65 protein-coding genes and 1 pseudogene (1 of these 66 only partly in view) are annotated in these 55210 nt (G+C 50.8%); 46 read left to right on the top strand and 20 right to left on the bottom strand.

Translation table 11 applies throughout. From position 1 onward, the window contains the following. On the top strand, nt 1–2235 hold the 3' end of the coding sequence (locus tag OGV93_RS21600; protein WP_287110125.1) for a GH36-type glycosyl hydrolase domain-containing protein. Its footprint begins 6348 nt before the window's first position; 2235 of the gene's 8583 nt are visible here — the last part of the coding sequence; the start codon falls outside the window, past its left edge; it ends in the stop codon at nt 2233–2235. 19 nt (nt 2236–2254) lie between these two features. Here the strand turns inward: OGV93_RS21600 and OGV93_RS21595 are convergent, their stop codons facing one another. Further along, nucleotides 2255–2488, bottom strand: coding sequence for a YnaE/YdfK family cold shock protein (locus OGV93_RS21595; RefSeq protein WP_029139493.1), 234 nt, complete (start codon nt 2486–2488; stop codon nt 2255–2257). A 153-nt stretch (nt 2489–2641) separates the two neighbouring features. On the opposite strand from OGV93_RS21595, the gene OGV93_RS21590 reads away from it, so the two are divergent. Further along, complete coding sequence (locus tag OGV93_RS21590; RefSeq protein ID WP_287110123.1) at nt 2642–2818, top strand: YnfU family zinc-binding protein; 177 nt, start codon at nt 2642–2644, stop codon at nt 2816–2818. Between the two features lie 502 nt (nt 2819–3320). Here the strand turns inward: OGV93_RS21590 and potB are convergent. Together potB and potA are read right to left on the bottom strand one after the other, a co-directional pair. Further along, complete coding sequence (potB, locus tag OGV93_RS21585) at nt 3321–4184, bottom strand: spermidine/putrescine ABC transporter permease PotB (RefSeq protein ID WP_016150058.1); 864 nt, start codon at nt 4182–4184, stop codon at nt 3321–3323. Beyond that, nucleotides 4168–5304, bottom strand: coding sequence for a spermidine/putrescine ABC transporter ATP-binding protein PotA (gene potA / locus OGV93_RS21580; protein WP_016152695.1), 1137 nt, complete (start codon nt 5302–5304; stop codon nt 4168–4170). The genes potB and potA overlap by 17 nt, the downstream gene beginning before the upstream one ends. Nucleotides 5305–5554: 250 nt before the next feature. On the opposite strand from potA, the gene pepT reads away from it, so the two are divergent. Then, entirely contained in the window at nt 5555–6781 is a 1227-nt protein-coding gene (pepT, locus tag OGV93_RS21575; RefSeq protein WP_019076507.1) for a peptidase T, read from the top strand. Nucleotides 6782–6885: 104 nt separating this feature from the next. Here pepT and roxA read toward each other — a convergent pair whose 3' ends face one another. The 10 genes from roxA to OGV93_RS21525 all read right to left on the bottom strand — a co-directional run bounded on the left by roxA (nt 6886) and on the right by OGV93_RS21525 (nt 16160). Then, nucleotides 6886–8007, bottom strand: a complete 1122-nt coding sequence (roxA, locus tag OGV93_RS21570; RefSeq protein WP_016152697.1) for a [50S ribosomal protein L16]-arginine 3-hydroxylase — start codon at nt 8005–8007, stop codon at nt 6886–6888. Between the two features lie 92 nt (nt 8008–8099). Continuing rightward, on the bottom strand, nt 8100–9563 hold the full coding sequence (phoQ, locus tag OGV93_RS21565) for a two-component system sensor histidine kinase PhoQ (RefSeq protein WP_287091636.1): 1464 nt from the start codon (nt 9561–9563) through the stop codon (nt 8100–8102). Then, nucleotides 9563–10234, bottom strand: coding sequence for a two-component system response regulator PhoP (gene phoP / locus OGV93_RS21560; protein WP_003846709.1), 672 nt, complete (start codon nt 10232–10234; stop codon nt 9563–9565). The genes phoQ and phoP overlap by 1 nt, the downstream gene beginning before the upstream one ends. A gap of 73 nt (nt 10235–10307) precedes the next feature. Beyond that, complete coding sequence (locus OGV93_RS21555; RefSeq protein WP_044700610.1) at nt 10308–11594, bottom strand: site-specific integrase; 1287 nt, start codon at nt 11592–11594, stop codon at nt 10308–10310. Then, on the bottom strand, nt 11594–11809 hold the full coding sequence (xisR, locus tag OGV93_RS21550) for an excisionase family protein (RefSeq protein ID WP_032943036.1): 216 nt from the start codon (nt 11807–11809) through the stop codon (nt 11594–11596). Before xisR ends, OGV93_RS21555 begins: the two co-directional genes overlap by 1 nt. Before the next feature lie 66 nt (nt 11810–11875). Continuing rightward, a complete protein-coding gene (locus OGV93_RS21545) occupies nt 11876–14347 on the bottom strand; it encodes a 3'-5' exonuclease (RefSeq protein WP_053090400.1) in 2472 nt (823 codons plus the stop codon). A 141-nt stretch (nt 14348–14488) separates the two neighbouring features. After that, nucleotides 14489–14815, bottom strand: coding sequence for an RrF2 family transcriptional regulator (locus OGV93_RS21540; protein WP_032944383.1), 327 nt, complete (start codon nt 14813–14815; stop codon nt 14489–14491). A gap of 11 nt (nt 14816–14826) precedes the next feature. Further along, complete coding sequence (locus OGV93_RS21535; RefSeq protein WP_135912188.1) at nt 14827–15165, bottom strand: hypothetical protein; 339 nt, start codon at nt 15163–15165, stop codon at nt 14827–14829. Between the two features lie 161 nt (nt 15166–15326). Continuing rightward, entirely contained in the window at nt 15327–15542 is a 216-nt protein-coding gene (locus OGV93_RS21530) for a hypothetical protein (protein ID WP_048235613.1), read from the bottom strand. Between the two features lie 228 nt (nt 15543–15770). Next, on the bottom strand, nt 15771–16160 hold the full coding sequence (locus OGV93_RS21525) for a helix-turn-helix domain-containing protein (RefSeq protein WP_032949520.1): 390 nt from the start codon (nt 16158–16160) through the stop codon (nt 15771–15773). Nucleotides 16161–16261: 101 nt separating this feature from the next. On the opposite strand from OGV93_RS21525, the gene OGV93_RS21520 reads away from it, so the two are divergent. The 9 genes from OGV93_RS21520 (at nt 16262) to arsC (ending at nt 23085) form a co-directional block, all read left to right on the top strand. Then, complete coding sequence (locus tag OGV93_RS21520) at nt 16262–16477, top strand: transcriptional regulator (protein WP_032949519.1); 216 nt, start codon at nt 16262–16264, stop codon at nt 16475–16477. 2 nt (nt 16478–16479) lie between these two features. Beyond that, nucleotides 16480–17034, top strand: a complete 555-nt coding sequence (locus tag OGV93_RS21515) for a toxin YdaT family protein (protein ID WP_048235612.1) — start codon at nt 16480–16482, stop codon at nt 17032–17034. Nucleotides 17035–17286: 252 nt separating this feature from the next. Continuing rightward, complete coding sequence (locus OGV93_RS21510; RefSeq protein WP_048236453.1) at nt 17287–18198, top strand: DnaT-like ssDNA-binding domain-containing protein; 912 nt, start codon at nt 17287–17289, stop codon at nt 18196–18198. Continuing rightward, the gene (locus tag OGV93_RS21505; RefSeq protein WP_135912879.1) at nt 18110–18655 is read left to right on the top strand and encodes a replication protein P; all 546 of its coding nucleotides are present in this window, start codon (nt 18110–18112) and stop codon (nt 18653–18655) included. Before OGV93_RS21510 ends, OGV93_RS21505 begins: the two co-directional genes overlap by 89 nt. A 123-nt stretch (nt 18656–18778) precedes the next feature. After that, entirely contained in the window at nt 18779–19132 is a 354-nt protein-coding gene (gene arsR / locus OGV93_RS21500) for an As(III)-sensing metalloregulatory transcriptional repressor ArsR (RefSeq protein ID WP_044711237.1), read from the top strand. A 46-nt stretch (nt 19133–19178) separates the two neighbouring features. Continuing rightward, a complete protein-coding gene (gene arsD / locus OGV93_RS21495) occupies nt 19179–19541 on the top strand; it encodes an arsenite efflux transporter metallochaperone ArsD (protein WP_044711234.1) in 363 nt (120 codons plus the stop codon). Nucleotides 19542–19558: 17 nt separating this feature from the next. Next, entirely contained in the window at nt 19559–21310 is a 1752-nt protein-coding gene (gene arsA / locus OGV93_RS21490) for an arsenite efflux transporter ATPase subunit ArsA (RefSeq protein ID WP_048235610.1), read from the top strand. 47 nt (nt 21311–21357) lie between these two features. Next, nucleotides 21358–22647, top strand: coding sequence for an arsenite efflux transporter membrane subunit ArsB (arsB, locus tag OGV93_RS21485; RefSeq protein ID WP_044711231.1), 1290 nt, complete (start codon nt 21358–21360; stop codon nt 22645–22647). A gap of 12 nt (nt 22648–22659) precedes the next feature. After that, the gene (gene arsC, locus OGV93_RS21480) at nt 22660–23085 is read left to right on the top strand and encodes a glutaredoxin-dependent arsenate reductase (protein ID WP_038641366.1); all 426 of its coding nucleotides are present in this window, start codon (nt 22660–22662) and stop codon (nt 23083–23085) included. A gap of 67 nt (nt 23086–23152) precedes the next feature. Here the strand turns inward: arsC and OGV93_RS21475 are convergent, their stop codons facing one another. Continuing rightward, nucleotides 23153–23449: an ArsR/SmtB family transcription factor gene (locus tag OGV93_RS21475; RefSeq protein ID WP_038641364.1), complete on the bottom strand. Its 297-nt coding sequence runs from the start codon at nt 23447–23449 to the stop codon at nt 23153–23155. A gap of 100 nt (nt 23450–23549) precedes the next feature. Here OGV93_RS21475 and OGV93_RS21470 point away from each other — a divergent pair, with 100 nt between their 5' ends. The 7 genes from OGV93_RS21470 to OGV93_RS21440 all read left to right on the top strand — a co-directional run bounded on the left by OGV93_RS21470 (nt 23550) and on the right by OGV93_RS21440 (nt 27790). Beyond that, nucleotides 23550–24641, top strand: coding sequence for a permease (locus OGV93_RS21470; protein WP_044700597.1), 1092 nt, complete (start codon nt 23550–23552; stop codon nt 24639–24641). A gap of 283 nt (nt 24642–24924) precedes the next feature. Beyond that, the gene (locus OGV93_RS21465) at nt 24925–25158 is read left to right on the top strand and encodes a DinI family protein (RefSeq protein ID WP_044700595.1); all 234 of its coding nucleotides are present in this window, start codon (nt 24925–24927) and stop codon (nt 25156–25158) included. A gap of 45 nt (nt 25159–25203) precedes the next feature. Beyond that, nucleotides 25204–25449: a hypothetical protein gene (locus OGV93_RS21460; RefSeq protein ID WP_049268782.1), complete on the top strand. Its 246-nt coding sequence runs from the start codon at nt 25204–25206 to the stop codon at nt 25447–25449. 128 nt (nt 25450–25577) lie between these two features. Further along, on the top strand, nt 25578–25778 hold the full coding sequence (locus tag OGV93_RS21455) for a hypothetical protein (protein ID WP_003832333.1): 201 nt from the start codon (nt 25578–25580) through the stop codon (nt 25776–25778). A gap of 2 nt (nt 25779–25780) precedes the next feature. Beyond that, nucleotides 25781–26140: a RusA family crossover junction endodeoxyribonuclease gene (locus OGV93_RS21450; RefSeq protein WP_137366894.1), complete on the top strand. Its 360-nt coding sequence runs from the start codon at nt 25781–25783 to the stop codon at nt 26138–26140. Continuing rightward, entirely contained in the window at nt 26137–27177 is a 1041-nt protein-coding gene (locus tag OGV93_RS21445) for a DUF968 domain-containing protein (protein WP_137366893.1), read from the top strand. Before OGV93_RS21450 ends, OGV93_RS21445 begins: the two co-directional genes overlap by 4 nt. 13 nt (nt 27178–27190) lie before the next feature. Then, entirely contained in the window at nt 27191–27790 is a 600-nt protein-coding gene (locus OGV93_RS21440; RefSeq protein ID WP_137366892.1) for a hypothetical protein, read from the top strand. Nucleotides 27791–28107: 317 nt separating this feature from the next. Here the strand turns inward: OGV93_RS21440 and OGV93_RS21435 are convergent, their stop codons facing one another. Then, the gene (locus tag OGV93_RS21435; RefSeq protein WP_170975985.1) at nt 28108–28482 is read right to left on the bottom strand and encodes a FlxA-like family protein; all 375 of its coding nucleotides are present in this window, start codon (nt 28480–28482) and stop codon (nt 28108–28110) included. 143 nt (nt 28483–28625) lie between these two features. On the opposite strand from OGV93_RS21435, the gene OGV93_RS21430 reads away from it, so the two are divergent. Together OGV93_RS21430 and OGV93_RS21425 are read left to right on the top strand one after the other, a co-directional pair. Then, nucleotides 28626–28814 carry a hypothetical protein gene (locus tag OGV93_RS21430; RefSeq protein ID WP_049268779.1) on the top strand — a complete coding sequence of 63 codons (189 nt, stop codon included), beginning with the start codon at nt 28626–28628 and terminating at the stop codon, nt 28812–28814. Nucleotides 28815–28906: 92 nt separating this feature from the next. Then, nucleotides 28907–29014 (top strand): annotated as a pseudogene (locus OGV93_RS21425) (putative holin); the annotation flags it as partial. A 136-nt stretch (nt 29015–29150) separates the two neighbouring features. Here OGV93_RS21425 and OGV93_RS21420 read toward each other — a convergent pair. Next, a complete protein-coding gene (locus OGV93_RS21420; protein ID WP_048233519.1) occupies nt 29151–29444 on the bottom strand; it encodes a hypothetical protein in 294 nt (97 codons plus the stop codon). 258 nt (nt 29445–29702) lie between these two features. On the opposite strand from OGV93_RS21420, the gene OGV93_RS21415 reads away from it, so the two are divergent. Genes OGV93_RS21415 through OGV93_RS21405 form a run of 3 tightly spaced genes read left to right on the top strand, consistent with a single transcriptional unit; the run spans nt 29703 to nt 31028 of the window. Further along, the gene (locus tag OGV93_RS21415) at nt 29703–29981 is read left to right on the top strand and encodes a phage holin (protein WP_003832349.1); all 279 of its coding nucleotides are present in this window, start codon (nt 29703–29705) and stop codon (nt 29979–29981) included. Then, nucleotides 29953–30501 carry a lysozyme gene (locus tag OGV93_RS21410; protein WP_075847143.1) on the top strand — a complete coding sequence of 183 codons (549 nt, stop codon included), beginning with the start codon at nt 29953–29955 and terminating at the stop codon, nt 30499–30501. Before OGV93_RS21415 ends, OGV93_RS21410 begins: the two co-directional genes overlap by 29 nt. A 23-nt stretch (nt 30502–30524) precedes the next feature. Continuing rightward, complete coding sequence (locus tag OGV93_RS21405) at nt 30525–31028, top strand: hypothetical protein (RefSeq protein ID WP_087050957.1); 504 nt, start codon at nt 30525–30527, stop codon at nt 31026–31028. A gap of 9 nt (nt 31029–31037) precedes the next feature. Here OGV93_RS21405 and OGV93_RS21400 read toward each other — a convergent pair whose 3' ends face one another. Continuing rightward, nucleotides 31038–31397 carry a hypothetical protein gene (locus tag OGV93_RS21400; protein ID WP_137352520.1) on the bottom strand — a complete coding sequence of 120 codons (360 nt, stop codon included), beginning with the start codon at nt 31395–31397 and terminating at the stop codon, nt 31038–31040. Between the two features lie 115 nt (nt 31398–31512). Then, the gene (locus OGV93_RS21395; RefSeq protein ID WP_088583146.1) at nt 31513–32052 is read right to left on the bottom strand and encodes a cytochrome b; all 540 of its coding nucleotides are present in this window, start codon (nt 32050–32052) and stop codon (nt 31513–31515) included. 274 nt (nt 32053–32326) lie between these two features. On the opposite strand from OGV93_RS21395, the gene OGV93_RS21390 reads away from it, so the two are divergent. Further along, on the top strand, nt 32327–32689 hold the full coding sequence (locus OGV93_RS21390) for an HNH endonuclease (RefSeq protein ID WP_071886915.1): 363 nt from the start codon (nt 32327–32329) through the stop codon (nt 32687–32689). Between the two features lie 135 nt (nt 32690–32824). Here OGV93_RS21390 and OGV93_RS21385 read toward each other — a convergent pair whose 3' ends face one another. Beyond that, on the bottom strand, nt 32825–33340 hold the full coding sequence (locus tag OGV93_RS21385) for a hypothetical protein (protein WP_003841965.1): 516 nt from the start codon (nt 33338–33340) through the stop codon (nt 32825–32827). 214 nt (nt 33341–33554) lie between these two features. Here OGV93_RS21385 and OGV93_RS21380 point away from each other — a divergent pair, with 214 nt between their 5' ends. From OGV93_RS21380 to OGV93_RS21280, 21 genes are all read left to right on the top strand, one after another. Beyond that, complete coding sequence (locus OGV93_RS21380) at nt 33555–34052, top strand: phage terminase small subunit P27 family (RefSeq protein ID WP_003832359.1); 498 nt, start codon at nt 33555–33557, stop codon at nt 34050–34052. Beyond that, the gene (locus tag OGV93_RS21375; protein WP_075847151.1) at nt 34049–35776 is read left to right on the top strand and encodes a terminase large subunit; all 1728 of its coding nucleotides are present in this window, start codon (nt 34049–34051) and stop codon (nt 35774–35776) included. Before OGV93_RS21380 ends, OGV93_RS21375 begins: the two co-directional genes overlap by 4 nt. Beyond that, on the top strand, nt 35770–35949 hold the full coding sequence (locus OGV93_RS21370) for a hypothetical protein (protein ID WP_003832363.1): 180 nt from the start codon (nt 35770–35772) through the stop codon (nt 35947–35949). Before OGV93_RS21375 ends, OGV93_RS21370 begins: the two co-directional genes overlap by 7 nt. Then, nucleotides 35949–37208, top strand: coding sequence for a phage portal protein (locus tag OGV93_RS21365; protein WP_016152732.1), 1260 nt, complete (start codon nt 35949–35951; stop codon nt 37206–37208). The genes OGV93_RS21370 and OGV93_RS21365 overlap by 1 nt, the downstream gene beginning before the upstream one ends. 36 nt (nt 37209–37244) lie before the next feature. After that, nucleotides 37245–38165: a S49 family peptidase gene (locus OGV93_RS21360; protein ID WP_075847153.1), complete on the top strand. Its 921-nt coding sequence runs from the start codon at nt 37245–37247 to the stop codon at nt 38163–38165. Nucleotides 38166–38237: 72 nt separating this feature from the next. Next, nucleotides 38238–39524 carry a phage major capsid protein gene (locus OGV93_RS21355; protein ID WP_016152734.1) on the top strand — a complete coding sequence of 429 codons (1287 nt, stop codon included), beginning with the start codon at nt 38238–38240 and terminating at the stop codon, nt 39522–39524. A 97-nt stretch (nt 39525–39621) separates the two neighbouring features. Continuing rightward, entirely contained in the window at nt 39622–39999 is a 378-nt protein-coding gene (locus OGV93_RS21350) for a hypothetical protein (protein WP_016152735.1), read from the top strand. Continuing rightward, the gene (locus tag OGV93_RS21345) at nt 39980–40297 is read left to right on the top strand and encodes a head-tail connector protein (protein WP_016152736.1); all 318 of its coding nucleotides are present in this window, start codon (nt 39980–39982) and stop codon (nt 40295–40297) included. The genes OGV93_RS21350 and OGV93_RS21345 overlap by 20 nt, the downstream gene beginning before the upstream one ends. Continuing rightward, the gene (locus OGV93_RS21340) at nt 40294–40644 is read left to right on the top strand and encodes a phage head closure protein (protein ID WP_016152737.1); all 351 of its coding nucleotides are present in this window, start codon (nt 40294–40296) and stop codon (nt 40642–40644) included. The genes OGV93_RS21345 and OGV93_RS21340 overlap by 4 nt, the downstream gene beginning before the upstream one ends. After that, nucleotides 40613–41002: a hypothetical protein gene (locus OGV93_RS21335; protein WP_016152738.1), complete on the top strand. Its 390-nt coding sequence runs from the start codon at nt 40613–40615 to the stop codon at nt 41000–41002. Before OGV93_RS21340 ends, OGV93_RS21335 begins: the two co-directional genes overlap by 32 nt. Beyond that, nucleotides 40999–41403, top strand: coding sequence for an HK97-gp10 family putative phage morphogenesis protein (locus tag OGV93_RS21330; RefSeq protein WP_016152739.1), 405 nt, complete (start codon nt 40999–41001; stop codon nt 41401–41403). Before OGV93_RS21335 ends, OGV93_RS21330 begins: the two co-directional genes overlap by 4 nt. Before the next feature lie 33 nt (nt 41404–41436). Further along, entirely contained in the window at nt 41437–41919 is a 483-nt protein-coding gene (locus OGV93_RS21325) for a hypothetical protein (RefSeq protein ID WP_003832379.1), read from the top strand. Between the two features lie 62 nt (nt 41920–41981). Beyond that, nucleotides 41982–42344 (top strand): phage tail protein, encoded by a 363-nt coding sequence (locus tag OGV93_RS21320; RefSeq protein WP_075847155.1) that lies wholly within the window; start codon nt 41982–41984, stop codon nt 42342–42344. 250 nt (nt 42345–42594) lie between these two features. After that, complete coding sequence (locus tag OGV93_RS21315; RefSeq protein ID WP_287110120.1) at nt 42595–45897, top strand: phage tail tape measure protein; 3303 nt, start codon at nt 42595–42597, stop codon at nt 45895–45897. Continuing rightward, nucleotides 45898–46230: a phage tail protein gene (locus OGV93_RS21310; protein ID WP_053090390.1), complete on the top strand. Its 333-nt coding sequence runs from the start codon at nt 45898–45900 to the stop codon at nt 46228–46230. Nucleotides 46231–46238: 8 nt separating this feature from the next. Next, nucleotides 46239–46934 carry a phage minor tail protein L gene (locus OGV93_RS21305; RefSeq protein WP_016152743.1) on the top strand — a complete coding sequence of 232 codons (696 nt, stop codon included), beginning with the start codon at nt 46239–46241 and terminating at the stop codon, nt 46932–46934. 11 nt (nt 46935–46945) lie between these two features. Then, nucleotides 46946–47680: a C40 family peptidase gene (locus OGV93_RS21300; RefSeq protein WP_075847159.1), complete on the top strand. Its 735-nt coding sequence runs from the start codon at nt 46946–46948 to the stop codon at nt 47678–47680. Continuing rightward, on the top strand, nt 47578–48255 hold the full coding sequence (locus tag OGV93_RS21295; protein WP_049268765.1) for a tail assembly protein: 678 nt from the start codon (nt 47578–47580) through the stop codon (nt 48253–48255). The genes OGV93_RS21300 and OGV93_RS21295 overlap by 103 nt, the downstream gene beginning before the upstream one ends. Before the next feature lie 71 nt (nt 48256–48326). Further along, on the top strand, nt 48327–51707 hold the full coding sequence (gene gpJ, locus OGV93_RS21290; RefSeq protein WP_080625046.1) for a phage attachment tail tip protein J: 3381 nt from the start codon (nt 48327–48329) through the stop codon (nt 51705–51707). A 68-nt stretch (nt 51708–51775) separates the two neighbouring features. Next, nucleotides 51776–54523, top strand: a complete 2748-nt coding sequence (locus OGV93_RS21285; RefSeq protein ID WP_080625047.1) for a prophage tail fiber N-terminal domain-containing protein — start codon at nt 51776–51778, stop codon at nt 54521–54523. Continuing rightward, nucleotides 54523–55104 carry a tail fiber assembly protein gene (locus OGV93_RS21280; RefSeq protein WP_075847165.1) on the top strand — a complete coding sequence of 194 codons (582 nt, stop codon included), beginning with the start codon at nt 54523–54525 and terminating at the stop codon, nt 55102–55104. The genes OGV93_RS21285 and OGV93_RS21280 overlap by 1 nt, the downstream gene beginning before the upstream one ends. Here OGV93_RS21280 and OGV93_RS21275 read toward each other — a convergent pair. Next, nucleotides 55076–55159, bottom strand: a complete 84-nt coding sequence (locus OGV93_RS21275; protein ID WP_306299935.1) for a tail fiber assembly protein — start codon at nt 55157–55159, stop codon at nt 55076–55078. The two genes, OGV93_RS21280 and OGV93_RS21275, sit on opposite strands and share 29 nt — an antisense overlap. Between the last annotated feature and the right edge of the window lie 51 nt (nt 55160–55210).

Raw genomic sequence — 55210 nt, 5'->3', positions numbered from 1 at the left:
TACGAGAATGCACATGAATACCGGTTGACACCGTGGGAGAACGATCCGGTGAGCGATCGCAGCGGCGAGGCGTTTTATCTGCGCGATGAAGAGAGTGGTGAGTGTTGGTCACCGACGGCTTTACCTGTTCGCGGACATGGTGATTACCTGACCCGCCATGGTTTTGGTTACAGCGTGTTTGCCCATCGAGAGAGTGGTATAGACAGCGAGCTGACGGTTCTGGTTGCCGAAGAGGCGCCGGTTAAATTGGCGCTCCTGACGCTCAGTAACTCTTCGGGTCGGACACGCAAACTTTCCGTCACCGGCTATGTGGAGTGGACGCTCGGAGGAACACGAACTCGCTCAGCCCCTCACATTGTGACTCATGCGGCCAGACCGCCTGGCGGCTGCGGAGTGCTGGCGAACAATTTTTATGGTGATAACGGTAGCGGTCGTACTGCCTTTTTTGCCGTCAGCGGTAATGACTGTTCGTTGACCGGGGACCGCCGGGAGTTTATCGGTCGTAATGGTTCTCTGCACGCCCCGTCGGTCATGAAGCTACGCAGGCTTTCAGGTAAAACGGGCGCCGGTCTGGATCCCTGCGGGGCAGTACAATCGGCGGTTACCTTAATTGATGGGGATCAGAGGACGTTTATTTTTATCCTCGGCGCAGAGGAGAATCATATTCGAGCTCAGGAGACGCTTGCCCGTTATCTGAATGAGGAGACGGTCCGCGAGGAGCTGAACCGGGTTCACAACCACTGGCACAATGTGCTCGATAAAATCGTGGTTAACACCCCCGACACATCGGTAAATTTACTGGTGAATGGCTGGTTATTGTACCAGACGGTAGCCTGTCGCCTGATGGCTCGCAGCGGTTACTACCAGTCCGGCGGCGCATTTGGTTTTCGCGATCAACTGCAGGATACGCTGGCGCTGAGTCATGCTGATCCGAACCGGATGAGAGAACAGATAATCCTGTGTGCATCACGGCAATTTATTGAGGGTGATGTACAGCACTGGTGGCACCCGCCACACGGCAACGGGGTGCGCACGCGCTGTTCCGATGACTATCTGTGGCTTCCGCTTGCCGTTTGCCACTATGTTGAAACGACGGGGGATATGGATGTACTGGAAACACGTATTCCTTATCTGGAGGGACGTCCGCTTCAGCCTGGTGAAGAGTCTGCCTATGATACGCCGGTGATCAGCGGTACCGAAGAGACTCTCTGGTTACACTGCGTCAAAGCCATTAAGTATGGACAACAGTTCGGGGAGCATGGTCTGCCGCTGATGGGGGCGGGTGACTGGAATGACGGCATGAACCGGGTGGGGATCGACGGCAAGGGTGAAAGCGTCTGGCTGGGCTTCTTTCTGTTCGACATTTTGCAGCGGTTTGCGGCGCTGGCTGATCGCAGGCTGGATGAAAGTGTCGCCTCAATGTGCCGTTCACAGGCTGTGCGCTTGCAAAGTAATCTCGAAGCCCACGCCTGGGATGGGGAATGGTACCGGCGTGGATATTTTGACGATGGTACTCCCCTGGGGTCGAAAGCCTCACAGGACTGCCGGATTGATGCGATTGCCCAGAGCTGGTCAGTATTGTCCGGGGCCGCTAGCCCGGGACGGTGCGCAAAGGCCATGCAGGCGCTGGACAAACACCTTGTGGATAGCGAGGGGGGACTGATAAAACTATTAACGCCGCCTTTCGATGGGCACGGTCCAAATCCGGGTTACATACAGGGCTACCTGCCTGGTGTGCGGGAAAACGGAGGGCAGTATACACATGGCGCTATCTGGGCTGTGATGGCATTTGCCCGAATGGGGAATGCCGAACGTGCCTGGCAACTCTGGTCCATGCTCAGCCCGATAAATCATACTCTGAATGCGAACTCAGTCGGGATTTATAAAGCCGAGCCTTATGTCATGAGCGCTGATGTCTACAGCGTAGCTCCCCATATCGGACGTGCCGGATGGAGCTGGTATACCGGTTCATCAGGCTGGGCCTGGCGTTTACTTACCGAGGAATTACTGGGGATAAAACGTTCCGGTGCTGACCTTACGGTTCATGCCCGGTTGCCGGATGGGTGGCCGTCTTTTTCTATGACTTATCAATATGGCGAAAGCCATTATCAGATTAGTGTCTCACGCGGCGATGGAGAATATCGCGTTACACTGGATGGTGTTCTCCTCCCTGATGACAGAATACCGCTGCGGGATGATGGACAAAACCATACGGTTGAGATTATTCAGAACTGACACTGAGTCCGGACGCGCATTAACGTCTGCCGTTAATGCGCTGATTATCCCTGAGAACCTCAATTGCTGTCTGCATGGCGATTTTGTCATCTCGTTTTTTTTGCTTGTCCTGCATGACCTGAAGGTATTCCAGCAAAGTTCGGGTATTAATAGGTCGGCCCTGTTTGCCCACTGCCAGCACGGCTTCGCCAAGAATAATTTTCACTGGTGGCAACTGGGCCGGGTACCAGTCAAGGGTGTCTTCTGATTTCATGATAAATTTCTCACGGAAGGGTATTATATCATAAATCAGACGTTTAATTTTCAATATCTGATATCCTGATTTAATCATAAATTAACATAACTTAAGCCAGTTATTTTTATATTAAGGCGTATAATAATTACTGTGTTCCTCAGAGAATTATTTATGTCTTATACAAAAGGACTCAGGCACTTTAAAGAAAGACCGGTGCATGTTGCCTGCCCGGTATGCGCATACAGAGCCGATCAGAAAACAGGTAAACTAAGAAAAGATGCGGTTCTGGAGTGCCCTGCCTGCGGGCTGTTGTTCAGACCATCAGAATGCTGGTGTATCGGCGGCTGATCGGCTTCTGCTACCTAACGTGAGTGATGTTGGGAAATGACAATATTGCTCCTGTACTGTAGTTTGAGAGGATATGATGATGAAATCTAAAAAATCTATTTTTATTGAAGGACATATCCTTTCGAACAGCTGTCATGGGCAGGTTGGCCAATCTTTCTGTATCCACAGGGCCAGGTTTAATAATGGTAAATATGCGATTATCCGGGAAGCATCCGGAATATGTTTCAAGCCTGGCGAAATTATTCAACGAAACGATTGCGAGTGGTTTTATAACCTTACCAAAATTCGCCTTCTCTCATTTGAGTACCTTGAAGATGATGAATCCAGAAGACAATTTCTTGAATATCGATAATAAATTCATGCGTATCATGACGGCATAATATTGCGGGTTTACAATTCCTTTCTGATTTTACAAATCTTATCCCCGTTCGTGACCTGGCATGCAGTTTACTTGAGGGTAAACTGCATGCCATGATCATTTTAACTTATTGAGTAATAGCGGTTAACTATCAATGTCGCTAACCTTCTTGTTCAGCAAGCGGGAGGCGCGCCAGTAGATCAGCAGCATCAGACCCATGACGATGGTCAGCGTAATGCTGGTGGCAGCACCGAACGGCCAATCGCGGATGTTCAGGAACTGAACTTTAATCACGTTGCCAATCAGCAGGTTTTTCGCCCCGCCCATTAAATCGGAAACGTAAAACAGCCCCATTGCGGGCAGCATAACCAGCAGGCATCCGGCGATAATTCCCGGCATCGTTAACGGAATAATGATGCGGGTGAAGGTCTGAAGTTTACTGGCGCCCAAATCGCGCGCGGCTTCCAGTAGCGGTTTATCGAGCTTTTCAATGCTGGAATAGAGCGGCATCACCATAAACGGCAGCAGGATGTACACCAGGCCGATAATCACCGCGCTGGGGGTAAACATGATGCGAATGGGGGTATCGATCACGCCGAGCCACAACAGAAATTCGTTGAGGTAGCCCTTGGTACTGAGGAATATTTTGAGTCCGTAGATGCGAATAAGCGAGTTGGTCCAGAACGGAACAATCAGCAGGAACAGCAGCAATGGACGCACTTTTTCCGGCAGTTTCACCAAAAACCAGGCAAACGGATAGCCGAGCACCAGACAGGCGAGCGTGGCAATCAGCGCCATATTGAGGGAGTGAACCAGTACCTCAAAATAGAGCGGATCGAGCAGGCGTGTATAGTTTTCCAGCGTAAAGACCATTTTGACGAAATTGGCATCGTCGCGGGTCAAAAAGCTGGTGCCGATGATCATCAGGTTGGGCAGAAAGACAAATAACACAAGCCAACCGACAATGGTGACGATCACCACACTCTGGAATTTACTTGTGTTCTTCATCAGCCAGTACGACCTCCCAGCTTTCTACCCAGTTAATCGCCATTTTCTGGTCGAGAGAGTGGTCAAAGTCAGGATCGTCTTCGTTGAAGAATTCACTGACCATCACCATCTTGCCATTTTCCAGTTCCACAACCGACTCCAGCGTCATGCCCTTGTAGTTGCGTTCACGCACGTAGCCGATCAGTCCTTCGATATGATTGTCGTCGTTGATTTCATCAACGCGCAGATCTTCAGGGCGTAACAGGACGTGCAGCTTCTGCCCGGGAATCACCGCGAAGTTGACATAAATATTGCACTCGCGACCTTCAACGTTAGCACGAACGCGCTGTTCGTCCAGACGTTCTATCACCGTCGCGTTAAACATATTGATCTCACCGATAAACCCGGCGACAAACAGATTTTTCGGCTCTTCGTAGATTTCGCGCGGCGTACCGTCCTGCTCAATCTTGCCATCGCGCATCACCACGATACGGTCTGACATGGTCAGCGCCTCTTCCTGATCGTGAGTGACAAAGACAAAGGTGATACCAAGCTTACGTTGCAGCGCTTTCAGTTCGTTCTGCATCTGCTTGCGTAGTTTGTAGTCCAGCGCAGAGAGAGATTCGTCTAACAGGAGTAAACGGGGTTTATTGACCACCGCTCGGGCAATCGCTACGCGCTGCTGCTGTCCACCGGAGAGTTGATGCGGTTTTCGCTGGGCGAACTCTTCCAACTGCACCATGCGCAGAGCTTCGGTAACGCGGGGAGGAATGTCGGCTGCGGGCGTTTTTTGCATGCGTAAGCCAAAGGCCACATTCTCAAAAACGGTCATGTGGGGAAATAACGCATAGCTTTGGAAGACGGTGTTCACGTAGCGGTTTTCCGCAGGAACGTGAGTGATGTCCTGGTTGTCCAACATGATATGACCGGAATCAACCGTTTCCAGACCGGCAATCAGGCGAAGAACGGTTGTTTTACCGCAGCCAGAGGGGCCAAGCAGCGTGAGAAACTCGCCATTATTGATGGTCAAATCCAGGCTGGAAATCACCTCTTTGCCATCGAAACTTTTGCGAATTCCCGCTAATTGCACCAGTGGAGAAAGCGAACGCGGTTGTTTATTCAATTTTTTACTCTGTCCCATGTAAACGCAACGGATGGCTGACCGCTGCGGGGTTCGTGGTTAACCACCTTGATGACTCTTAATGAGGGCCGTTATTCTACGGCAAACCATGGTAATCGCCAATCCTTGTTGCGAATTACTGACTTAGCCCTATAGTCAGAGGGGATGTCAGGGCGAAATATTCTCACTTGCGGGGATAAAAGTGACCTGACGCAATATTTGTCTTTTGTTGCTTATTGATAATGTTGTCACAAAAAGTGAGGGTGACTGCATGGATAAACTACTTGAGCGTTTTTTACACTACGTGTCGCTGGACACCCAATCAAAATCGGGCGTGCGGCAGGTACCCAGCACCGAAGGACAGTGGAAGTTATTACAACTGCTCAAACAACAGCTCGAAGAGATGGGGCTGGTTAACATTTCACTGAGCGAAAAGGGGACGCTGATGGCCACGTTGCCCGCTAACGTTGCTGGCAATATTCCCGCGATCGGCTTTATTTCCCATGTGGATACCTCACCGGATTTCAGCGGTAAAAACGTTAATCCGCAAATCGTTGAAAACTATCGCGGCGGCGATATTGCGTTAGGCATTGGTGATGAAGTTCTGTCGCCGGTGATGTTCCCGGTGCTGCATCAACTTCTGGGTCAGACGCTGATCACCACAGACGGTAAAACGCTGCTGGGCGCGGATGATAAAGCAGGCGTGGCGGAAATCATGACCGCGCTGGCGGTGCTCATCCAAAAAGATATTCCGCACGGTGATATCCGCGTGGCCTTTACGCCGGACGAAGAGGTTGGTAAAGGGGCGAAGCATTTTGACGTTGCGGCATTTGATGCGCAGTGGGCCTATACCGTTGACGGCGGTGGCGTGGGAGAGCTGGAATTTGAAAACTTCAACGCCGCGTCGGTTAATATCAAAATTGTCGGCAACAATGTCCATCCCGGTACCGCAAAAGGGGTGATGGTGAATGCGCTGTCGCTGGCTGCTCGTATTCATGCTGAGGTTCCGGCAGACGAAAGCCCGGAAACGACGGAAGGCTACGAAGGCTTTTATCATCTGGCGAGCATGAAAGGGACGGTCGATCGGGCGGATATGCACTACATCATCCGTGATTTTGACCGCAAGCAGTTTGAAGCGCGCAAACGCAAGATCATGGAGATCGCCAAAAAGGTCGGCAAAGGGTTACACCCGGATTGCTATATCGAACTGGTGATTGAAGACAGCTACTACAATATGCGCGAAAAAGTGATTGAGCATCCGCACGTGCTGGATATCGCTCAGAAGGCGATGCGCGATTGCGATATTGAGCCGGTGCTGAAACCTATTCGTGGCGGCACCGACGGCGCGCAGCTGTCGTTTATGGGGTTACCGTGTCCGAATCTGTTTACCGGAGGCTACAACTATCATGGTAAACATGAGTTTGTAACTCTGGAAGGAATGGAAAAAGCGGTGCGGGTGATTGTACGTATTGCGGAATTAACCGCAAAGCAGCTGTAAATTTATCGATAGATGCCGGATAGCGCGTTGCTTATCCGGCCTACAGTATTTCACTCCAAAAGGCCTGATAGGACGCGCTAGCGTCGCATCAGGCACCGTTCGTATTATCCTTCGAAGAACCAGTATCCGCTGTTAACCAGTGCGGCAAGCATGGCAAGGAAAGACGGATCTTCCAGCGCATCCTCAAAGTTCTCGGCCGTCAGAACAATATGGCTGGCAAGCGCTTCCAGGGCAGGGCGATGCGGGGAATCAATTTTCTCACCGTTGGCGTAGACGTCATCGCCGATGCGCAATACGCGCAATCCGCCCAGACGCACTAACACATCCCCTTGCTTCAGGGCATCGTAAATTTCGTCTGGCTGATACGGCGGCTCCGGTGGAGCAATATCCAGCTCATGACGAGACTGAGATATAAACTCGCCAAACCACTGCTGGAAATGTTCCGGCTGATTAATCAGTCCGAGCATCATTTCACGCAGCTTGTCCATTTCCTGCGGCAGAACGTCAGCCGGATGATCGCGCGGCGGCAGGTCAGGATCGCTGTAATACGTGCTGCCCAGCTCACGTTGCAAAACGTAATCGGCGAAGCCGCTGATCAGTTCGCGAGTATTCGGCGCGCGGAAACCGACCGAATAGTTCATGGCGTTTTCCAGCGCATAGCCTTCGTGCGGGAATCCTGGTGGAATGTACAGGATATCGCCGGGTTCCAGCTCTTCATCGATGATGGCTTCAAACGGGGCGACCTGCAGCAGGTCCGGGTGAGGGCAGTGCTGCTTCAACTGCAGTTTTTCGCCCACGCGCCAGCGACGTCGCCCGGTTCCCTGAATGATAAACACATCGTACTGATCAAGATGTGGGCCAACGCCGCCGCCGGGTACGGAGAAGGAGATCATCAGATCGTCAATCCGCCAGTCCGGCAGTTCGCGAAACGGGCGCATCAGCGCGGCGGTTGGCTCATGCCAGTGATTGACCGCCTGTACCAGCAGCGACCAGTTGTTCTCGCCGAGATGATCATAGCTTTCGAACGGACCGTGGCTAACCTGCCATTTACCGTCCTGGTGGCTGACGAGTCGGCTGTCGACTTCGCTTTCCATTGCCAGTCCAGCCAGTTCGTCAGGAGAGAGTGGATCAATAAAGTTGTTAAACCCGCGTTTTAAGACCACCGGGCGTTTCTGCCAGTGGCGTTCAAGAAAATCGGGCCAGTTAAGTGTGAGTTGGTATTCCATAATGAGCATCCCGCAGGCTGGTATCTGCAACCGATTATAACGGATACTTAACCGCAAGCGGGAAATCAGTACATATTTATTACATGCGGCGATTACTCGTCTATCTGCCCCGGCTGCTGGCGGCCAAAAATAACTTCCATGCGCGCGCCACCCAGCAGGCTATCGCCTGCAATAATCTGCCCGTCATACTGTTCGGTGATTTCTCGCGCCACCGCCAGTCCAACGCCTTGCCCTGGTCGTAGCGTATCGACACGCTGTCCACGGTCAAACACCACTTCCCGTTTGCTTTGCGGAATACCAGGACCATCATCTTCAACCAGAATGTGTAGCTGATCCTCGGACAGATGCGCTGAAATCTCGACAAACTCCAGACAATATTTACATGCGTTATCCAGCACATTGCCCATCACTTCGACAAAATCGTTCTGTTCGCCCACAAAACTGATTTCTGGTGAGATATCGAGATTTATGTTGACGCCTTTACGCTGATACACCTTATTTAGCGCCGAGGTGAGTTTATCCAGCAACGGCGCGACCGGATGCAGTTCGCGGCTAAGCAGCACGCTGCTGCCACGCATGCTGGCGCGATGCAGGTAATAGCCAATCTGCTGGGAAATACGGCTGATTTGTTCCAGCATGATGGGTTCCGCGTCGCTCACGTTCATTTTTTCATTACGCATCGAGCGGAGCGTACTCTGTAATACCGCCAGCGGTGTTTTCAGGCTGTGGGTGAGGTCTGTTAACGTCGTACGGTATTTGTCGTAGCGCTCGCGTTCGCTGTTTAAAAGTCGATTAAGATTGCGGACCAGGCTGGTCAGTTCGCGCGTGGTGGCGGGGTTTAACATCTCTCGATGATGTTCCTCAAGCTCACGGACTTCACGCGCCAGCGATTCGATAGGCCGCAGACTCCACCAGGCGGCTACCCATAACAGCGGAATGACCAGCAACAGATTGGCGACCAGCACATAAATAAACCAACTCCAGACCATATACGAGCGCTTTAGCTCAATAGGAATGGTATCGACAACCACAATGGTCAACTGTGGCATTCTGGCAGTGGCGGGGTAGACGTTCACGGCGACCGAGTGGGTCATTTCGGCATCGTCATCATCTTCTCTGACTTCTTTTAGCTGCTGCTGAGCGGAGTGATCTTCGCCCAGTAAAGTGCTGGTGGCATCTACATTGGCTTCAATCTCATGAAAACCGTTCGCTTTTAGCCATTCTGGTTGGATACTGTGCGTCAGCCAGGGAACATTGCGCTGCGCCCACAACAACTCACCGTCTTCGTTATAGATCAGCGACATTGTTGGGCTTTGCATATCGAGATTCTCAGGCAGCTCGACGTTTATCTTACCGTTCTCCCATTTTGCCAGGGTATAGAACAGGTTACTTTCGCCCCGCAGCAGGCGGAACGTTGTTTTATCAAAGCTGACGCTGTAACCCACCAGGGCAACCATGCCGTAGGCCAGCGAAAGCACCAATACCACGCCCGCGGTTGCCAGTAAAAAGCGCAACCGCAGTGATAACGGGAAAAAATGACGCAATAATTTATTCATTAGCGCAGTTCAAAAAGATATCCCTGGCCACGCACGGTGGTGATGACATCATCCGGGTATTGCGCCTGTATTTTTTTACGCAGACGCCCCATCAGAACATCAATGGTGTGGCTTTCACGCAGCTCGGCATCCGGGTAAAGCTGTAACATGAGCGAATCTTTACTGACCACTTTGCCGTTGTTACGGATAAGTGTTTCCATAATGGTGTATTCGAACGCCGTGAGCTTGATAACTTCATCATTGACGGATAACTCGCGCCGAGAGAGGTCCACCTGGAAAGGAGGAAGAGAGATAATCTGCGATGCCAGACCGCTGTTGCGACGCATAAGTGCCTGCATGCGCGCAGCCACCTCTTCGATATGAAACGGTTTTGTGACGTAATCGTCGGCTCCGGCGCTGAGTACTTCCACCTTGTCCTGCCAGCCTTCACGCGCGGTTAACACCAGAATCGGCAACGAAACCTCATTGCTACGCCAACGGCGGATCAATGACAAACCGTCTTCATCGGGGAGTCCTAAATCAACGATCGCGATATCCGGCAGATGTTCATTCAGATAATAGTCCGCTTCCTTCGCATCTTCTGCATCATCCACCTGATGCCCTAAATCCTGTAACTGAACCTTGAGGTGGTGGCGTAATAAAGCATTATCCTCGACAACCAGTACGCGCATCATCGTTTCTCCCTAAAATAACGGTATAAATAGTTTAACGCTGATTATGTGGATTGAAAGCAGCGCTATGAAATTAAATAACTTTTCTCATGCTCCCCTGCCCGTGGGGGCGTCCTGGGGGCAATGCCGTTGGCATCTGATTGTTCAGCATGTTGACCTGATCCTGGTTCATGTCGCCAATCCACTTGGAGTAAACCTCGTACACCATTCGCGCATCTTCATGTCCCATCTGACTCGCTATGAATGACGGATTCGCTCCGGCCATCAACGTCCAGCATGCGTAGGTATGCCGTGACTGATAAGGATTCCTTTCGCGGATATTGGCAAGTTTAGTGCCTCGCTTCCAGCCATAGGCAATCGAGTTCTTGGAGAAGTAACTGCCTTTTTTTGACGAATATGCTGTCGGTGAAAAAACGAAGCGAAGAGATTGCTGCTCAGTTTTTCCGATCTCCCGATGGTGAAATCGAATTTCTTGCTTCGGATTAGCGCCGGTGACTTCGTATTGTTCCTTCAGTGCATCCAGAGCAGGTTTAAGCAACGTTATCGTCCTTATTCCGGCATCTGTCTTAGGGGGTACAAATACTCGCTTATTCGTCAAACTTCTGGATACGTGGATTTCACCTTTTACCAAATCAATGTCTTCCCATGCCAGGGCGCATATCTCGCCCGGCCTCATCCCCGTATGTACGGCAACAATAATGATTAATGCCTGGCTACGGGGAAGGGCGGCTATCAGAGCCTGGTACTCATGAAGTAAAAGTGGGTCGGGATCATTTTTAGATAACTTGAGTCGCGACACTCCTTCATAAGGAGCATGCAATATAAACTGGCTTCGGTTTGCGAGCTTAAGCATTTCTGATAAAACTGCCATCTGTTTATTGACTGTTGAGGGCGCGCGGCCCTGCCTGGTCAGATTCGGCATTGCCGGGTTAATAATTGTCCCGGTCAATAACTCCTTTCGGTAATGCAAAATATCGGCATGCTCAATATCTACCAGACGGGTATTTTCTCCGACTACACGCAGTAACGTATTTACGACCGAAGTAAGCGATAGCAGTGTTGCACCAGATACCTCTAAGGCTTTGGTGTCTGTAAAAAAATCACTTAGTTCTTTAAACGTGGTAATTTTTTTGGTTGTGATGAACTTCTTAAGCGCTTTGGATTCCGGGAAACGTTCCGCATAGTCGAACTTACCGAGCTGTATTTCACTTGTTATGAGCGCACGAAGATTTCCAGCTTTTTTGATGTTGCTGCTGTTCACCGTCCAGCCGCGAAGGACTTCGCGGCAACGTTTGCCGCGATAGGTAAATGTGATCCGTATTTTTCCATTATGCAGCTCAACGCCGGTTGGAAAGTCCATCATGCATCCTGTACTAATTGGTTAATCTTTGGATAGTTGTACCAAAGCAGACCTTTAGAATTGTCAGTTTCCCCGAGAGCTGTCAGATGTTTGAAATGCACGCCTTCGATCCACAAATTCAACCGATAACTTTTAATTTGTCTTTCCGACAAGCCGGTCTTTTCTGTTAGTCGCGCTTCAACCATCCACTCTTCGCTGAAAATGAGTTGCGACATACATAACTCCGATGCCGCCAGCCACAACAGTACATGCTGCAGCTGGCTGTAAGTGAAAACCTAAAATCAGTTTTTTGTCAGGCGCTGCCAGATTGCAGATACGTATTTGACCTGATGCCGGGCGTCAGAAAGCGCATTGTGCATGTCGCCTTCAAACGGGATGTCGAAGCGCGGGTTGATACCGACAGATTTACCCAGTTCAACCATGGTCCTTACGTCCCTGTCATTCCAGAACGGAACAGCGAAGGGAGTCTCTGCTAATGCATATGCGCGGCGGAGAATGACGTTATCAAACGAGCATCCATTACCCCACAGCTGAACAGTGTGACTACCGTTAGCAGCATTTTCAGCAATGAAGTCAGCCAGTAGTTCAAGGGTTTCACGCAGCCCCATGGCCTCATCAACCAGAATTGCAGAGCGGGCTTCAGATGATTGTTTCAACCACCACTGAATTGTTGACGCATCCGGTTTCATGCCAAACGACATCGATGATTCAAGACTGACAACCTGGTAAAATTCGGCACCAGTGTTACCAGTTGAAGGATCAAAATATACGGCGCCGATAGAGACTATTGGTGCATCAGGACCGCTGCCCATAGTTTCCAAATCAACCATCAGGTGAGTATAAAAAGCGTTCAGGTGATCCGTATCTATATGGTGAACGGGTTCATTATTCAGGGAAGCTGGAGGCTCACCAGTTGCATCAGTGCTTTCAACTGGCAAAGCTGCTGCTTCGCCCTGAGGCACATCAGGATTGGCTTTGATTTCGCTGTTGTCAGTTTTTTCCATCTGCACATCGCTGGTGGTTTCCTCGGTATTGGCTTGATGTAATTTTTCTTCGACCGCGCGCTGGCGTACCTGGTCTACGACAGAAAGCGCTGGCGCCGGCTGGTTACCCATCAGGCCATCAATGGAGAAAACACCGTTGCCCATGTTGGCGATTTCTGGTTGCTCGGTTATTGCCTTCTGTTCAGCTGTGGACTTCTCTTTAATCTCGTTTTCCCAGCTTTTTTCTGGTACGTGACCGGCTGCCGCCAGAGTTTCTTCAGTTGGGTGCTGGTGGTCGGTTTCAGTCAGGTTTTTGTTGATGTAACGGCTCAGCAGTTCCGGGAAATGGTGAGTGTTTTCTTCTGCACTACGTATAAGCGCGAAAATAGCGGCGCGGGAATAATCCAGGATACCAGCGCGTTTGCGCAGGGCGGCGGACCACTCTTTGAAAGGGCTTTCGTTTTTAGAAATGATCTCTTTTGCACGACGGAAAACGCCACCAGGAATATCGTAGATGTTGAAATCCATTGGAAGTGTGGCCAGCGCAATATCAATGTCCAGAGTATCCAGCGTGTGGACAAGTTCCGGGTTGCGATCGGTCTTATTGCCTCCACCAGCGTTGGTTCCGGAGTCAGTGCGCTGAATCTGCGACACACGATTGCCCTTACACCACTCTTTAACCAGCAGCCCACGGTCAATGTGCTCAGTATTGAACCAGGCCTTAAAGAACTGAATGACGGTGACCAGTTCAACTCGTTTTCCATCAACCGGAAAAACGGTTTTCAGCGCGCTGACAATCTTCCAGATATCGATCTCTGGCGCCTTCCTGAATGGTTCTACATTCTCGGCGGCAAGCAGCAGGTTCTGCACATAGCTGTTATCCACATCCAGCTCGAGTTCTTGAATGGTTTTCTTCTGCTCAGTATCAATATGGTAAGCATATTCTTCAGAAATAAACTGAGCTAAGAGGCGCTGGCGTAGCGGCAGAGTCGCAACGGTAATAAGCTCTGGCGTTACAGGTGGAGTGGCATGTTCATCACCCGCAACTCCTGCTTTCTTTTGATTAACCCACTCCTGAACGGTAAGAGCTCGCTTTTCTGGTTCTTCAATCCATTCGGTAATAAATTGCTCAAATGAAGCAACGGTATAGACCTGCTCACGGTCGAAGACTTCTTTTACAGCGCTTGTCAGCTTCCACTCGACATGAGCAGAAAGCTCTTTCACCGCTGGCACATTCGAAACGGCCTGTAACAGGTTTTGTACATAGAGATCATTTTCGTTCAGTACCATTTGCCCGATCTGGATGTGCTGCGCTTCACTGATTTCCTTCTCTTCAGTGTCATTGACCAGGTGCGCAATCAGTCGCTGAGACAGGCGCAGGCGAGATATGGGGCGGAGCAATGCTGGCGCATCGCTGTTGGGTACATTGTCGCTGGAAGTTTCAGGTTTTTGCTGACAGGAAGTCTCCTGATTCTCATTATCAGGCTTCTGTTTCAGTTGCCACGTTTGCTGGTCTTCTGCCAGTTCGTAACGATCGCACCATGTGTCATCAAGTTTGCTTTCCTCAGGAAGATCGTCAACAACAAACCAGTTGGTGCGGACAGGTAATTGATAGTCGGCGCCACGACCGACGGCAATATCATTGTCTTCGAGAATATTGAGGATTTCGCGTTCTGCACGGGAATCTGATTTCGCAGAGAACCAGCAAAACAGGTTTTTTGCCTCAGTTGCTTTCGCTTTGGCTTTAATAAGATACGCATACGTTAACATTGCGTTCGGGCTCCATAGGATTGTAAGATACCCGGCAGCTGATGATCGCCGCCTAAGGTAGTGGTTATTGGTCAAAACTCGTTCCGGAAAGCTTTGGTCGGCTGACCGGGTACTTAACCCGCCTTGCGCGGGTTTTGTGCTTTATGGGGTAGGGGATTTTCCCTGCGCCAGCTGTGCGACGGGGACCCACTCCAGAGCATTCAGCACGGGCTCAAATGAATCAGGCGTGTGAGTAACGGCGCGAACGACGTCAGCCACGCTGGGGTTTGCTTTGCTAAGGTGGTACCCGCCACCAGCGCCACGCTGGCTGGTGACGATTTCACTGCTGCGCAGCTTCGAGAAAATCTGCTCGAGGTAAGACACAGACAGCTTTGATTCTTTACTGATAGATGCGATGGAAACCGGACTGCCGTTGTAAATCCTGTTGAGGATGGCAACGACCTGAACAGAAGCCACCACGCGTTTCATTCCAAACTCCATCATGCATCCTTTGCCGGTTCGCGACCGTATCCCGGGTTATCGTTTAAGGCGTCATTCAGAACCTGCATTGCCTCATTATGTGGGAGAGTCAGAGCAAGTTTGATCGCCGTTCCAAGAGCTTCAGCCGCACATTCAAACTTACGAGCGAGCCTGGCTGTTTCATCAACTTGTTCACCCATCGCTTCCATTTCAAAGTTGTGCTCAGTCCAGATTTCATCCATCACATCACTTTCAACTTCTTCACGTAATGCTTCTTTTACTTCCAGAACAGGCAAAACCCCGATTAATGCCTCGGCTGGTGCGCTGCTGAAGCGCAATGCCAGATCGTTAGCTGACATAAAAACCTCCGGAAAAAAGCCCGCCACGGGACGGGCAAAGAACACTTTTCCAATTTAACCAGAACAGGTCTTCGTCTCCTGTTTGGTTACGATGGTGGTATTACCATCACAATGCCCTGTGCACCGGGCATGAGGCTGGCAACAGCCATTGGTCAAACTCGTTATGAACGAACAGCAGTCTGTTGGTCGGCAGACGGGTCGCCCTTCTGGGCAAGCGTGTAGCAAATCAGTCGAATGATTACTTCAATGCGATTTAGATGTACGGCCTGACACCGCACTGGTTTACGTGCGAAATCGATCATGGATTTATCCTCTTGTGTTGCCCTTGTCGCCAGGCTGGCGGAACGTTGAACCTGCTGCGTGTTAATGCCTGTCATCTCATCCGGTGATTCGTATGCCGCCGGCAGCTACTTCGTGGGCGTCCTGCCTCGATGACGTTTTCGATAGAATGATTAAATCATTGGTTTAATGTTTGTGTCAATCATCAATTGATGTAGAGGCAAACATTTGCTTTATCAGTCGTGAAAAACTAAGGGGAGGGAGGTTCTGACAAAAGGGCGAAAAAAAACCGGCAAACGCCGGTTTCAATGGATGGGAATAAACTCTTAGTTCACATCGTTAGCCTTAAAACGACCACGAAGATATTTCTCCACGTAATCATCAATTTCCTTTAACCGCAGTGCAAAGGTATCGATCATTCGCTCTTGCTCTGCCTCTGGTAGCTGCCTAAACAAGTTAAGCATTTTGCTCTCGTTAGGCTTGAGACCTGAATCTTCTGATACTTTCTCACCTAACAACCAAGTAACGGACACGTTGGCGGCTTCCGCAATTGCTATGGCGGACTTCTTACTGATAACTCCCTTCTTAAACCACCCATTCACAGCTTGAGGCGTAACTCCTGCAATGCGAGCCATATCAGCTTTGCTGATCCCTCTTTGAGTAATTTCTTCTAAGCGGGCTACCAGTTGGTTATTGAGATCGTCAGTGTTTTTCATACACCCATTGTAAATGTTTGGTTTATAGTCACAATAAATTTAAAGTTTGCAATTGATGTAAACCTATGGTTTATTACTCCCAATTTAAAAAGGAGATAGTTATGACAGCCATTGATAACGCAATTCGACTAGCTGGCTCGGCCAATAAATTAGCTTGCACGATTGGTGTAAGCGGAATGGCAGTAAGTCAGTGGAAAGCAAAAGGTACTGTTCCTTCGTCACGGGTACTTCAAGTCTTTAGCGCTACAGGGGTTACCCCCCACGAACTTAGACCCGACTTATACCCAAATCCAACGGATGGATTACCTAAGGAGTGACCATGCAAACCATCTCTTTTAAAAACCATACCCCGACGATGGTGAGAACTCAGAAAACAAAAAATCAGTTTTCTGTTTGTCGCCGGGATTGGATGAAGTGCAAAAAAATCTGGGTCGCCGTTCGTGAATGGGAATCGACATTACCAGGACAGGCACAGGAACGGATCGCTCAGCTGGTGGCTGAAGAGTGGGCCAAAGTAGATGGCCGTGGAATTGCTGTTAATAAACAGAATTTATTCCGATATCTGAAAAACGAGGGCGGTTCGGAAAAGTACACGGCTTACGTTATGCAACTGTCAGGTTCAATTATTGCTGCTATGCCAGTTCAGATTGCCAGAAAGCACGGATTAAGTAATGCGAGCACAGAAGCAGAGCTGGTGGCGAACGCTATCAAAGAATGCAGTGAGGCACACCATGCGAAATTAATTGGCGCGCCATTACAAAAGCTCGAGAAGGAAATTCGTGAGGCGGCAATCGCATTATTCAACATGTTACCTGCTGATGCGGCGGGACCACTACTGGCGAGCATAAGCGCCGTAGCGCCGCAATTGTTTTAATCGAGTTTTGACCAATGACCATTATTACTGCAACTCGCGGGGTGAAGTATGCCTAATCCTTTGGCTAAGGCCATGCCTAAGAGTAAGGCTAGTAACGAGCCTTACCGTAAGGTGAAGATCACCATGTGGGATGATCCTAAGTTTCGAGCCTTATCACCACTCCCGCCAAGTGGGCAGAGTCTGTTTATTTACCTGCTTACGGGTCCATTCACAGGGATTATTCCCGGGCTGTATAAGGCGGGAAGGGCGGCTATGGCCGAAGAATTAAACTGGGATGTCGAAGCCTTCGACTTAGCCTTAGGCGAAGCCATAGCGTTAGGTATGGTGGAAGCCGACCTTAAAGCCAGAGTTTTTTGGTTGCCTAACGCGGTGAAACATAACCCGCCAGCATCAGTGAACGTGATCAAATCATGGGCAAGATCGTTTGAATTACTGCCTGAATGTTCACTGAAAGATAAAGCATATGAAGCTCTCAAAGCCGCCTGCTACGGGGTTTCTGACGCTATGGGGACGGCTTTTGATAAGGCTTTCGCCTTGCCTAAGGATAAGGCTAAGTCTTTGGCTAAACCTTTGCCATCAGGTATCCAGAAAGCAGTAAGCAGTAAACAGATCTTAAACCCCTCTCTTAACGCGGGCGCGATGAAAAATCCGAATGGGGATGTACTGCCATCCCCGGCCATGCCCCGATACCTGGACGGTGTTGATGAACCGATCGGGAAATTCAGCATGACAGATAGCTGGCTTCCCTCCAGAGACTTCCGACAGCGCGCTGCATCGTGGGGTATCTCCCTGCCTGAACCAGATTACCTTCTGACTGAACTCGCAGAATTCACCGCGTATTGGGAGTCGGAAGGGAAAGTTTTTACACAAATCCAGTGGGAACAAAAATTTGCCCGACATGTAGCCCGGGTTAGAACGCAGGTAAAACCAGAAACCGGAGGTAACAGTCATGTGGGAGCAGGATCCGAACCAACAGCATCCCGGGCAGTTCAGCAAATTCAGTCAGCACACGCAGAGTGGCGCCGCAGGAATGGACTTGATGGCGACGGAAACAGCCTGGCGACTGTGGCAGGTCATGGGGGAGGTGTATTCGAACCGATGGACCCAGAAAAACGGGGCGGAGCCTTCGCCTATCTGGATAGCCCAGATAGGTTCGATGACTGAACCTCAAATTCGGCTGGTCTGTCAGCAGTGCATGGAGCGCTGCGCGATGGGAAATACATGGCCGCCTGACTTGGCTGAGTTTGTTTCTCTGGTTTCAGAGAGTGGGGCGAATCCATTCGGACTGACATCGGAGCAGGTTATGACGGAATACCGGCGCTGGCGCAATGAGTCATATCGGTATTCAGGAAGCGATAAATATCCATGGCCTCAGCCCGTGCTGTATCACATCTGCATCGAAATGCGCAGAACGGGCGTTGAACGACAAATGACAGAGGGGGAACTGAAACGACTGGCGGAAAAGTTACTTACGAAGTGGTCGAAGCATGTTGGTAACGGACTAAGTGTGCCACCAATTCGACGTCAACTGGCGGCGCCGCACCATCCGGCGGGACCAACGCCAGCGCAACTACTGATGGATGAATACAGGCGTCGAAAAGCGGCAGGGTTAACGAATTGAAGAATAAACAAATTGTAAACACGAAATGAAATTCACGTAACTATCATATTTGAATTTTCGAATATGATAGTTGACGGCACTCAACTATTGCAGGAAACTACGGAGAGAATTCAGGAGATTAAAATGGTTGAACTAACTTCTCTACAACTTTTCAAAAATCTCTCAGATGAAACCCGGTTGGGTATCGTGTTATTGCTTAGAGAGATGGGAGAGTTGTGCGTGTGCGATCTCTGCACTGCGCTGGAACAATCTCAGCCCAAGATCTCCCGCCATCTGGCGATGCTTCGGGAAAGTGGATTATTGCTGGATCGCAAGCAGGGGAAATGGGTTCATTACCGCTTATCCCCGCATATTCCTTCCTGGGCTGCTCAGATTATTGAGCAGGCCTGGTTAAGCCAACAGGACGACGTTCAGGCCATCGCCCGTAAGCTGGCTTCAGCCAACTGCTCTGGTAGCGGGAAGGCTGTCTGCATCTAAAAAATTTGCCTGAACATATATGTTTTTTCAAATGTGAGGTATTGAAATGAAAACGTTAACGGTATTTGACCCAGCGATGTGTTGCAGCACCGGAGTCTGCGGTACAGATGTTGATCAGGCTCTGGTCGATTTTTCTGCGGATGTACAATGGCTCAAACAACGTGGTGTACAAATTGAGCGTTTCAATCTCGCACAACAACCGATGAGCTTTGTACAGAACGAGAAGGTCAAAGCGTTTATAGAGGCTTCCGGGGCAGAAGGTTTGCCATTGTTGTTACTGGATGGCGAAACAGTGATGGCTGGGCGTTATCCGAAACGCGCTGAGCTGGCTCGCTGGTTTGGCATTCCACTGGAGAAAGTGGGATTAGCGCCAACAATCTGCTGTGGTGGTAATACTTCTTGTTGTTAAGTATGTCAGGAGGACATATGAACTTCTTACAGAATATCCCCCCTTATCTGTTTTTTACTGGTAAAGGAGGCGTTGGTAAAACCTCTATTTCATGCGCCACGGCGATCCGTCTGGCAGAACAGGGGAAACGGGTGCTGCTGGTCAGTACCGATCCGGCCTCAAACGTAGGTCAGGTGTTTGGACAGACGATTGGCAATACCATTCAGCCAGTAGCTTCTGTTCCAGGATTATCGGCTCTTGAGATTGATCCTCAGGCCGCTGCACAACAGTACCGGGCCAGAATCGTTGACCCCATTAAAGGCATCCTGCCTGATGACGTCGTTTCCAGCATCAACGAACAACTGTCGGGGGCATGCACAACAGAGATTGCGGCTTTTGATGAATTTACCGGATTACTGACAGATGCTTCTCTACTGACCCGGTTTGACCATATCATTTTTGATACCGCACCGACGGGTCATACCATTCGCCTTCTCCAGTTGCCAGGTGCCTGGAGTAGCTTTATTGATAGCAATCCCGAGGGTGCGTCCTGCCTCGGCCCGATGGCCGGTCTGGAAAAACAGCGTGAACAGTATGCCCAGGCTGTTGAAGCATTATCTGATCCAGCACGTACCCGACTGGTTCTGGTTGCTCGTCTGCAAAAATCCACGTTGCAGGAAGTTGCCCGGACTCATCTGGAGCTTGCCGCCATCGGTCTTAAAAATCAGTACCTGGTCATCAACGGCGTTCTGCCCAAAACTGAAGCAGCAAACGATACACTGGCTGCGGCAATATGGGACCGTGAACAGGAGGCGCTGTCCAATCTTCCCTCTGATCTTTCCGGTCTGCCAACTGACACGTTATTCCTCCAGCCGGTCAATATGGTCGGCGTGTCTGCACTCAGCGGACTTCTCTCCACTCAGCCTATAGAGGCGTCATTCTCTGAAGAATACATTCAACAGCGCCCTGACATTCCGTCACTTTCTGCGTTGGTCGATGATATTGCCCGTAATGAGCATGGCCTGATCATGCTGATGGGTAAAGGTGGTGTAGGGAAAACCACGATGGCGGCTGCCATTGCTGTCAGACTGGCCGAAATGGGATTTGATGTCCATCTGACAACATCTGATCCTGCAGCGCATCTCAGCACAACCCTCAACGGCAGCCTCAACAATCTGCAGGTCAGCAGGATCGATCCTCTCGAGGAAACTGAACGCTATCGTCAGCATGTTCTTGAGACGAAGGGAAAAGAACTGGACGATGCGGGAAAACGCCTGCTGGAAGAGGACTTACGCTCACCCTGCACCGAGGAAATTGCGGTATTCCAGGCCTTTTCACGGGTGATTCGCGAGGCGGGTAAGCGCTTCGTGGTGATGGATACGGCACCGACCGGACACACGCTCTTGCTGCTTGATGCCACCGGGGCATATCACCGCGAGATTGCCAGAAAAATGGGGGAAAAAGGCCATTTCACCACACCGATGATGCAACTGCAGGACCCGGAGCGAACCAAAGTGTTACTGGTCACGCTACCGGAAACCACGCCGGTACTTGAGGCGGCAAATTTACAGGCCGACCTTGAACGTGCAGGAATTCACCCCTGGGGCTGGATTATCAATAACAGCCTTTCCATCGCGGATACCCGTTCACCGCTGCTCCGCTTGCGAGCGCAGCAGGAACGTCCGCAGATCGAGAGCGTTAAAAATCTACATGCCAGCCGTGTAGCACTTGTACCCGTACTGGCGTCAGAACCAACCGGCATCGATAAACTCAAACAACTCGCGGGTTAGTTATTACCATCATTCGGGGCAGCATTGCTGCCCTTTCAGGAGGTTATATGTTACTGGCAGGAGCCATTTTTATCCTGACCATCATATTGGTTATCTGGCAGCCAAAGGGATTAGGGATTGGCTGGAGCGCCACGCTGGGGGCCGTACTGGCTCTGGCATCGGGTGTGATTCACATTGCTGATATTCCGGTGGTGTGGAATATCGTCTGGAACGCGACGGCAACATTTATCGCCGTTATTATCATCAGTCTGTTGCTTGATGAGTCAGGCTTTTTCGAATGGGCAGCGCTGCACGTTTCTCGCTGGGGGAACGGTCGTGGCCGCCTTCTGTTTACGTATATCGTTCTGCTCGGCGCGGCAGTCGCGGCACTGTTTGCCAACGATGGCGCGGCACTTATTCTGACGCCGATTGTTATCGCTATGCTCCTGGCGCTTGGCTTCAGTAAAAGCACCACACTTGCTTTCGTGATGGCCGCAGGGTTTATTGCCGATACCGCCAGCTTGCCGCTTATCGTATCGAACCTGGTCAATATCGTTTCGGCTGATTTCTTCAAACTGGGATTCACGGAATATGCCTCGGTAATGGTGCCGGTGGATATCGCCGCCATCGTCGCCACTCTGGTGATGCTGCATCTATTTTTCCGCAAAGATATCCCGCCCACTTATGATATTGCACGACTGAAAGAGCCCGCAAAAGCCATCAAAGATCTGGCAACATTCAGAACAGGTTGGATTGTATTAATTCTTTTATTAGTGGGCTTTTTTGTACTCGAACCACTGGGTATTCCGGTCAGTGCCATTGCAGCAGTAGGGGCAGCAATCCTGTTTGCTGTGGCAAAAAAAGGTCACGGCATTAACACCGGTAAAGTGTTGCGTGGGGCACCATGGCAGATCGTGATCTTCTCGCTGGGAATGTATCTGGTGGTCTATGGGCTGCGTAACGCAGGGCTGACAGAATATTTGTCTGACGTGCTGAACTTACTCGCAGATAAAGGCCTGTGGGCAGCCACGCTGGGAACGGGATTCCTGACCGCATTCCTCTCTTCTATCATGAATAACATGCCTACCGTATTGATTGGCGCATTGTCGATTGATGGCAGTACCGCGTCGGGCGTTATCAAAGAAGCAATGATTTATGCCAACGTCATTGGCTGCGATCTGGGGCCGAAAATTACCCCTATTGGTAGCCTGGCAACGCTGCTCTGGCTACACGTACTTTCACAGAAGAATATGACCATCACCTGGGGATACTATTTCCGCACCGGGATCGTCATGACTCTGCCTGTGCTGTTTGTAACGCTGGCCGCGCTGGCGCTACGTCTCTCTTTCACTTTGTAATGAGATACTGATATGAGCAACATCACCATTTATCACAACCCAGCCTGCGGCACATCGCGTAACACGCTGGAGATGATCCGCAACAGCGGTAATGAGCCGACCGTTATTCTTTACCTTGAGACTCCACCTTCACGCGATGAGCTGGTCAAACTCATTGCTGATATGGGCATTTCCGTCCGGGCGTTACTACGTAAGAACGTCGAGCCATATGAGGAACTGGGTCTTGCCGAAGATAAATTTACTGACGACCAGTTAATTAACTTTATGTTGCAGCATCCGATCCTGATTAATCGCCCCATCGTTGTAACACCGCTGGGAACCAAACTGTGCCGTCCTTCTGAAGTTGTTCTGGATATCCTTCCTGATGCTCAGAAAGGGGCTTTCGCCAAGGAAGATGGCGAGAAAGTCGTTGATGATGCAGGCAAAAAATTGAAATAAGCGACAGGAGAGCCGCCTGTTATTTAGGCGGCTCCTTTATCAAATAAAAACAATGGATTGCCTCGATTTAAATCTTTGGACTGTTGATGCAACATTCTTCGCGTAGAAAATCAATAATCGACTCTAACTTGTCATATTGAGAAACGCAGATTAAGGAGCGGCTTTCGCGATTTTGTTTGACCAGACCTACGGAAACAAGTGCGGATATATGATGACTCAGTGTTGAAGATGGAATCGCAAGTTGTTTTTGTAGATCACCTACAGGTAAACCTTGTTCACCGGCTTTAACAAGGTGTTTGAAAATAAACAAACGTGTTGGATGTCCTAATTCTTTCATAGCTTTAGCTACTTCTTCTAGTTGCATGGTACCTTCCTCATCTATTGATATTTCGATAATACCAGAAATATGTTGATCTAACCTCAATAATTCGATTATTCTAGAAATATGGTTTATAGGGGGTTTCATGAATAGCTGGATTTCTATGTTTACTAACGCGGCAGAGATGTTCTTGTTTCTTGCTGTCGAGTTGTCTGCGCTTTTTTTTCTGATTAGTGCGGGTGTTAGCCTTATCAGGCAAAAAATTCCGGACCAAAAGATTCAAAGAATGTTAGGGGCGAGAAAGGGGAGAGGTTACATACTTGCATCGCTGTTAGGAGCTGTAACACCGTTTTGCAGCTGCTCTACAATTCCCATGTTACGCGGACTGTTATCAGCAAAAGCAGGCTTCGGTCCAACACTTACATTCTTGTTTGTTTCACCTCTGCTCAACCCGATAATCATTGGTCTGATGTGGGTTACTTTTGGTTGGAAAGTTACCCTGCTATACGCTGTTATAGCTGCAACAGTTTCCGTACTGGCAAGTATTTTGTTAGATGTGCTTGGTTTTGACCGACATATTGTCGAAACATCAAAACCGCTGGCTAGCTGTTGTGGTGTTAGCAGTGGAAAAACTCCTGAAACTAAACTACAGAGTGTTTCAGCTTGCTGTTCTGTATCAAATCAACAGGACATAGGGGCTAATAGTTGTTCTAAACCACAAGAAACGTTTAAGAGTTTCTCAGCATTTCGGGGCACAAATTGTGAATTGAGCTGCGAGACGGGCCAAACAAATAAACAATTCTTCCCGAAAAGTGTAGTAAGAGAGCCTGGTGCGATACGACTGGCATTTCAGGATGCCTGGACTCAATTTAAAGATGTATTACCTTATCTGATGTTAGGTATTGTTATAGGGTCGTTTATCTACGGTTTTATACCTGCAGAGTGGATTGCTGCTCATGCTGGGAATGATAATCCGTTTGCGATTCCACTAAGTGCAATTATTGGAATACCGTTGTATATACGTGCTGAGGCAGTAATTCCGTTGGCATCAGTCTTGATGGATAAAGGCATGGGAACGGGAGCAGTAATGGCTCTGATTATTGGTAGCGCAGGAGCTAGTCTGACGGAAGTAATACTGCTTAAATCAATGTTCAAAACACCCTTGATTGCTGCATTCCTGACCGTTATTTTGGGCATGGCGATTATTATGGGATACCTGACACAGTTGTTATTTTGATTGGGAATGTTAGACAGAACCAGAAAAAGTTGCAGGGGGGCGAGCGTATGAAAGTTGTGCAATCAATCCCAATCAATACAGTTATCCAAATTTAAGGGCTTTGATATCTCCATACTTGCTATGGTGTTCAAACAACAAATCCGCATTGGATTGAACCCGCTTCGGCGGGTTTTTTTGCATCAAATTGATAGGCTAAGGTTAGCAATTTGTGCTCTTAAGTCATTGATCATTTCAATGTATCGGTGTACTGTACAAATATACAGTATATGCAGTGGAGGCTAATATGAAAGTTGAACTCACCATTGATCGTACTAAAGAACTTCCAAAGGGAGCAGTGCCGGCGCTGGAGAAAGAGTTACTTAAAAGGTTGGGTAATCAGTATGAGAACTGCAGCCTGAGCATACGTCGTACAGGCTCTGATGGCTTAAGTGTTCTTGGTGGTGACAAGGAAGATAAAAAGAAAATAGAGACTATCCTCCAGGAAACCTGGGAAAGTGCTGACGACTGGTTTTATTAATTATTTTGGGTGTTACTTTTATCCCGTTTGCATGGGGGAGTTTAAGTGAAAGAAAAATTAGGATTGCCCAAAAAAGGCTACGCAGTCATCAGATGTCACGATGGAGTCATCGTTGCCAGGCTGCAATCATTTCCTGAGTGTGAGCGCGCCCTGATGTACCGACGCGATAGCATGGTGTCATTTTTGCCTCTTCAGGATAATGAAATTATTGGTACACCTACGTTGTTTACTCAGATGCTGGAAAGGGCTGGTTATCGCGTTACCCAAAAATCTGTTACACTCCCGTCATAGGCCTGAACAACCTATACCTGCTGCGCCACAGGAGAAAAGCCCATGGCGCAAGATCAATTCAAGCAATCCCACATACTGACGTTAACTAACGCCAGCGATTTTCTTTTTGCCGCATCCAGAGGTGCGTTATGAAGAAAAGCTGGTTTCAACATACTCAACTCACCACTGAGCAGGCTGATGAACTGGAAGCCCGCTATCGCGCAAAGCAGATTAAGACAGAGCGTAGTCTGGATAATGACTTCATTCACTGGACGATCAGCGCGTTCTTGCCAGAAGCATCTAAGCCTCCGCGTCAGGAGAGAACCTGGCAACAACGGATCTGGAGGTGAATGTGAAAGTCTACGATATCACCCCAATGGGCAAGCCCAGAATGACGCGCGCTGACAAATGGAAAAAACGCCCCGAGGTTCTGCGTTACCGGGCTTTCTGTGATGAAGTTCGTCTGCAGGGTGTTGAGCTGCCGGAAAGCGGTTCGCATGTCACCTTCATTCTTCCGATGCCAGCGAGCTGGAGCAATAAGAAACGGACAGAGTTCAATGGTAAACCACATCAGGCTAAACCTGATTTCGACAACATGATGAAAGCCCTGATGGATGCTATTTACGAAGATGATGCTCACATCTGGGATTCACGCATCACAAAATTATGGGGAGAGAAGGGACAAATAATTATCGGGGAGATTGCAGAATGAGGGCGTTGCTGAAGCCGGTGGTTGCGCGTGAGCTTGGAATTGTGCTGCTCAAACCGGGCAGCGAGCTAATGTCATTATTCAGTTGTGAACGTGTGTTGGTGGAAAGTCAGCCTGCAAGCATGGAAAGGTTGCCTGCAGGCCCTGTTCCTGACGTTCGCCAGCCGCTGGCCAGTGACGAATCCCTGTGGCCGTTCTTCCAGGATGAAAAAGTTATAAAGGCTGCTGGTGGTTTTAGTGGTCTTGATTACTGGCTTCTGCGTTATGGCGGTAGCTGCTGCCAGTGGCCACACAGCAATTACCATTATCACGAGTTAACCACTCTGCGTCATGAACCCGGATCGGTTCTCCTGTGTGGACATTGTGATAACCATCTGCGTGACCACTACAGCGAACAACTTGCAGAGCTGGCGAGACGTAATGTTATTAACTGGATTATTAACAGCATCATGGTGGCGCTAAATATGGATTCTTCCAGAGAGTTGTCGCTGGCTGAGCTTTGCTGGTGGGCGGTTCGAATGGGAGTTACCGACGCAATTCCCGAATCAGCAGCCAGTCGGTCGCTACGTATTCCTTCGAAAGAGCATCATTCAGTCATGCGTGAATGCGATATCGAACCGGGTGTAACCGCCACCAGCATCATTACAGCCAGAGCCAACGCAGTAACCGTGAACATGCCACCAGCGCAAGTTCCAGCGATTAAACCCGTAGTCGGTGTCCTGGTAGATCCCGAGTCCCCGCAAACCTATATGAAACGTCCGAAGAGGATCCGCTGGACGGCCCCCGGGTATCTGGAATGGATTAAAACACAGCCCTGCGAATGCTGCGGCAAACCATCAGATGACCCACACCATTTAATCGGCTGGGGGCAGGGAGGGATGGCTACGAAAGCGCATGATATTTTCGCGATCCCTTTGTGTCGTCAGTGCCATACAGAACTACATAACGACCCGGTGAAGTTTGAGCAAAAACATGTTCCTCAGCCGGTAATGATAATCAGAGTGCTGGACCGGGCTTATGGGCTTGGCGTTCTGGCGTAAGGAGAAGAACAGGATGACACCACGTCAACGCCGCAATCATCTGGAAGCGCTGGGTAAAGCGGCTTCTGCTCCACGCAAAAGCTGGCTGGGTAAATGTATTCTCCTTACAGGGATCCAGTCCGGATGGATTAAATCCCTGCTCACTATATGGGGCGAGGGTGTGGGAGGGAAAACTGCACCCCGTTTGCCGCGAAGTCATGCATGCTGGAATGTTATTAAAGGACGGAATTGGTCAGATAAGGCGTTAGAGCGATTCACTGTTGCGTTAAATCAGGCGAGAGAAGAGGGATTCCGTGGACAGCAGGCAATGAACAGGGCACATAGCATTCTCTGGCCGCAGTCATCCGCTAGTGTGATTGATGAAGCCCTGCATAATGATGATGTCGATTTTGTTGAGCAATGCGTACTGCAGGCGCTGGATATTAATGATCCGGTTTATGTGGTCGGTCTTCAGTATTACACCACCCGAAAAAAAATCTCAGACATAACCCGGGAGTTGCAGGCGATTGCGCCATGGTTAACTGATGGGGAGGCGAGAAAGCGCGTGCGCTGGTGCCTAGAAATATTCAGAGCAAAGGTCTTTTTGGAAGCACGCAAACTGTTATCTGAATAGACTCACTGAAATCATTTTTTAGCTATTGATGCTATTTTTTGATAATGGTGTTGAAAACGGGCCAGAAAATCAGATAATTCATTCATGCTTGGCAGAGCTGCGCCACTATGGCAGCGACAAAAAGCGAACAATTTGAACATAACGAGAACCCCGCCACCGCGGGGTTTTTGGTTTCCGGCGATACGACAGGGGTATTCGCGAGGTGCATAGCACCAGTACCCCTGTCATATCGTCGATCTGAAATCGTTAACTCGAAAACAAGTTCTCGCAATCCTTTTTCGTTTCTAACTCAGAGGAAAAATGATAGGGGGTCACTGCTAAACGTAGACATCAATATTTTTAGTATTATTCCCTGCAGCGTTCGAACCTGATTTGTCACTTACTGAAGGTAATGCTACCGATGCCATTTGGTTTTTTTCTGCTTCTTGTTTTTGTAATTGAGCAATTTTGGCGTATATAGACTCGATTTGCCTTTGAATCATCTCCATCTGCTCTTTAAGCAGTTTTGCCTCCTCCTCGGAGGTTACTTCATTTATTTTTGAACCCATGGCGCTGAGTTCTTTTGTCAACTCACCAATTTGTTTTTTAAGGTTTTGAATTTGTTGTGAAACAGAGTTTCCAGTACTTGAAGGTGCTTGTTTTACTGTGCTTTGCAGTATGTCCTGACCCAAAGTGCTAACTGTCATGCTCATGGTGGTTCCTCTGGCCTTACATTTATTACCCATTATCGTCATCTTTCGAAATTACTTTATAGCAAAGATTAAGTTGTGGCTTCCTGCACCACAGCATTATTTGTACTGCTCTATACTATCTGCTGAGTATCGCGGAGGAGCTTATGAAAGAAGGGTATTACTGGATTCAGCATGTCGGTGTTGTACAGGTAGCGTACTACACGAATGACACTGTTGATGACTTGGAAACGGGGAAAATAATCACAGGTGTTTGGCATCTGACCAGAGGCGATGACATTTGCCATAACGGTGAAGCAGAGGTGTTAGAAGGTCCTCTCTCTCCACCATTGTAAACAACCGTACTTACTTCGAGGCTGCCGCATGGCGGCCTTTTTTTTATTCCCCTCATTCCTGAGAGGACTCACAGCAATTTAGAGGGGGCTAAATGCCCGATCCGATTTCCGGTACTGGGCTGGCTGGTGGTGTCCTGACGGGGGCCAGTGTCTATGAACTGTTAACCGGAACCGATTACGGTGTGGTGTTTGGCGCATTTATCCGGGTAGCCCGTTCACGGGTCATAAGTAACGAAGTGTGATGTATATGTAAGATCGTATGCGCCTGTTAGGACGCAACTGGAAACAGAGCCTTATAGGCGTATCAGAAAAACCTCCGGCTATGCCGGAGGATATTTAAATAATTTCACCAGTCTTATAACCAAATTTCTCAAGTTTTAGCCTGGCTTCTTCTGCAATCTGCCATGATGAATTAACGGCTACCCAGATATTAGAATGTGTTTCGGGCTGATTCAGTGTTAAAGAATCTATGAAAACTTGAATCGGGTTTATAAACCCCTCTCTTTTTGTGCTCTCCAAAACAGAGTTAAGACTGTTGCTGATACTTTTACAGGCTTCTGTTAGTGCTGCAATATCCGCATCAAAACTGGATAAGTACACTCTGAATCGTTCATTTTTCCCATTATTCACGATCTATCCTTTTTCATTGGTTGCTAGAACCAAGTAGTAGATCAGGAATTGAATTGGAGAGCAAGCTACTGTAATTGGCTAGTCTAACCTTGCTCGATGGAAAAATTATCAAACATCATTTTTAGGCTGCCAACTGGCGGCCTTTTTCATTTCAGGCTCACGGGAATCATCCGCTACGTGCTTTGTTGATAAATCCAGCCCGTGAAGCCTGACCCTTTAATCACACACAGCGCCATCCGAAGAATCGGAGGTGAGGCTATGACCAGAATGAGCACCATTTACAGCAGACTTTCATATGGAACAGGAACCACGCTGACCGGCTGCGGTGTATCAGCGAAGGCATATGCCGAAACAGCTAAAACAGCAAAAGAGGTGTCCTGGATGTTGGCCGACAGAATTGCAGGGTTAAGCCTGAGCGACTGGGCAATTATTGTCGGTATCGCATGCACTGTTATTACCTGTGCAGTGAACTGGTATTACAGGAAAAAGGAAAGGGAGGACCGGCTTAATGGTAATGTCACCAAAGCTGAAGAATAAACTGAGCGCAGCGGTCGTTGGTTTGATTCTTGCCGGGGCTTCCGCCCCCGTGATTCTCGATCAGTTTCTGGATGAGAAAGAGGGTAACAGCCTGACAGCATATCGCGACGGTGGCGGAATCTGGACTATTTGCCGTGGTGCCACGATGGTTGATGGTAAGCCAGTAGTTCAGGACATGAGGCTTTCTGCTGAGAAATGTGCCCAGGTAAACGCCATCGAACGCGACAAAGCGCTGGCGTGGGTTGAGCGAAATATCAAAATTCCGCTGAGTGAGCCGCAGAAAGCGGGTATCGCATCTTTTTGCCCTTATAACATCGGTCCCGCAAAATGCTTCCCATCTACGTTTTACAAGCGCATTAACGCTGGTGACCGTAAAGGAGCCTGTGAAGCGATCCGCTGGTGGATTAAAGACGGTGGCCGTGATTGTCGCCTGACTAAAGGCCAGAAAAATGGCTGTTATGGGCAGGTAGAACGGCGAGACCAGGAAAGCGCGCTGACGTGCTGGGGGATAGACCAGTGAACAGAAGTCTCGTTTTTGTTGGGATGGCAGCTATCATCCTCATCTCGGTGCTCTGTGTGCTGCTGGCCCGCAGTAATGCCGCGCTGGCCACGTCAGAGAGCGACAACCGGGTTTTGCGTAGCGACAACGCGCTACAGACGGCGGTGATAACTACTCAGGCCTTCAACTTCAACCGGTTTAACCAGATAGCAGAGAATACCAACCGCCTTAATTCGCTAATAGATGCCGGAACAGAGAAAACCATCATTGAATACCGGGAGATTTTACGACGTGAAAAAACCTGTGATTTGCCTGTTCCTGCTGATGTCGCTGGTGGGCTGCTCGAATACGCGCACCGTTTACGTGCCAATGCAATGCACCCCGATACCGGGGAGGCTGACACAGTCAGTGATAGCGCCGCTGCCGCCAGCTCAATAACGTACTGCCAGGCAGTGCTGTGGATTAACCCGCTACTGGCCACCATTGAGAAGGCAAACAATCAGCTTGCCGGAATACGTGAAATAGAAAATACCAGAGCCTCGCCATAGAAGAGAAAGTTATTCCCATGTGAAGGCTGTCGTTTCTGGGTTGAAAGTTATAGTTGCTTGGCTCCAGTTATTTCCAGCAAGCATTTTCTCTATGCAATGTGTGGCGTAAAGATCATCGGGCGGATAGAAAGGAGTGTATTCGCTTTCTATGGTCAACTTGACGTCATGTATTGAAGCGATTGCGGTACGTCCTTCATTGTCAATGTTGCGGAAACAGGAAATTCTCGCTTCGTAAAACTTGTCCGGCAAACCTTCTAACATGCACCCAGTAGCCCACTGCAGAAGCTGCTCGGTTGAATATTCCTGCGGTACCTCTTGGGTGGTTTTTTGATTGATGAGCCTGTTGAGTGTTTTGAGAAAATTAAACATTTCATCTCCTTATGGTTATATTTGGAAACATATCATTTAACGAACCCAACTCATAGAGCATTCCAGCAGGCATTCACTGAGTGCCTGCTGTAATGTTAAACATTAAAATTTGTATTTATTTCTTATCGTTACAATCAGGGATCATTCTCAAAAGAGTGTTATCTTTCTGGACGTAGTGATGAAATAACGCTGCACCTGCATGCGCTGCGATTAAAAAGTATCCGACGTTTGCCAGTGTTTCGTGAATATCTTTAATAAGTGATTTTGTTTCCCCGTCAGGAGTAACGAAAGGTGCAATGTTAAAACTTAAGAAACTCCAGTCCTTCCCACCGTAAGCCATAATTGTAATACCTAATAATGGCAGAGCCAAAAAAGAAATGTACAGCAGGATATGCATTATTTTAGCCGCCATCATCTGCCAGGCTGGTGGGGGTGGAATGATGGCTGGGTCATGATACTTATGTTTAATAATTAATCGTATTATCATTAAAAACCAGACAAACACCCCAACATTATAATGTGTTTCTTTCATGAGAAGGTAGGTGTTGCTGCCTTTGGGAAACCAGCCACGAAGCTCCATAGCTGCATAGGTTATCGCTATTAATATCAGGGTTAGCCAGTGTAAGCGAATCTGAAGTTTTGAGAATTTGACCATTATTCTTGCCTCAAACGGGGTGTTACATCGACCATAAATCATGAAGCTTAACAAATCCTTATTTTGTTGAGAGATTAAGAATTTGTTATTCCAGCGATCTTACTTGAATATTTTGATAATAATTATCATTTTTATTTCTTTCTGGTAATCCGTGATGTTACGGGGCAAGAACTGCGCAGATTCTCGCTATTTATGAGAACTTTTAATCAGCTACTGGTTCATTTTTACTTTCCGCTTATTACACAATTTGTATCCAACAAACAGGACTATGCCGATGCCAGCACGTGCTAAACGCCCATGCCGACACAAAGGGTGTGCGGCAATCACCAATGATGTCAGCGGATATTGTGACCAACACCGACAGCAGCATGCTGGTGACGGCTGGCGGAATTATCAGTCAGGAAAGAGTAGGCAAGAACGTGGATACGGGCGACTCTGGGAAATTAAACGAGCGCGTATCCTTCAGCGTGATAAATACCTGTGTCAGAACCATCGCCGACAGAGGATAGCGAAGAAAGCGGCAAGCGTTGACCACATCATTCCAAAAGCTCATGGCGGTACTGATGACGATTCCAACCTTGAGTCGTTGTGCTGGGAATGCCACAGAGCAAAGACAGCAAGAGAACGTACTCGATGATAATATTCACTGTTGTAATGCATAAGAACAGTTTCTACATTCATGCAGATACCCGGAAGGAATTTTGGGTGTTTTTGAGTAAAACACTGGGATGGGGCAAATTTGAGTTAATTCGCCCCTCTGACGAGTTTAGCCCTACTGGAGGGTTGTTTGAATTAGTCGAAGTGCGTTCGGCAGATTCAGAACCCCCTGAGTCAGTAACTGTAGGGTCAAATGTTTTATGGCGTCTCCCGGAAGCTCTCGGAGTTTTGAAATCAATCCCTTCTTCTGATCTTCAGATATATTTGCGACACGGATTATATCCTCAAGGGCAACAATCGTGTCATTGTGTAACCGAACTGTTTGAACCTTAAGGATTGCACTTAAGCCGCCATCATCAAGAAGAAAATCAATTCCTTTCTCTGTAATGTTGCAGTATGGGGCGTTGAAGATAAAATCAACGCCAGCCATGGTTTCGCTGCGTACGAAGGGTGTAGAAACAAGACTATGCATTTCAAGATATAGCATGCACGCCACAAAGTGATCATAGTTATCAAACTTCTCAATGAGGTCTCGCTCCTGTGCCTTGTTTAAAGAGTTAGGAGCACAATCTATAAGAGCGTTGAGGATCTCAAGTTGTAAGGCTCTATCATATTTTCTAGTTTTATCCATTTCTTAGACTCCATCGTTTATTTATTCAGATTAACTGAAGACACTATGCTGAACATCCTGATGGATGACCAGTATCTGCTTTTGCATGCTTTCTTGCTGTCATCTTCAAGGGGGAGGGGGGATCAAATCCCTGACACCTTTCGCTCTTTAGGACTGCCCGCTTCCTCGTATTTTTATACCCGCGAAAAATGAAATTTAACCAGGAGTGTCGCTTATGGCTGGTACGGCGGGGCGTTCCGGGCGTCGCCCCAAGCCAACGGCGCGCAAGGAGCTGGCAGGGAACCCCGGCAAACGAGCCCTGAATAAAGAGGAACCTGTATTCACACCGATTAAAGGTGTGGCACCACCTGACTGGTTTTCTGAGGATGATGGTCTGCCAATGGCGGCCGTCATGTGGGAACTGACCACGAAAGAATTATGTGGACAGGGATTACTGTGTGTTACCGATCTTGCCGTACTTGAGCGCTGGTGTGTTGCATATGAGTTCTGGCGCAGGGCGGTTAAAAATATCGCCAGAGAAGGGCTGACTATCACTGGTGCTATGGGGGGGAAGATAAAAAACCCTGAGCTAACCGCAAAGAAAGAGCAGGAATCGGAGATGAGCTCTACCGGCTCCATGCTTGGCCTTGATCCCAGCAGTCGACAACGCCTAATCGGCCTTGCCGGACAGAAGAAAACCTCTAACCCATTCCTGAAGATGATCAACTCATGAGCCGGAAATCGTACCCCAACGTAAACGCCGCGAATCAATACGCCCGCAACGTTGTGCGGGGGAAAATTCCGGCGTGCCAGTTTGTCATTCAGGCCTGCCAGCGTCATATCGATGACATGGCGGCTGAAAAGAGTAAGAAATTTCGTTACCGCTTCGATAAAGACATGGCAGAAAAGGCCGCGAAATTTATCCAGTTGTTGCCACATACAAAAGGAGAGTGGGCATTCAAGCGGATGCCGATCACTCTGGAGGCATGGCAACTGTTTATTGTGTGCTGCGCCTTTGGCTGGGTCCAGAAAGGGTCGAAGCTTCGACGATTTCGCGAGGTTTACACGGAGATACCGCGTAAAAATGGGAAATCAGCTATTTCGGCAGGTGTGGCGCTGTACTGTTTTACCTGTGATAACGAGTTTGGCGCTGAAGTATATTCCGGGGCCACAACTGAAAAACAGGCGTGGGAAGTATTCAGACCAGCTCGTCTGATGTGTAAGCGCACCCCGCTGCTGGTGGAAGCGTTCGGGATTGAAGTTAATGCGTCCAACCTGAACCGGCCAGAAGATGGCGCGCGTTTTGAGCCGCTGATTGGTAACCCTGGGGACGGCGCTTCGCCGCACTGTGCGATTGTTGACGAGTACCACGAACATCCCACAGATTCGCTCTACACCACTATGCTGACGGGTATGGGGGCGCGGCGACAACCACTAATGTGGGCGATCACGACGGCGGGTTACAACATTGAGGGGCCATGCTACGACAAACGGCGTGAAGTGATTGAGATGCTGAATGGCACAGTACCGAATGAGGAATTGTTCGGCGTGATATACACCGTCGACGAGGGGGATGACTGGACCGATCCTAAAGTGCTGGAAAAAGCTAACCCGAATATGGGCGTGTCGGTCTATCGTGACTTTCTCCTCAGCCAGCAACAGAGAGCTATTAATAACGCCCGTCAGGCTGGTGTATTTAAAACTAAACACCTCAACATCTGGGTTGCAGCCCGTGCTGCTTTCTACAACCTGGTTTCCTGGCAGAACTGTGAGGATAAGACACTTACGCTGGAGCAATTCGAAGGACAGCCATGTGTTCTGTCTTTCGACCTGGCGCGCAAGCTGGATATGAACAGTATGGCGCGGTTGTTCACCAGGGAAATTGACGGCAAGACACATTACTACAGCGTTGCTCCCCGCTTCTGGGTTCCCTACGACGCAGTATTCAGCGTTGAAAAGAACGAAGATCGTCGTACTGCGGAGCGATTTCAGAAATGGGTTGAAATGGGACTGCTTACAGTTACTGATGGCGCTGAAGTTGATTACCGCTACATCCTTGAAGAGGCCAAGGCGGCAAACAAGCTCAACCCAGTCAGTGAGTCACCGATTGACCCGTTCGGCGCGACGGGGCTTTCACATGATCTGGCTGATGAAAGCCTTAATCCGATCACTATTGTTCAGAACTACACCAATATGTCTGATCCGACGAAGGAGCTGGAAGCCGCCATTGAGTCAGGCCGCTTTCATCACGACGGGAACCCGATTATGAGCTGGTGTATCAGCAACGTCGTCGGGAAGTATTTGCCCGGTAATGACGATGTGGTTAAACCCATCAAAGAGCATAACGAAAACAAAATCGATGGCGCGGTTTCGCTGATTATGGCAATCGGACGGGCAATGTTGAATAGCCGGGCGAGTAATTCATCCGTTTACGACGAGGAAGATGTAGCATGCTAATGACGTTTTTAAGTTTTTTTATCGGCCTCGCCGGAGCCGCGTTACTGTCTGCCGGTGCCTGGCTTATTTCACCTGCAGCCGGGCTTATTACTGGCGGTTCAATCTGCCTGCTGTGGTCATTTTTAATCGCGAAATCAATGTCTGCCAGCGTAATTAAATCAGGGGGTGAATAATGTTCATTCCCCAGATGTTTCGGGGTAAATCTCAGTCTGGTGGTAGTTTCTGGCAGGCGATGCTGGGTGGTGTGAGTTCCAGCCAGAGCAAGGCGGGGATCGTTATCACTTCTGAAACCGCAATGGCGTTATCGGCGGTCCGGGCATGTGTAACGCTTCTGGCAGAATCGGTGGCGCAGCTGCCGTGTGAACTTTACAGGCGAGGCGCTAACGGAGGCCGTGAACGGGCGACTGACCACCCTGTATATGATCTGATTCATTCCGAGCCCAACAAAAAAGACACTTCATTTGAATACTTTGAACAGCAGCAGGGCCTGCTTGGCCTGGAGGGAAATTGCTACTCGATCATCGACAGGGACGGGAAAGGTTATCCCCGCGAATTAATCCCGGTTAATCCCCAAAAGGTCATTGTCCTGAAAGGCCCGGATGGGATGCCATATTATGAACTACCCGAAATTGGCGAAACGTTGCCAATGCGCATGATGCATCATGTGAAGGTCTTCTCACTGGATGGCTATATCGGCAGTTCCCCAATCCAGACGAACGCGGATGTTCTTGGGCTAAACCTCGCCGTGGAAGAGCATGCTTCTCAGGTCTTTCGCCGTGGTACAACGATGAGCGGCGTTATTGAACGTCCAAAAGACGCTCCGACGATCAAAAGCCAGGATGCTATCGACCGCCTGCTGGCAAAGTGGACGGACAGATATTCCGGCGTCAGGAACGCATTCTCTGTTGCATTGCTTCAGGAAGGGATGAGCTACAAACAGCTATCTCAGGATAATGAGAAAGCGCAGCTGTTACAGTCCCGTCAATGGGGCGTGGAGGAAGTGTGCCGGCTCTATAAAATCCCGCCCCATATGGTGCAGATGCTGGCGAAAGCCACGAATAACAACATTGAGCACCAGGGGCTGCAGTTTGTGATGTACACGCTGTTGGCCTGGCTGAAGCGCCATGAAGGCGCATTAATGCGCGATCTGCTTTTACCCAGCGAGCGCAGTGATCTGTACATTGAATTCAATGTTTCTGGCCTGCTGCGCGGTGATCAGAAGTCACGCTATGAATCTTATGCATTAGGCCGCCAGTGGGGCTGGTTATCGGTTAACGACATTCGCCGCATGGAGAACCTTCCACCCATCGCCGGAGGGGACAAATACCTGACGCCTCTGAATATGGTCGACAGTAAACAAATCTTACCTGGCGATAACACGCCAACAGCAAAACAACTGGCAGAAATCAACTCTATTCTGTCCAGAAACTGAATATCACCCGCAGTGCGGGCTGACTTGGTAAACATCATGACAAAAAATTTAATTAATCTGCCGCATCTGGCGGCTATGGTCTTTGGTGTTCCACATTACGTGACACGACAGACAATGGATTCTGTAAAAGCTGTGCTGGTTCCCCGTATTCAGGGATTATCAGAAGAGGCTGGAATTCACATGACACAGAATCCTGATAACAATCAGGCGCCAGATTTGGTTCAACCAGCTGGTGGAATGGCTGTTATTCCTGTTCACGGCATTCTGGTTCCACGTCGTGGGCAAATTACTGCAATGTGTTCGGAACTTACCAGCTATGAGCGCATACGTAGCCAGGTGCATGCTGCATTAAATGACCCTTCCATCAGTGAAATTGTGCTGGATATAAATTCTGGTGGTGGTGCGGCGGTTGGATGCAAGGAACTGGCCGATTATATTTTCCAGTCACGTCAAACTAAGCCTATTACTGCAATTGTGAACTACAGCGCCTATTCTGCGGCTTACTTTATCGCTTCGGCCTGCAGCAAAATTGTAGTCAGCCAGACCAGTGGAGTCGGCTCGATTGGAGTGATCATGGAACACCTGGATACTTCCAGGATGGAAGAGCAAATGGGGTTAACATTCACCACGATTTTTCGGGGAGATAACAAAAATAACGGTACACAACATGAGCCACTGAGTGAAGACGCTCGGGGAATGTTCCAGAGGATGATTGACGATATGTACGAGACGTTTATTACCTCTGTAGCGGAATACCGGAAACTTGCCCCTCAGACGGTGATTAACACACAGGCCGGAATCTATTTCGGCGCTGATGCCATTTCTGCTGGTCTTGCTGATGAAGTTTCGGATCCTCAGTCCGCGATTAATGCCATTGCGGCAAAGTACAAACAACCTCAACAAACCACTTCCATAAAGTTGCAGGCAGCCGCGATGGACCTGCAAACCAGAATGTAACCCGGCGCTAACGCGTCATTACCAGAAAGCAGCCAACAGGCTGCTTTTTTTATGCCAAAAAGAGAGAAAAACATGGATCATATTGAAGAATTGCGTCGTGAACGTGCGGGTATTAATCAGAAGGTTCAGGTACTGGCGGCAGTAGAAACTGGTGGCGGTACGCTGACTGCGGAGCAGTTAACCGAATTTGCCAGCCTGCAGCAGCAGTTCACGGATATCAGCGCCAAGATTGAGCGTCTGGAAGCGGCTGAACGTGCTGCAGCGCTTGTCGCCAAACCGGTTAAAGGCACACAGCAGACTCCAGGTATCAGCATTAAGGCTGAGCCAAAGCAATATACCGGCGCAGGCATGACCCGTCTGGTGATGTCGATTGCGGCAGCACAGGGTAACGTTCAGGATGCTGCTAAATTTGCAGCTGAAGAACTGAATGACCAGTCTGTCTCGATGGCCATCAACACTGCCGCCGCGTCAGGCGGTGTTCTTATTCCGCAAAACCTGCACAGCGAGGTGATCGAACTGCTGCGCGATCGCACCATCGTTCGTAAGCTGGGTGCGCGCTCCATTCCGCTGCCGAACGGCAACATGGCGCTGCCGCGTCTGGCAGGTGGTGCGACGGCGAGCTACACCGGGGAAGGCAAGGATGCGAAAACATCAGAAGCGCGCTTCGATGATGTGAAACTCACTGCGAAAACCATGATTGCAATGGTTCCAATCTCAAACCAGCTGATTGGTCGTGCTGGCTACAACGTGGAGCAGCTGGTCCTGCAGGATATTCTGACCGCGATCTCTGTTCGTGAAGATAAAGCCTTTATGCGCGATGACGGTACCGGTGATACGCCTGTCGGTATGAAAACGCGAGCAACTGAGTGGAACCGCCTGCTGCCGTGGGAAGCTGCTGCAGAGGTTAATCTGCAGACGATTGATACCTATCTCGACAGCATCATCCTGATGGCGATGGACGGGAACAGCAACATGATCAGCTGCGGCTGGGGCATGTCGAACCGTACCTACATGAAACTGTTCGGGCTGCGCGACGGTAACGGTAATAAGGTCTACCCGGAAATGGCCCAGGGGATGCTGAAGGGATTTCAGATTCAGCGTACCAGCGCTATCCCGGCAAACCTCGGTGACGCTGGCAAAGAGTCGGAAATTTACTTCGCTGACTTTAATGACGTGGTTATCGGTGAAGACGGCAACATGAAGGTGTCGTTTTCGCAGGAAGCCTCCTATCAGGACGGGGACGGAAATCTGGTTTCCGCGTTCTCCCGTAACCAGTCGTTGATTCGCGTGGTGACGGAGCACGATATCGGCTTCCGTCATCCGGAAGGTCTTGTTCTCGGGACAAAAGTGCTGTTTTAACCGGTCCTGCACTCTGTGCGACCACGGTCGCACAGCGTAAAAGCACGTAATTCCCCAAGCCCGCAGCAGCGGGTTTTTTCTTTTCAGGAGCAAAACGATGACGACGAAAGCGGCAAAAGCAGCGGCAGCGGCGGTTGCAGCCGGTGATGTGAAAAAGCCGGATGAACTGACGCCGGAAAATACAGTGGACGGGGATGACGGTCAGAATACTGCAGCGGGTTCAGGTGATACAGGTGTTGATCTGACCGGAAGTGAAACAAACGGGGCCACGGTCCTGACGGGAGCAGAAGTGATGCGGAAAGCGGTTTTTTTCCTGGGACCCTATCATCGTTATTCACGCGGTGATACGGCCTGTTTTGATACTGAGTACGCAGAAAAACTGGTTGAACGCCATATTGCGGTATGGCCAGAAGATGCGGAAAAGGCGCTGAGTCCCCGCAAGGGAGCCGATGACCATGATACTGACATTGGATGACGTGAAAACCCAGCTCCGTCTGGAGCCGGATTTCACGGAGCATGACGGCATGCTCACTAAAATGGTGGCGGCTGCGCAGAAGAGTATTGAACGTGACTACTACTGCAAACTGGTGGGAAGCGACGACGAACTGCAGGCGCTGCCGGAAGGTGTACGCGGTTTTGTGGCGGATGAAGATATCCAGCTGGCCATGCAGTATCTGGTCGGGGATGCGTATCTGAATGGTTTCACCGGTCAGTGGCTGGAGACGGCTCCGGTCCGGCATCTTCTTTTCCCGTTGCAGGAGAACACCGTATGAGCCTGAAGCCGGAAGAGATGACCTGCCGTCTTTCGATTGGGTATATGCAATCCGGTCGGGGACCGCTGGGTGAACAGCTGCCGGAGCAACTGGTCACGACCGGGAAAGCCTGGGCGAAGCGCGAGCTGGTCTCGGGCAGAAAGATCCGCACACTGGATCAACAACAGGTTGTTGAAACGTGTCTTTTTACCACTCATCCGAACCTGAATATTGATATCGACTGGAAAATAACGACGTCTGACCGGGTTTATACCGTTCGTAACGTCGAACGTCTTGCGGACCGCATCATCATCACAGGGGAGGCAGACGCACGTCATGATCGAGCTGGCATTAAAGGCAGCACTTGAACGCCTGACCGGGCTGGATGTTTACCCTCTGCTCCTGCCTGATGAGCTGCAGGAGGGAATTACTTACCAGTGTATCTCCGATCCGGAGCTGTACGCCGGACTGTTGCGCACAGGCTTGATTGCGGGTCGCTTCCAGATAGCGATTTATCTGCTTAATGACTACACCCGCCTGTTACAGCTGGATAAGAAAATCAGCGCGGAATGGACCGCTATCGTGCATGGCCAGCTGGAGGGCTTTCCCGTGCAGAATGTGGTCCGGGGTGGAATACAGCAGAGTAAATCGGTACTGACCAGCGGCAATATTCAGTACCGGCTCGTCCGGGATTTCACCTTTCACTACCGGGATGCCTCACCATGATCACTATGGACGTAAAAGGGCTGGACGAGCTGGAGCGGCAGCTTATCGCACTCGGTGAAAAGGTCGGCACGAAGGTGTTACGTGACGCGGGGCGTGAGGCGCTGAAAGTGGTTGAAGACGACATGAAACAACATGCCGGCTTCGACGATGCATCCTCTGCAGAGCAGCATATGCGTGATTCCATCAAAATTCGCTCATCCACGCGGAAAGGTCGCGGAAATACGGTGGTCACCCTTCGGGTTGGCCCCAGCAAGAAGCATTACATGAAAGCGCTGGCCCAAGAGTTCGGTACGGTGAAACAGGTTGCCGATCCATTCATCCGTCCGGCACTGGATTACAACGTCCGGCAGGTTCTGCGCATTCTGACCGTTGAAATCCGCAATGGTATTCAGAACAGGTAGCAACCGCTGCCCACTATTTAAGAGAGAATCATTATGGCTGATGAAAATAACACGCCAAAATCATCCCCTGAGTACGCAATGCTTCCTGCCGGGACGGTGGTGAAGTTCGGCGAGGTGGGGGCCGCTGTGGCGGCGCTCAAACCCCTGATTAACTGTAAGGCACTGGGCGCGACAGGTCAGACGGGAGGATTTGTCGACTGTACCACCCTGCTGGACAAGAGTAAGCAGTCGGTGTCAGACCTGCCGGAAGGGCCGGAGAAATCGCTGGGATTCATTGACGACCCGGAAAACGAAGATTTCACCGCGTTCCTCAATGCTGCAGAACAGCGTAAGACCGTTCAGTTTTATATTGAGCTGCCGAACAAAAGAACGGCTTCAATGATCCTTGCGCTTTCAGGCTGGCAGATGAACGAAATCACAGCGCCTGCCAGTGAAGTTATCCAGATTACGGTGCAGGGTAAGCAAAACAACATTAAATGGGGGATCGCCGCGCCGGCACCAGATGCCGGAGCGTAATCTGTTTCCCGATATACACCGCCTCCGGGCGGTTTTTTTTCGTCTGAAAAACAGGATACACCATGTCTGAATTTAGCCTCTCCGCACTGAAAAATGCACTGCTCAAAACGAAATCCACGCCTACTGAAACTGAAATTTTAGGCACAAAGGTTTACCTGCGTCGGCTGACGGCGGCTGAGCTTATTGATCATGAAGATGCACTCATCGAGGCGCAGACCTCTGGCAATGCCCGCCTGGCGTCTGAGCTGAGCGTACAGATTGTTATCGACAGCCTGGTTCAGCCTGACGGCTCGCCGATTAAAGCCAAAGACAAACCCACGGCGAAGGAGCTGCTGGCGGCACACGATAACGTTGTGCTTCTGGATGCCATCGACAAAGTGAAAAAGCACGCCATCGGTAAGCTGGAAACCGCCGAAAAAAACTGAGTGACTCGCCCTGGCTGGAGCTGATTTTCTGGCTGGCCGACCGCTGGGGCGAGCCTGACCCGTCAAAAATTGCGGCGCTTCCGGCTGACACGCTTTTCCACTGGCGAGCTTTCTTCCTCAAACAGGGCATTTTCAAAAAGCCTTGCCGGGAAGAGCCTGACAGTAATCCGCCCCCTGTTAAATCCCCCACCGCCGCCGTGAATCCGAGTCTGGATGCGCAGTGTGCGGCAGTTATGAAGGTATTAATGTAATGGGTGACGTTGCCTCTCTTGCCGTTGGGCTGCATCTGAATGCAGCGAACTTTAAATCGCAGCTGATGAGCGCCTACGGCAGCGCTGAGAGTCAGTCACGCCAGTTTAACCGCAATGCCCAGGCTGATGCGAAAAAGACGGAGGATGCCTATAAGCGTGTTTCTGCTTCGGTATCAGGGCTGGCTGGCAGGCTGGCAGGTTTTGCCGGGGCGGGTTTATCGCTGGGCACCATTATTAACACTACGCGGCAGTACAGCCAGTCCCTGTCGGATTTGCAGGCCATCACCGGTGCCACCAGTGCGCAGATGAAACTGTACGATCAGGCAGCGCAGGAAATGGGCCGCACAACGGAATACAGCGCATCGCAGGCTGCCGAGGCCATTAAGCTGATGGCTTCGGCAAAGCCTGAACTGCTGAGTACCTCTGCGGGGCTGACGGCGGCGACCAAAAGCGCGTTAACGCTGGCCCAGGCGGCAGGGACCACGCTTCCGGATGCCACCCGAACGCTGGCGCTGTCGTTAAACCAGTTTGGGGCGGGAGCCAGTGAAGCCGACCGGTATATCAATGTGCTGGCTGCCGGCGCGAAATTTGGTTCGTCGGAGATAGCCGATACTGCTGCTGCTATTAAAAATGGCGGGGTGGCAGCGGCACAGGCTGGCGTAGGTTTTGAAACCCTCAATGCCGCCATACAGGTACTGGCGGAGCGTGAGGTTAAAGGCGGCGAGGCCGGAACCGCGCTGCGTAACGTGATCCTGAATCTGGAGAAGGGAACCGATAAAACCCTGAAGCCTTCTGTTGTCGGGCTGAGTCAGGCACTGGAGAACCTGGCCGGGAAAAACCAGTCAACAAAGCAGGCCGTGAAGCTGTTCGGGGTGGAAAACCTCAGCGCGGCATCCATCCTGGTGCAGAACCGCGAGAAGGTGGAGTCGCTGACCGCCGCCCTGACCGGTACACAGACCGCACATGAGCAGGCCGAAATCAGGGTAAATAACCTCAACGGCGATCTTCTCAGCCTGACTTCGGCTTTTGAAGGTCTGATTATTAAGGTGGGACAGAGCGGAAACGGCCCGCTGCGCAGTGGTGTTCAGACCGTTACCGATGCCATTAATGGCCTGACGGATAATTTTAATACGGTCGCCAACGTTGCGCTGTATACGCTGATTCCTGTTCTGGCGACAAAACTGACGGCAGGTATCAGGGGCAACATCGGTGCCTGGGTGGAGCAGCAGCAGGCAGTCAGGGCCAGCGCGATGGCGCAGGCCGATATGGCGCGAAAAACGCTGGAAAGTACCGCCGCCACGCTGGCACAGAATAACGCAGAATTCGGGCGTTATCGGGAAATGGAGAAAAGTGCCAGACAATTTGGCCTTAACGTCAGTTATCAGAGTGAGTTTAACCGCTTAATCCGGCAGGAAACCGAGCAGACACTGCTCTCCACCCAGGCAAAGAGCCAGCTGAATGCTGCCAATAAACAGCTTTCCGTTTCAGCCCGCGCAGCCTCTGCAGCAGTAGGTATGGCAAGAGGGGCGCTGGCACTTGTTGGCGGTCCGGTGGGAGCGGCGATGCTGGCAGGTTCGGCGTTGCTCTATTTCCATAATCAGGCGAAGAATGCCCGTCAGTCAGCGATTGACCTGAAAAATGCTGTCGTTGAAACGAATGAAGAACTAAAAAAACTGTCGCTTAACCAGCTCAACGTGAAACAGCTGGATATTGATGAACAGTTTGAGAATCAGGTTATTCAGCGAAATAAACTGATTAAGGAAATTCAGGATGCGGACAGCCGTATCGATGGATTGAGCGGCTTCGACCCGTTCGGACAGCTTAAAGGCGTAAAGAACGATAAAACCCGCTACAAAGGGGATCTGGATGCCGTTGAACAAGGGTTAAAACTCCTCAAGGAACGGCAAAAAATTGTCAAAGAGGCCATAGAGCAGGCTAAATCAGGGAAAACCGATCCCTCGCCGAAGCCGGATAAACCAGGGAATGAAACAGGGAGCGATAAACCCGATACCCCCTGGACCGGGGAAGGCGGGGATACAGGGAAGGGGCAAAAGGCGAAGGTTAACCAGTATGAGCAACTGCGGCGTGAAATCGAAGCGGCGCATGCCTCAAGTCTCGTACGAATCAACCTGCAGGAGCAGGAAAGCGCCAGAAAACTCCTTGAAGCCGCCCGCGCTGACGGGGCCAGCGAGGCTGATATTCAGAAGACGTTGCTACTGAATGCTGAAAATTATCAGAAACAGCGCCTCGAACTGGCAGAACAGTATACGCCGGCCAGAGCCTCTCTGACGAAAGAGCGCGAAGCGAGCCAGGAGCTGAAGTCGCTCCTGGATGCCCGTCTTCTGGATGAAAAGGAATACCAGACGGCCAGAATCACGCTGGCACAAAGTACAGCCCGCGAACTGTTACAGGCACAGGCAGCGGCAATGTCTGCCCCTCTGATTGATATCGCCGGCACGGTTGATCCGCTGGCAGAACTGCGCAATCAACTGGCCGAGCGTCAGTCTTTGCTGCAGGCTTTTTATCAGAACGATGTTATCAATAAAGAACAGTACGAACTGCTGAAGCAAAAGGCTGACAAGGATTCCGCTGATGCGCAGTACCAGACGGCGGTGGAGCTTTATAAGTCGCAGGGAAACCTGAACAGCCTCGCCATTGGCCTGATGGAAACCACCCAGGAGCGAACCTCCAACATGCTGACCGGGATGCTGAACGGTACACAGACACTCCTGGACGGGATGATTGGGTTATTTTCCTCCCTGACACAGTCGGTGATTAAAAACCTTGTCGATATGGCAGCGCAGGCGCTGATTACTAACACCATTCTGAAATCCATTATGGGTATCGGCGGCAGTCTTTTGGGTGGTGCAGCCACCGCGAGTACCGGCACGGCCATCAGCAGTTTTGGCAGCAGTTTTAGTTTTAATGCGAAGGGCGGTGTTTATGACTCACCTTCATTAAGTGCCTACAGTAACGGCATCTATGACAGCCCGACCCTGTTTGCTTTTGCAAAGGGGGCAGGTGTGTTTGGTGAAGCTGGTCCGGAAGCCATTATGCCCCTTGCTAAAACGCCTGACGGTACGCTGGGCGTCAGGGCGCTGGGTGACCCGGGTTCCTCTGGTGGTGGTATGAATGGGTGGATTACTTATTCACCTGTGTATCACATTGCCATCCAGAATGACGGACAAAACGGGGAGATAGGGCCGCAGGCATCGCAGATGCTGGTCAGAATGATCGATACGCGCGTCATGAGCATCCTGAGAACTCAGGGCCGCGATGGCGGCATGCTGGCGGGAGGATAAGTGAAAACCTTTCATTGGGCACCCAGGGAGGGGATGCCGTCTTCTGTTTCCCCTTCAGTGACAACCATAAAATTTGGGGATGGCTATGAGCAACGTCGCCCGACCGGACTCAACCATCAGTTAATTAACTTCCAGCCTGTTTTCCGGACAACGTCGGACAATTCCCGCACCGCACTTGAAGCGTTTCTGGTCGAGCACGGGGGATATAAAGCCTTTCTGTGGCGACCGCCAAAATACAACCGCACGATTAAAGTTGTCTGCCGGGAATGGTCTGTTACGGACAACGTCACGTATTCTGATTTCAGCTGTAAATTTGAGCAGGTTATTGCTTAAGGATCCTTATGCAGGATATTCCTCAGAACACCCTCAACGAAACCACGAAAACCGAGCAGTCTGCCCGCATTGACTTGTGGGTAATCGACCTGACGGCCTTTGGTGGCCAGCGTTACTACTTTTCAAATGAACTAAACGAGAAGGGAGAGCCGGTCACCTGGCAGGGCAGGAAGTATGACGTTTACCCGATACAGGGAACCGGATTTGATCTGGTAGGGAAAGGGACGTCTTCCCGACCGACGCTGGCGGTGTCGAACCTGTTTGGCATGGTCACGGGACTCGCGGAGGATGTGCAGAGCCTCGTCGGGGCCACGGTGGTAAGGCGCGTGGTATACGCCCGTTTTCTCGATGCGGTGAACTTTACAGGCGGCAATCCGGAGGCTGATCCGGAACAGGAAGTGGTCAGCCGCTGGGTGATTGAACAACTGTCGGAGCTGAAAGCCACCACGGCGACCTTCGTGCTGGCCACACCGACCGAAACGGACGGTAGCGTGTATCCGTCGCGGATCATGCTGGCTGATGTCTGCAACTGGACCTACCGTTCGCAGGAGTGTGGCTATGTCGGGCCACCTGTGGCGGACGAGTTTGATAAACCCACGACAGACCCTGCAAAAGATGCCTGCAGCAAATGCCGTACCGGCTGCGAGCTGCGTAATAACCTGCCGCGCATCGGCTGTTTCCTCTCCATTAACCGTCTTTCCTGATGGATACACCCATGAAAAAAACACTCCTGGCGCATGCTGCAGCATGCGCGCCGGCTGAATCGTGTGGCTGGGTGGTGAACACGCCCGCAGGGGAGCGGTATTTTCCCTGCCAGAATCTTTCCGCTGAACCGACTCTGTATTTCCGCATGGATCCGGCAGATTACCTTCAGGCGCAGGCGGCAGGCGATGTGGTGGCCCTGGTACACAGCCATCCCGATGGCCAGCCGTTTCTCAGCGATGTTGATCGCCGCCTGCAGGTGCAAAGTGGCCTGCCGTGGTGGCTGGTCTGCGATGACCGGATATACAAATTTCGCTGCATGCCATTCCTCACCGGGCGGGCATTTGAGCACGGGGGGACGGACTGTTACACCCTGTTCCGAGATGCGTACCATCTGGCGGGTATTGAGATGCCGGATTTTGCGCGGGGGGAGGACTGGTGGAAGCAGGGCGAGAATCTGTATCTGGATAATCTGGAGGCGACAGGTTTTTATCGGGTGAATGCTGAAGAGGCACAGCCCGGAGACATTCTGATTTGTTGTTTTGGTTCATCAGTTGCCAACCATGCCGCGATTTACTGCGGCGACGGCGAACTGCTGCACCATATTCCTGACCAGCTCAGTAAACGCGAGAGGTATTCTGAAAAATGGCAACGCCGCACACACTCGATATGGCGACACCGGGCATGGCACGACTCTGCCTTCACGGGGATTTACAACGATTTGGCCGCCGCTTCAGCCTCAGTATAAAAACGGGGGCCGAGGCCATTTACGCGCTGGCCATACAGGTTCCGGGCTTCCGGCAGAAAATGAATGATGGCTGGTATCAGATACGCATCGCCGGTCAGGATGTGGATGAAACCAGCGTGTCAGCCCGTCTGCATGAACCGCTGCCGGACGGGGCCATTATTCATATTGTCCCGCGTATGGCAGGGGCAAAATCCGGTGGCCTGTTTCAGGTCGTGCTGGGTGCTGTGGCAATAGGCGCGTCCTTTTTTACGGCAGGCGCTTCAATGGCAGCCTGGGGGGCTGCGTTATCTGCCGGTGGTATTTCGGTATCCTCAGTTCTGTTTTCTATGGGGGCAGCCATGATGCTGGGTGGTGTGGCGCAGATGCTGACGCCGCAGGCAAAAATCCCCTCGTCCCGGCAGACCGATAACGGCAAACAGAACACTTATTTTTCGTCACTGGACAACATGGTGGCGCAGGGGAATGCCCTGCCGGTGTTGTACGGTGAAATGCTGGTCGGCTCCCGCACGATCTCCCAGGAAATAAGCACACGGGATGAGGGCGGCGGCGGGCAGGTGGTGATCATCGGTCGCTGATTTACTGCAGCATATTTATATTAAAACAGAACCGCCTTCGGGCGGTTTTGTCGTTTCAGAGGGAACAGATTATGGGTAAGGGTGGTGGCAGCAGTAAAACGCCGCATGAGGCTCCTGACGACCTGAAATCCAGCCAGATGCTGACCGTTGTTGATGCCATCTGCGAGGGGCCGATTGAAGGTCCGGTGGACGGGCTGAAAAGTGTCAGAATTAACAAAACGCCGGTCCTCGACAGCGACGGTAATGCGATGGTTCACGGTGTCACCGTGGTTTACCGCGTGGGGGAGGATGAGCAGACCGCGATGGAGGGGTTCGAAGACTCCGGTGCTGAAACCCTGCTGGGTGTGGAGGTGAAGAAGTCAGAGCCGGTGACCCGCACCATTACCGCTAAAACGGTGGACCGTCTGCGTTTTACCTTTGGTGTGCAGTCTCTGGTCAGTACCAGTACCAAAGGCGACCGCAACCCGACCAGCGTACAGATGCTGATCCAGTTTCGCCGGGACGGGCTGTGGCGAACGGAACGGGATATCACCATTACAGGTAAAACAACCACGCAGTTTCTGGCATCTGTGGTGATCGATGATTTGCCGCCCCGGCCGTTTGAAGTCCGCATGCAACGTATCACTGATGACAGTACGACAGACCTGCTGCAGAACAAAACGGTGTGGTCGGGCTATACCGAAATCATTGATGTAAAACAACTCTATCCGAATACCGCCGTTATCGGGGTAAAAGTGGACGCGGAGCAGTTTGGCAGCCAACAGGTCACGCGAAACTATCTCCTGCGCGGGCGTATCGTACAGGTGCCGTCGAATTATGATCCGGTAAAACGGACGTATTCCGGGCTGTGGGACGGGACGTTTAAACCCGCCTGGACAGATAATCCGGCCTGGTGTGTGCTGGATATGCTGACCCACCCGCGCTATGGCATGGGAAGCCGCATCGGTGTTGCCGATGTGGACAAGTGGGCGCTGTATGCCATTGCACAGTACTGCGATCGGCTTGTTCCAGACGGTTTTGGCGGGACAGAGCCGCGTATCACCTGCAATGCGTATCTGACGGACCAGCGTAAAGCGTGGGACGTGCTGGGGGACTTCTGTTCCCTGATGCGCTGCATGCCGGTCTGGAACGGCAATACCCTGACCTTTGTACAGGACCGGCCCGCCGATAAAGTCTGGACCTATACGCAGAGTAATGTGGTGATGCCCGCTGACGGTGCGCCGTTCATCTACAGCTTCAGCGCCCTGAAAGAGCGCCATAATGCCGCCGAGGTCCGTTACACCGACCCGAACAACGGCTGGGAAACGTCCACCGAACTGGTGGAAAACGACGCTGCCATCCGGCGCTACGGTCGCAACGTCCTGAAGATGGACGCGTTCGCCTGTACCAGCCGGGGGCAGGCGCACCGCGCCGGACTGTGGGCCATCACCACCGAATTGCTGGAAACGCAGACGGTGGATTTTTCCGTGGGGGCCGAAGGACTGCGACATGTTCCCGGCGATATCATTGAGGTCTGCGACAGTGATTATGCCGGCGTGACCGTGGGCGGACGCGTTCTGTCGGTCGACAGCCTGTCCCGTACGCTCACCCTGGACCGCGAGGTGGAAATACCGCCAGGCGGCAATGTGGTGCTGAACCTGGTGGGCAGCGATGGCCAGCCTGTTACCGTCGCGGTCACTGCACATCCGGCCCCGGACCGCGTGACCGTCAGCCAGTTACCCGATGGCGTGGCGGCGTACAGCGTGTGGGGGCTGAAACTGCCGGACCTGCGCCAGCGCCTGTTTCGCTGCGTGGCCATACGGGAGAATGATGACGGGACGTATGCCATCACCGCCGTGCAGCATGTTCCGGAGAAAGAGAGCATCGTGGACAACGGTGCGAAGTTTGACCCGTTGCCCGGCACAGGTATCACGAACACACCACCCGCTGTGCAGCATCTCACCACGGAGATTCTGGCAGAGGACGGGCAGTATCAGGCGCGGGCGCGCTGGGACACGCCGCGCGTGGTGAAAGGCGTTAACTTCTTCCTGCGCCTGACGGTGAAAGCGGAAGATAACAGCGACCGCCTGGCCAGCAGCCTGACCCTGACCGAAACGGAGCACACCTTCCGCAACCTGACGCCGGGGCGCTACACCCTGACGGTGCGGGCGGTGAACACCCAGGGCCAGCAGGGTGAGCCTGCCAGCACAGATTTCAGTATCGCCGCGCCGGCTGTACCGTCTTATGTTGAGCTGATTCCCGGCTATTTCCAGATAACCGCCACCCCGCGTCAGGCGGTATATGACCCCACGGTGCAGTATGAATTCTGGTTTACGGATACGCAGATAACCGATATCCGCCAGGTGGAAAGCGATGCGCGTTATCTCGGCACGGCGCTGTACTGGATTGCGGCAAACGCGAGTATCAAACCAGGTAAAGACTATTACTTCTATATCCGTGCCGTGAACCAGGTCGGGAAATCGGCGTTCGTGGAGGCTAAAGGCCAGGCCAGCAACGATGCGGCGGGCTATCTGGACTTCTTCAAAGGGGAAATCACCGAAAGCCACCTCGGCAAAGAACTGCTGGAGAAGGTGGAACTGACAGAAGACAACGCCAGCCGGCTGGATCAGTTTTCGGAAGAGTGGCAGGACGCGAACGGCAAGTGGAATGCCATGTGGGGCGTGAAGATAGAACAGACCGAAGACGGGAAGCACTATGTGGCTGGTCTGGGCCTGAGCATGGAGGATACGGAAGAAGGTAAGCTGAGCCAGTTCCTGGTGGCGGCTGACCGTATCGCGTTTATCAACCCGGCGAACGGCAATGAAACTCCGATGTTTGTGGCGCAGGGCAACCAGATATTTATGAACGAGGTGTTCCTCAAATATCTGACGGCCCCGAGCATCACCAGTGGCGGGAACCCGCCGACCTTTATGCTGACGCCTGACGGCAGGCTGACTGCCCGTAATGCGGATATCAGCGGTAATATCAGCGCGAATTCCGGCACCCTCAATAATGTGACGATAGCGGAAAACTGCACCATTAACGGGACAATGCGGGCAGAGAATATTGTCGGCGATATCGTTAAAGCCGTCGGGCGGGCTTTCCCCGGAAGCGCTAATTACCCGAATGGGACCCTCACGGTTCAGATACAGGATGACCACCATTTTGACAGGCAGATAATCATTCCCCCCATCACCTTTGCAGGAGGAAAGGCAAAATCAGAGACAAGCAACGAGATATGGACAGACTGTGGGCTTGTGGTGAAGCACAACGGCAGAGAGATATACAACGCAGAACCCGCGATTACAGCGAGATCATTCAGCAGGGTTCTTGATATGCCAGCCGGAGGTGGAAATGTGACGCTGAGCTTCACGGTTTCATCCAGGGGGTATGGCGGCGGGGCCTGGGCTGATATCAGCAACCTGCTGGTCATGGTGGTGAAGAAGAACAGCACGGGGATCAGCATTTACTGATACCTGAATCCAGAAACGAGCGCCTGAATGGGCGCTTTTTTATTGCTGAAAACAAGAGGTAATGACATATGTCAGTACAAATTTCTGGCGTATTTAAAGACGGGGCGGGGAAACCGGTACAGGGTTGCACTATTCAGCTGAATGCGAAGAAAACCAGCCCGACCGTTGTTGTGGAGGTGATTTCATCCACTGTTACAGACGCGAACGGCCACTACAGCATTGAGGCTGAACCGGGTTATTACAGTGTGTCACTGATGCGGGAAGGGTTTCCGCCCTCTGTGGCTGGCGACATTTACGTGGCCCCGACTGATGCGCCGGATACCCTGAATGCGTTTCTCGATGCACCAAAAGATGCAGATCTGCGCCCGGAGGTGATGAAACGCTTTGAAGAAATGGTAAACCGTGTAGTGGATTTGAGCGGTGCAACAGAAAAGGATCGGGAACGCGCCGAACAGGCCGCACAGTCAGCGGAACAAAGTAAGGATTCGGCAGCCCTTTCTGCAACGGCTGCAGCAGAGTCACAGAAGCAGGCAGCACGCTCTGCAGATGCTGCTGATGTGTCTGCCCGCTCTGCTGATGATAATGCCCGACAGACCGCGCAGGACGTTCTGGCCTGTGCAGCGGATGCGGACAGTGCGGCAAAGTCTGCACAGACAGCGACGGAGCAGGCCGGACAGGCAAAAATCGCCGCCGATACGGTACAGAAAGCGCAGGAGGAAGCGGGAGTTTCGGCACAGTCAGCAGCAGGAAGTGCCGGAAGTGCTGCTGCAGCAGCACAAACAGCGGGTGAACATGCCGGTAATGCAGCCGCATCTGAAATTTCAGCGCGTGAAAGCGCCCTTACGGCCACGCAGGCGGCAGAACAGGGTGATAACAGCGCGGCAGCTGCAGTGCTAAGTGAACAGCATGCCAGGGAGTACAGCGAAAAGGCTGCTAAATCAGAGGCTGCGGCATCAGCCAGTGCAGAATCGGCATCTTCCAGTGATGCATCAGCCCTGCAGTCAGCCGAAAAGGCTGAGAAACAGAAAAATGCAGCCGCTGAGAGTGTCACCCGTGCAGAACAGGCCAGAGATGAGGCGCTGACTTCCCGGAACGAGGCAGTGGAGGCCGCTGAAACAGCGGCGACAGACGCTGCGGAGAAAGCCGCAGGCAAGGTTTCGGAGCAACTGAAAGCTGCTGTAGCTGATGATACTCAGCGCGCCGAAGCCGCAATGGCTGGCGCTGAAAGCGCGGCAGTAGCCTCACAGGGATACCGTGATGAAGCGAGGGATATTGCTGAAAGTCTGAAGCCAGGAGACGCCAGCACCACGCAGAAAGGGCTTGTGCAGTTAAGCAGCGATGACGACAGCGACAGTGAAGCCTATGCAGCGACACCGAAAGCCGTTAAAAAAGTCAAAGACCTGGCAAACCAGAAGGCCCCACTGGACAGTCCGGATCTGACAGGGACTCCAACTGCCCCCACGCCGCCATTAAGTGTCAGTAACAAACAGATTGCGAATACCGAGTACGTTCAGGCTGCGGTTGCTGCATTAGTTGGCTCATCCCCTGAAGCTCTGGATACGCTGGCTGAGTTAGCGCAGGCATTAGGAAATGATCCTAATTTTGCAACCACGATGCTCAATGCGTTAGCGGGTAAACAGCCGCTAAATGAAATACTGACGTCGCTGTCCGGGCTGTCTACCTCCGGAAGTAAATTGCCATTTTTTAGCAGTAAAAATACGTTGATGTTGACGGATCTGACGACGACCGGGCGTGGGTTGATTGCTAAAAACTCAATAAATGAAATTATCACATACCTTGGTTTGGTAGAAACGATAAATTTAGCAGCTGGCGCGGTGCCTTCAACGCGCAGAGTAAACGAAAAAGCGCTTACAGATGATATTTACATCACCTCACAGGATATTTTTAACGGGCAAGTCTTGATGATTGGTGCAGACCAAAATCTGGACAATTTCCAGACGCCGGGGCTGTATGCTCAGGATATGAATGTTAATACCAGTACGGCACTGAATTACCCGGAGAATAATGCAGGTTCTCTGATGGTACTGAGAAGCGCCGGAGTGACACAGATTTACCGCGTGTACAATTCATCCCGCAGTTATACACGTAGCAAGCATTCAACGCAGGCATGGACTCCCTGGGTACCTGATGATTCTTTTCCGGTCGGCGCACCTATTCCCTGGCCGTCTGATACAACTCCGCAAGGGTATGCTTTAATGCAGGGGCAACCTTTCGATAAAGCAGCCTATCCATTGCTTGCGATTGCGTATCCATCGGGTGTTATCCCGGATATGCGAGGCCAGACGATTAAGGGTAAACCGAACGGTCGTGCGGCACTTTCATATGAACAGGATGGTGTTATATCGCATACCCACGGAGCCAGCGCATCCAGTACGGATTTGGGAACTAAAACCACATCATCGTTTGATTACGGCACTAAGACTTCAAACACTACCGGTGACCATAACCACAACAGAGGTACTATGGAAATTACTGGTACTCTCGGTTACTTCAGAAGTGATAATAGTAGCTTCTATACAGCAAGTGGAACATTTACACTTGGTGGCTCTACAGCGGCTAAAAGTTTTACAGGTTCTAATTTTACTTATGGTGTTCCTGTAAACTTTAACGCTTCCAGAACCTGGTCTGGCGTCACAAACACTACGGGTAACCATGCGCACTCTGTTGCAATTGGCGCTCATGCACACTCCATTGCTATTGGTTCACACGGACACTCCGTCACTGTTAACGCTACTGGTAACGCGGAAAACACTGTCAAAAATATTGCGTTTAACTATATTGTGAGGCTTGCCTGATGACTTTTGAAATGACCGGAGAAAATCGGACTATTACTCTCTACAATCTTCGTGCAGATACAAATGAATATATTGGGAAATGTGAAGGGTTTATCCCTGCTAATACCGGATTACCTGCTTACAGTACCAATATTTCTCCGCCGCCAGCGAAGGCCGGTTTTGTCGCTGTATTTAATCTTAAGTCAGAAAAATGGTCACTGGTTGAGGACCATCGCGGGAAAATTGTCTACGACATTCAAACCGGGAAAGCTACCACGATTGACCAGTTAGGTAAGTTACCTGACGATGTTGTTTCCGTCGCGCCGGAAGGCCATTTTGTTAAGTGGGATGGAGCACAGTGGGTCCACGATACCGATGCGGAAAATAAACATCTTCTGATGCTGGCCGAACAGGAAAAAATAAATCTTCTGGCGGTCGCAACATCCGCTATAGCCCCCTTACAGGATGCTGTTGATCTGGGCATGGCAACGAAGGTTGAAACCGCACTTTTACTGGAGTGGAAGAAATACCGTGTCTTGCTTAACCGGGTAGATACCTCAAATCCAGAATGGCCTACTCAACCGAATATTCAGGCCAGTTAATATCAGGGGCGGAAGACAAATCGATGCGACGTAACTCAGTTCGATAGCTTCGCAACGCCGCCAGTTCTGTTTCCTCGCTGGCTGATATATCGATGTCTTTTGTGCA

It is taken from the genome of Citrobacter sp. Cb031 (assembly GCF_030336725.1).
Lineage (GTDB): Bacteria > Pseudomonadota > Gammaproteobacteria > Enterobacterales > Enterobacteriaceae > Citrobacter > Citrobacter braakii.
Note: the sequence above shows the minus strand (reverse complement) of the source record. Positions and strands in the feature narration are given on the sequence as shown.

Coding starts and splice junctions, on each gene's coding strand:
- OGV93_RS21595 (WP_029139493.1), bottom strand. CDS start 2,488: ATGAAATCAGAAGACACCCTTGACTGGTACCCGGCCCAGTTGCCACCA.
- OGV93_RS21590 (WP_287110123.1), top strand. CDS start 2,642: ATGTCTTATACAAAAGGACTCAGGCACTTTAAAGAAAGACCGGTGCAT.
- potB (WP_016150058.1), bottom strand. CDS start 4,184: ATGAAGAACACAAGTAAATTCCAGAGTGTGGTGATCGTCACCATTGTC.
- potA (WP_016152695.1), bottom strand. CDS start 5,304: ATGGGACAGAGTAAAAAATTGAATAAACAACCGCGTTCGCTTTCTCCA.
- pepT (WP_019076507.1), top strand. CDS start 5,555: ATGGATAAACTACTTGAGCGTTTTTTACACTACGTGTCGCTGGACACC.
- roxA (WP_016152697.1), bottom strand. CDS start 8,007: ATGGAATACCAACTCACACTTAACTGGCCCGATTTTCTTGAACGCCAC.
- phoQ (WP_287091636.1), bottom strand. CDS start 9,563: ATGAATAAATTATTGCGTCATTTTTTCCCGTTATCACTGCGGTTGCGC.
- phoP (WP_003846709.1), bottom strand. CDS start 10,234: ATGCGCGTACTGGTTGTCGAGGATAATGCTTTATTACGCCACCACCTC.
- OGV93_RS21555 (WP_044700610.1), bottom strand. CDS start 11,594: ATGGACTTTCCAACCGGCGTTGAGCTGCATAATGGAAAAATACGGATC.
- xisR (WP_032943036.1), bottom strand. CDS start 11,809: ATGTCGCAACTCATTTTCAGCGAAGAGTGGATGGTTGAAGCGCGACTA.
- OGV93_RS21545 (WP_053090400.1), bottom strand. CDS start 14,347: ATGTTAACGTATGCGTATCTTATTAAAGCCAAAGCGAAAGCAACTGAG.
- OGV93_RS21540 (WP_032944383.1), bottom strand. CDS start 14,815: ATGAAACGCGTGGTGGCTTCTGTTCAGGTCGTTGCCATCCTCAACAGG.
- OGV93_RS21535 (WP_135912188.1), bottom strand. CDS start 15,165: ATGTCAGCTAACGATCTGGCATTGCGCTTCAGCAGCGCACCAGCCGAG.
- OGV93_RS21530 (WP_048235613.1), bottom strand. CDS start 15,542: ATGACAGGCATTAACACGCAGCAGGTTCAACGTTCCGCCAGCCTGGCG.
- OGV93_RS21525 (WP_032949520.1), bottom strand. CDS start 16,160: ATGAAAAACACTGACGATCTCAATAACCAACTGGTAGCCCGCTTAGAA.
- OGV93_RS21520 (WP_032949519.1), top strand. CDS start 16,262: ATGACAGCCATTGATAACGCAATTCGACTAGCTGGCTCGGCCAATAAA.
- OGV93_RS21515 (WP_048235612.1), top strand. CDS start 16,480: ATGCAAACCATCTCTTTTAAAAACCATACCCCGACGATGGTGAGAACT.
- OGV93_RS21510 (WP_048236453.1), top strand. CDS start 17,287: ATGGCCGAAGAATTAAACTGGGATGTCGAAGCCTTCGACTTAGCCTTA.
- OGV93_RS21505 (WP_135912879.1), top strand. CDS start 18,110: ATGGGGGAGGTGTATTCGAACCGATGGACCCAGAAAAACGGGGCGGAG.
- arsR (WP_044711237.1), top strand. CDS start 18,779: ATGGTTGAACTAACTTCTCTACAACTTTTCAAAAATCTCTCAGATGAA.
- arsD (WP_044711234.1), top strand. CDS start 19,179: ATGAAAACGTTAACGGTATTTGACCCAGCGATGTGTTGCAGCACCGGA.
- arsA (WP_048235610.1), top strand. CDS start 19,559: ATGAACTTCTTACAGAATATCCCCCCTTATCTGTTTTTTACTGGTAAA.
- arsB (WP_044711231.1), top strand. CDS start 21,358: ATGTTACTGGCAGGAGCCATTTTTATCCTGACCATCATATTGGTTATC.
- arsC (WP_038641366.1), top strand. CDS start 22,660: ATGAGCAACATCACCATTTATCACAACCCAGCCTGCGGCACATCGCGT.
- OGV93_RS21475 (WP_038641364.1), bottom strand. CDS start 23,449: ATGCAACTAGAAGAAGTAGCTAAAGCTATGAAAGAATTAGGACATCCA.
- OGV93_RS21470 (WP_044700597.1), top strand. CDS start 23,550: ATGAATAGCTGGATTTCTATGTTTACTAACGCGGCAGAGATGTTCTTG.
- OGV93_RS21465 (WP_044700595.1), top strand. CDS start 24,925: ATGAAAGTTGAACTCACCATTGATCGTACTAAAGAACTTCCAAAGGGA.
- OGV93_RS21455 (WP_003832333.1), top strand. CDS start 25,578: ATGAAGAAAAGCTGGTTTCAACATACTCAACTCACCACTGAGCAGGCT.
- OGV93_RS21445 (WP_137366893.1), top strand. CDS start 26,137: ATGAGGGCGTTGCTGAAGCCGGTGGTTGCGCGTGAGCTTGGAATTGTG.
- OGV93_RS21440 (WP_137366892.1), top strand. CDS start 27,191: ATGACACCACGTCAACGCCGCAATCATCTGGAAGCGCTGGGTAAAGCG.
- OGV93_RS21435 (WP_170975985.1), bottom strand. CDS start 28,482: ATGAGCATGACAGTTAGCACTTTGGGTCAGGACATACTGCAAAGCACA.
- OGV93_RS21430 (WP_049268779.1), top strand. CDS start 28,626: ATGAAAGAAGGGTATTACTGGATTCAGCATGTCGGTGTTGTACAGGTA.
- OGV93_RS21415 (WP_003832349.1), top strand. CDS start 29,703: ATGACCAGAATGAGCACCATTTACAGCAGACTTTCATATGGAACAGGA.
- OGV93_RS21410 (WP_075847143.1), top strand. CDS start 29,953: ATGGTAATGTCACCAAAGCTGAAGAATAAACTGAGCGCAGCGGTCGTT.
- OGV93_RS21405 (WP_087050957.1), top strand. CDS start 30,525: ATGGCAGCTATCATCCTCATCTCGGTGCTCTGTGTGCTGCTGGCCCGC.
- OGV93_RS21400 (WP_137352520.1), bottom strand. CDS start 31,397: ATGTTTAATTTTCTCAAAACACTCAACAGGCTCATCAATCAAAAAACC.
- OGV93_RS21395 (WP_088583146.1), bottom strand. CDS start 32,052: ATGGTCAAATTCTCAAAACTTCAGATTCGCTTACACTGGCTAACCCTG.
- OGV93_RS21390 (WP_071886915.1), top strand. CDS start 32,327: ATGCCAGCACGTGCTAAACGCCCATGCCGACACAAAGGGTGTGCGGCA.
- OGV93_RS21385 (WP_003841965.1), bottom strand. CDS start 33,340: ATGGATAAAACTAGAAAATATGATAGAGCCTTACAACTTGAGATCCTC.
- OGV93_RS21380 (WP_003832359.1), top strand. CDS start 33,555: ATGGCTGGTACGGCGGGGCGTTCCGGGCGTCGCCCCAAGCCAACGGCG.
- OGV93_RS21375 (WP_075847151.1), top strand. CDS start 34,049: ATGAGCCGGAAATCGTACCCCAACGTAAACGCCGCGAATCAATACGCC.
- OGV93_RS21370 (WP_003832363.1), top strand. CDS start 35,770: ATGCTAATGACGTTTTTAAGTTTTTTTATCGGCCTCGCCGGAGCCGCG.
- OGV93_RS21365 (WP_016152732.1), top strand. CDS start 35,949: ATGTTCATTCCCCAGATGTTTCGGGGTAAATCTCAGTCTGGTGGTAGT.
- OGV93_RS21360 (WP_075847153.1), top strand. CDS start 37,245: ATGACAAAAAATTTAATTAATCTGCCGCATCTGGCGGCTATGGTCTTT.
- OGV93_RS21355 (WP_016152734.1), top strand. CDS start 38,238: ATGGATCATATTGAAGAATTGCGTCGTGAACGTGCGGGTATTAATCAG.
- OGV93_RS21350 (WP_016152735.1), top strand. CDS start 39,622: ATGACGACGAAAGCGGCAAAAGCAGCGGCAGCGGCGGTTGCAGCCGGT.
- OGV93_RS21345 (WP_016152736.1), top strand. CDS start 39,980: ATGATACTGACATTGGATGACGTGAAAACCCAGCTCCGTCTGGAGCCG.
- OGV93_RS21340 (WP_016152737.1), top strand. CDS start 40,294: ATGAGCCTGAAGCCGGAAGAGATGACCTGCCGTCTTTCGATTGGGTAT.
- OGV93_RS21335 (WP_016152738.1), top strand. CDS start 40,613: ATGATCGAGCTGGCATTAAAGGCAGCACTTGAACGCCTGACCGGGCTG.
- OGV93_RS21330 (WP_016152739.1), top strand. CDS start 40,999: ATGATCACTATGGACGTAAAAGGGCTGGACGAGCTGGAGCGGCAGCTT.
- OGV93_RS21325 (WP_003832379.1), top strand. CDS start 41,437: ATGGCTGATGAAAATAACACGCCAAAATCATCCCCTGAGTACGCAATG.
- OGV93_RS21320 (WP_075847155.1), top strand. CDS start 41,982: ATGTCTGAATTTAGCCTCTCCGCACTGAAAAATGCACTGCTCAAAACG.
- OGV93_RS21315 (WP_287110120.1), top strand. CDS start 42,595: ATGGGTGACGTTGCCTCTCTTGCCGTTGGGCTGCATCTGAATGCAGCG.
- OGV93_RS21305 (WP_016152743.1), top strand. CDS start 46,239: ATGCAGGATATTCCTCAGAACACCCTCAACGAAACCACGAAAACCGAG.
- OGV93_RS21300 (WP_075847159.1), top strand. CDS start 46,946: ATGAAAAAAACACTCCTGGCGCATGCTGCAGCATGCGCGCCGGCTGAA.
- OGV93_RS21295 (WP_049268765.1), top strand. CDS start 47,578: ATGGCAACGCCGCACACACTCGATATGGCGACACCGGGCATGGCACGA.
- gpJ (WP_080625046.1), top strand. CDS start 48,327: ATGGGTAAGGGTGGTGGCAGCAGTAAAACGCCGCATGAGGCTCCTGAC.
- OGV93_RS21285 (WP_080625047.1), top strand. CDS start 51,776: ATGTCAGTACAAATTTCTGGCGTATTTAAAGACGGGGCGGGGAAACCG.
- OGV93_RS21280 (WP_075847165.1), top strand. CDS start 54,523: ATGACTTTTGAAATGACCGGAGAAAATCGGACTATTACTCTCTACAAT.